Here is a 57,671-nt window from a genome sequence, read left to right as displayed (position 1 = left end):
CACCGCCGCGCACAGCCCCTCGATGGCGGCGCTGACGCGGGAGGGCGGCGACGGAACCGGCCCGGTGGACTTCTGCATCCCGTGCAACCCGTACTTCCCCACCCCGGCCATGTACGACGAACTGGCGGCCCGGCTGCGCGAGATCATCACGTACTACCCGAGCAGCGCCGACGCCATCACCGCCGAGCTGTGCGGTCTCCTCCAACTGCCGCCGCAGTGTGTGGCGATGGGCAACGGATCTACGGAACTCATCACCTGGATCGACCACTTGCTGGTCCGCGAGTCCCTGGCGATCCCCGTCCCGACCTTCGGCCGCTGGACCGACCAGCCGATGGAGACCGGCAAACGGGTCGACATGTTCCCACTCCAGGAGGCGAGCGGCTTCGCGCTGGACCTTGCCCAGTACGCCGAGTTCATCCGGCGGCGCGGCACCCGGGTGGCGGTGATCTGCAACCCCAACAACCCCGACGGCGGCTATCTGCGCAAGCAGCAGGTGGTGCAGTTCATGGACGCGATGGCGGACCTGGACCTGGTGATCGTCGACGAGTCCTTCCTGGAGTTCGCCGACGCGGAGGCCGAACCGAGCGTCGTCCAGGAGGCCATGCTGCGCCCCAACGTGATCGTGCTGCGCAGCCTCGGCAAGAACTTCGGCCTGCACGGAGTCCGCTTCGGCTACCTGGTGGCCAACCCGGCGCTCGCGGGGAAGGTGCGCGGGATGCTCCCGAAGTGGAACCTCAACTCCTTCGCCGAGCACGTGGTGTTCATGCTGAAGGAACACGGCCCCGAGTACGCCCAGAGCCTGCACCAGGTCCGCCGCGACCGCCTGGAGATGGCCAGCCACCTGTCGGCCCTGCCCGGCCTGACGGTCTACCCCTCCCAGGGCAACTTCCTCTTCGTACGACTGCCCGTCGGCGCCGAGGGCACGGTGGTCCGGGACCGGATGCTCACCGAGCACCGGATCCTGGTCCGCGAGTGCGGCAACAAGATCGGCTCGTCCAGCCGCTTCCTGAGACTCGTGGTGCGCCCCCAGGTCGACGTGCGTCGCCTGGTGACCGGCCTGGAGCAGGTGCTCTACGGGTCCAGGAGGGGAGCCGCCGTACCCGAGCTGGGCACCGGGACCAGCTACAGCTCGGGTACGGCGGCGGTGGACCGGCTGGTGAGCGAGACCAACGGGTCCGGTGTCCAGGGGCTGGCCGCACAGGCCCAGTCCCTGGCCCCCGCACCCGCCCCGGCCGCCGGCACCGGCATGCCGCTCCCCGCCGCCGTACAGCCCGGCGCCGGGATGCCGATGCCGGCGGCGCCTCAGCCGGCCCCTGCCGCCACGGCCGCACCGGCGCCCTTGCCCGCGGCGCCTTTGCCCGCGATGCCTTTGCCCGCAGTGCAGCAGCCGGTGCCGGCGCCCCAGCCGGTGCCGGCGCCTCAACCGGTGCCGGCGCCCCAGCCGGTGCCGGTGCCGGTGCCCCAGCCGGTGCCGGCGCCCCAGCCGGTGCCGGTGCCCCAGCCGGTGCCGGCGCCTCAACCGGTGCCGGTGCCGGTGCAGCAGCCGATGGCTCCGGTGCCTGCACCGAGTCCCGTGCCCGCTCCCACTGCGGTACCGGCGCCTGCGGCCGCGGTCGCGCCCACTCCGCCCGGTGTCCCGGCCCGCGGCGGGCTCACGGCGGCCCAGGTGCGCGGCATGACGGCCCCGGCGAGCGACTTGACCCCGGCCCCGGCCACGGGCTGGCCCAACGCGCAGAGCTGGCCGAATGCGGCGGGGATGGGGCAGCAGGCGGGGTAGCCGCCCGGCAACGGGCCCCGAGGCCGGCTGCCCAGTCCCGTCGGCGGGGGCGCGGACTCCGACGGTGGCACGCGGGGCGGACGCGGCAGCTCTCCCCGGTCGCTTCGGAGACCTCACGCGCCCCACCGAGGCGGTGATTGGAAGGTTTGGGCAAGGCGCTCGCGAAGCACTCGTGAAGAAAGTGCAGGTCAGGGGGGTTGGAGGGTGGCTGGGGGTGGAACAGATCTGCCCATCACGTCCAGTCGCCGCCGGTGACCAAGCTCCTCCGGTCTGCCGCCGGTAGGAGGAGCTCGCAGCTCCAGCACCGACGTGCACCGCCCACCGGCCGTCCGCCGCCAGGCCCGCCCGGCGTGCTGGTGAGGCGCGTCCGCGCCCTCCGTGGTGCAGGGTGCGGACGCAGCGTGCCCAGGGGCCCGGTGCCGCTGAGGCGCCCACTTTCCGGGCCGTCCGCGCCAGGAAGCGGGCGGCCTCCTTGGGATCAGATCCGGTCGGCCGCGATGAGGAGGTAGTGGAAGCTGCCCTCCTTGTAGGCCGTCAGGAACGGGGCCTCGATGCCCGTGGCGACCGACGACTTGGCGCGCAGTTCCCAGTAGGGGATCGTGTCGGGGGTCAGGTCCACCACCTGGATCGGCACCAGGTTGTTCGCCGCCAGCGCCCTGAAGTACTCGCTGCGCGGGTGGATGTTGCAGGTGTAGTGCTCGTCGATCCTGCTGACCGCCTTGGAACGCATGCCGGTGACGTCGTTGGAGCAGCCGGTGATGCAGACGTAGCGTCCGCCGTACTCCAGCAGGCGGGAGAACTCGGCGAAGAGCTCGAACAGGTCGACGTACATCGTCGTTTCGTTGGTCCAGATCGCGCGGCGTGAGCCGGTCTCCAGACGGGTGTCGAGCATGTTACGGAAGTGGAAGCGGACCTTGTCCATGACCCCGCGTTGCTTCGCCTGGTCGTTGGCGAAGGCGACCTGCTGCTCGGAGATGCTGACACCGTCGACGTGGCAGCCGAAGCGCGCGTTGGCCATGAAACTGCTGCCGCCCCGGCCGGAGCCGGCGTCCAGGAGGTGGGCGTCGGGGGTGATGTCGCCGAGGTGGTCGAGGAGGACGTCGGCCTGGGCGGTCTCCAGGCGGTGCAGCTCCTCGATGATGCGCTGGTCGCGGGTCTCGGGCGGACCGGCGAGGACCGAGGGGTCCCACTCGCCGAGGCCGTAGTGGTGGTGGAAGAGGCCGTCGACCTCGCCGAGCTTGATGTTGACGGGGTCCTTCTCCTTGTTCCAGTACTCCGCGACCGACTTCTGGTAGTCGGTGCGCAGGACATCGCCCATGGCGATGCTTTCCATCTGGGTGGCGATCTTGGACATGGGAATTCCTTGGCGGGGGCTGTGGGAGGGTGGGCTATGGGGGCGGGGCGGGAGTCAGGCGGCGTTCGCGGTCTCGGTTCCGGTTCCGGTTCCGGTCCCGGTCCCGGCCTCGTGGTAGCGGCCGCTGCTCGCGTGCCACTCACGGCTGCCGCCGACCCAGGCCCAGGTGCCGGCCAGGAAGCGGCGCAGTTCCGGGGAGCCGGTCTGGGTCAGCGCGGCCGCCTCGGCCTCGAAGGTGAGCATCAACTCGTTGTGGATGTCGACGGTGCGGTCGACCGCCTCCTCCAGCGAGCAGCCGTCCTCGGCGGCGATCAGCCGGGGGAGGCTGAAGTCCGTCGGGTCCTCCTTGGCCATGGAGTAGAGGTCGTTGACGATGACGCTGGCGGTGCCCGCCAGGGTGAACGCGCGCCGTACCCGGGGGTCGGAGAACTCGCCGTAGGGCACCTCGTATCCGGCGATCGCGTCGACGAGGACCATGCACGGCACGAAGCTGTTCTCGTGCCGGTGCATCAGGAACTCCCAGACGGGAGGGACGTGTCCGGAGGCCTGCCAATAGCCCTCCTGGTTGTAGGCGACGAACATGATGCCCAGCTCGTGGCGGAGCCGGCGCACCTGTGAGGTCGTGGCGTACGCGTGGAGGTTGCGCAGGCTGTCCCTGAGGGCCCGCATGACGGGGTCCGCCCGGACGACCTGCTCCAGCTGGGGGGCGTAGGCGAGCGGGAGGTGGGCCTGGTCGATCACCGAGTGGGCGATGGCGAGCCGTTGGCCGAGTTCTTGCGGCCGGGCCTCCTCGACCTCGCCGTCCACGTAGTGGTCGTCCACGGCCCACTCGGACAGCGCGCACTTGGCCGCCGCGAGCAGGCGATCGGGGTCGTCGGACTCGGGGTGAGCGAGCATGATCAGCCGCCCGAAGTCGGCCTTGCGGATCTTGTCCAACTGGCCCGGGTAGATCCCGATCTCCTCGGCCCACTCCACCAGACGCTCGGTGACGGTCTCGCCGAGGGCGGGATCGTCCCGTACGGCGGGTGGACAGTGCAGCCGGGGACCGGGGTCGGAGGCCGAGGCCGGCCGGCCGGGCTCGTGGGTCGTGGTGTGGCGGTCCGCAGGCGAGGCGCCGAGGCCGGTGGGGGCGAGGGCGGCCGCCGCCCAGGTGCCGGGGCCGGTACGGGCTGCTGCCGCCGGCGCGCCAGAAAGGGTGCGGCCGAGGGCTGCCGCCGACGTGCCCGGACCGGTGGGGCCGGTCGGAGGCGCGGCGAGGGCCGGACGAGGCGCGTCCCCGAGCGGGGGCACCGCTGCCGACGCGTCCTCGGGGGCCGACGGCGGCCTGCCGGCCGAGGCCGGCGTGTCATGGGAGGCCCGGGATGGATGCCCTGCGGTCGACGGCGCATGACCGGCCTCCGGCCGCCCGGCGGCCGCCCACTGATGCCCTGCTGCCGACGGCCGCAAAGCCGCGAGCGGATGCACGGCCGTCGGCTGGGGCCCGGCCCCGCCCGCAGGACCGGTCTCCGCCGCACGGCCAGCCTCCGCCACACCGGCCGGCGGGTGCGCACCCGCCGGATCCGCACCCCCCGAACGCGGCCCCGTCGGACGCGGCCCCGTCGGACGCAGCCCCGTCGGACCCAGCTCCGTCGGACGCGCCCCCGCAAGCCGATCCCCCATCGCCGGAGTCGGCAGCGGCAGCGGCAGCGGCAGCGGCAGGGCAAGCTTCGTGGCGTGGGCTGCGCCGCGACCGGTCCGCGAGCGGCGTGGGGTGGTCGCCGCGCCGAAGGGGGTGCGCGCTGCCGAGGTACCCGGCCCGGTCGGGCCCGGGGGCAGTGTCGGCTCGGGCGGGGCGGCGGACTGCGGGTGGGACAGGGGACCCGACAGCAGGGCCTGGACCAGGCCCGCCATGTCGTGGGTCGCGGGCGGTGCCGTGACCCGGGAGATCAACGACACGGTCGTCAGCTCCCGTTCGTGCGGGCGATCTCGACGTTCTCCAGGACGCCGAGGGCGTCGGGCACCAGGACGGCCGCCGAGTAGTAGGTGCTGACCAGGTAGGAGATGACCGCCTGCTCGTTGATGCCCATGAAGCGGACGTTCAGGCCGGGCTCGACCTCGTCCGGGATGCCGGTCTGGTGGAGGCCGATGACGCCCTGGTCGTCCTCGCCGGTGCGCATCGCGATGATCGACGTCGTGCCCTGCTCGCTGATCGGGATCTTGCCGCACGGCAGCAGGGGCACGCCGCGCCACGCGGGAATCTGGTTGCCGTGGAGGTCGATGCTGCCGAAGTAGAGGCCCCGCTTGTTGCACTGGCGGCCGAACGCGGCGATGGCCTTGGGGTGGGCGAGGAAGCAGCGGGTCTTGCGCCGCATGCTGAGCAGCTCGTCCATGTCGTCCGGGGTCGGCGGCCCCGAGTAGGTGGAGATCCGCTGGTCGAAGTCGGCGTTGTGGAGCAGACCGAAGTCCTCGTTGTTGATCAGCTCGTGCTCCTGCCGTTCGCGCAGCGCCTCGATGGTCAGCCGCAGCTGCTGCTGCGTCTGGTTCATCGGCTCGTTGTAGAGGTCGGCGACCCTGCTGTGCACCCGCAGCACCGTCTGCGCCACGCTCAACTCATAGTGGCGCGGCTCCAGTTCGTAGTCTGCGAAGGTCTGCGGCAGCGTCTCCTCGCCCGCGTGCCCCGCGCTGAGCTCGATCTCCGCCTCGCCCGACCGGTTCAGTTTCCGCTGCCCGTTGGAGCTGATGTGCTGCACGTGCCGGCGCAGCGCCTGGTGGCGGTCGGCGACCGCCCTGTACGCCGTCAGCGGCAGCGCGAGCACCGTCGTGGCGGTCGCGGAGCGGGCCGTGAACTCCCACTTCTTGGAGCCGCCGTCGAGCACCTGGCCGCCGAAGGTGTCCCCGTCGGCCATCAGTCCGATCATGGACTCGTCGCCGTACGGGCCTTCGCCGAGCTTCTCGACCTTGCCGTGCGCGATCAGGTACACGTGGTCGGCCTTGCGGCCCTGCTGCACGATGATCTGGCCGGGGGCGAACTCCTTCTGCACGAACTTGTCGGCCAGCGCGCCGAGCGCGTCCTTGTCGGCGAAGCCGCGCAGGAGCGGCAGTTCGCCCAGTTCGGCGGGGACCACCTGCACCTTGGAGCCGTTCTTCACGAAGCTCACCCGGCCGTCGCCGAGGGTGTAGGAGAGGCGGCGGTTGACCCGGTAGGTGGCGCCGGGCACGTTCACCCAGGGCAGGATGCGGGTCGCCCAGCGGGAGCTGATGCCCTGCATCTGGGGTTCGGACTTGGTGGTGGTGGCGAGATTGCGCGCCGCCGCGGTGCTGAGGCTCTGCTGCTCGCGCTGCTGCTGCTCCGACTCCGGGGTCGCGGCCGGTGCGGTGACCGTGTCGAGGGGCATGGCTCTACCTCGTCTTCCATGGCGCGGGGAACGCGACGACCTGCTGTCGTCACGCTGCGTACACAGAAGTAGCAGAGCCGTGCTTACGTTGAGTGAGCAAGCCGGGAGGCGCGCGAGGGCCAACGTCGTGTTCGAATTGCGCCCCTCGCGCGCCTCTTGCGGACATCACTCCTGCTCGAACGATTCCGCAGGTCAACCGGCGGATGACGGTGGACCTGCGAGAACGTCAACCATCGGCGAAGGACACCGCTCCACTCAGAGTGAGGTGTGGCGCGGCGCTCCCGCCTATGTGCTCGGGCAGTCCTTCCACGCCAGGTGGTACACCGTGCTGATGTCTCCGTCCGTGGAGTCCATGGTCATGAAGCTGACCTTGTCCGAGGCCTGCGTGCCCGCGTTCACCCGCAGCTCGGTGTTGATGTTGAAGTTGCGCAGCACCCCGCAGGGCGCCCAGACCAGCTGGGCCCAGTCCGTGCTGTCGGTGGCCTGCCAGTCGTCGTTGTAGGGGCCGTTGAAGGGGTGGGTCCTGGGTACGGTCTGCGAGGAGCCCTGGAAGTAGTACGAGGCCTTCTGGGTGCCGCTCGCGCCGGGCTGGAGTGAGAGGAAGCCGCGGTAGTCGGCCTCGGCTATCGCGTAGGTGAAGCCCTGGGGGACGTGCACCACCAGGTTGAGCTGGCAGTTCTTGCGGAAGGCCGTGGGGTCGGAGGCGCCGCCGGCCTGGGCCAGGTAGTTGCTGTAGGTCACCGTGAAGGCGGTGTTGTCCGGGGAGACGGCCACCGCGGCCGTGCCCGCGGGGCAGCCGGAGCCGTTCACCGTCGCCACGTCGATGACGATCTTGTCCGGGGGCGGGTTGTCGAAGACGGGGGACGAGGACTGAGCGGGTAGCGCGGTGGAGAGGAGAGCGGCTACGGCGCCGCTGAGGAGGAGTCCACCAGCCATGCGTTTCTCCCGGGGTCGGATGTGGGGGGTCTGTGTGGAACCTGTGAAGCGCTCCGCATCGTAGGAAGCCCCCGTCGCCCCCGGGAGGGTCAACTCCGGCCATTCACAAGCCGCCGTTCACACCTGGCTCCTACGGGTTCTCCCAGGACTCCGGTTCCGCCGCCAGGGCCCGTACCGGCTCCGGCAGCGCGTCCGCCGCAAGGTCGGCGATGGTGACGCCCTCCAGGATCCGGCGGACGTTGGCGCGCAGCGCGATCCACAGCGGAAGGAGGGGCTGTGCGGTGCCGGTGTAGGCGAGGCCCGTCGGGCGTTCGCCGCGGACCGAGACGATCGGGCCGTCCACCGCGCGGATCACATCGGCGACCGTGACGCCGGCCGCGTCCCGCACCAGGCGGTAACCCCCGCCCCCGCCCCGCCTGCTGTCGACGATCCCGCCCCGCCTCAGGTCGCCCAGGATCCCTTCGAGGAACTTGTGCGGGATGCCCTGGGCGGCGGCGATTTCCTCTGCCTTCACCGGGCCGTTACCCTGCCGTACGGCCAGCTCCAGTACCGCCCGTACCGCGTAATCCGCCCGCGCCGAGATCCTCATGGGTCCCATTGTGCGGCGTCGTCGCATGGAGAATGGCCTGCACCCGCGCCCCGTAAGATCGCCCGCGGAGGATCCACCTTGGCGCTCAGCAGACGTACTTTCAGTGCCCTGGCCGGTTCGACCGCGCTCGGGCTCGCCCTGGGCGGCAGCGGCGGCCCCGGGGCGCCCTCGGCGTACGCGGCGCGCAGTGTGCCGACCGGCCCGGCGCCCGCCCCGCCGAGCGCCGACGGCCGCCGGCACACCATCGGCTACGACCACTACTCGCTGCTCGTGGACGGCCGGCGGCTGGTGGTGTGGTCCGGCGAGATGCACCCCTTCCGGCTGCCGAGCCCGTCCCTGTGGCGGGACGTGCTGCAGAAGATGCGGGCCCACGGGTACAACGCCGTGAGCATCTACGTGGCCTGGAACTACCACTCCCCCGCGCCCGGCCACTACGACTTCACCGGCGTCCGGGACCTGGACCTGTTCCTGCGCATGGCCGCCGAGACCGGTCTGTACGTCATCCTGCGGCCCGGCCCGTACATCAACGCCGAGGTGGACGGCGGCGGCTTCCCCGGCTGGCTGACGGCGACGAAGGGCACGGCCCGGACCGACGACCCCACCTATCTGTCGTACGTCGACGAGTGGCTGACCCAGGTGAACCGGATCGCCCGCCGGCACCTGTTCACCCAGGGCACCGGCACGATCCTGCTGTACCAGATCGAGAACGAGTACGACGCCCACGTCGACGAGGCCGGCCGGGCCTACATGTCCCACCTGTACAAGAAGGTGCGGGCGGACGGCATCGACGTCCCGCTGTTCCACAACGACAAGGGCAGGAACGGGTACTGGGTGCCCGGATCGTTCGGCACCGGCGGTGAGAAGGGCGGCTGGCTGTACGGGTTCGACGGGTATCCGTCGCCGTCGCAGACCCCGCCCGACTGGGGGCACTACGGCCCCGGTGGGGCGAAGGGCGGGGCCAGTGCCTCGCCGGCCACGCCCGGGTTCGTGCCCGAGTTCGGCGGCGGCTGGTTCGACCCGTGGGGCGGGGCGTGGTTCGACGGCAAGGGGTACGCCGAGTCCCGGCGCACCCGGGACGCCGCGTACGAGCGCCGCTTCTATCTGACCAACCTCGCCAACGGCCTCACCCTGCACAACGTCTACATGACCTTCGGCGGGACCTCCTGGGGCTGGCTGCCCGCGCCGGTCGTCTACACGTCGTACGACTACGGCGCCGCCATCGACGAGGGACGGAACGTCACCGACAAGATCGCGCCGATGCACCAGCTCGGGCATCTGCTGCAGCGCGTGCCCGACTTCGCCAAGCTGGACCGGGCGGCGGACGTGAAGGCCGAGGGCCTGAAGGTCTACCACCTGACCAACCCGGACACCGGCGCCCATGTCTACGTCGCCCGCAACGACGGCACGGACGCGGTCACCACCGATCTGCCGACCGACGCGGGCCGGGTGCGCGTCACCGTGCCCGGCAAGGACGCCAGGCTGCTCACGACCGGACTGAAGCTGGGCGAGCGGACGCTGAAGTACTCCACCGCCGAGCCCGTGCTGTGCCTGAAGGCCGGCCGGCAGGACATCGCGCTGTTCTCGGGACGCCTCGGTGACATGGCCGAGCTGGTGCTGAAGTGCCCGGTGGAGCCGAACGTCATGCGGCTGGACCCGGAGGCCGCCTGGGTCTTCGACAACGACGACGATCTGCATGTGAACGTCCCGCTCGGCGAGGGCGGACTGACCCGGGTGCTGGTGGAGAAGGGCGAGACCGAGACCCCGCTGGTGCTGCTCTTCGCCGACGACGCCACCGCCGTCCGCATGTTCCCGTACGACACCCCGTCCGGGTCCCTGCTGGTGTACGGCCCGGCGCTGCTGCGCCACGCCGAACTGCGCGGATCCGAGGTCCACCTGACCGGCGACGTCACCGAGACGACCACCATCGAGGTGTGGGGGCCGCGCGGGATCGACACGCTGGTGTGGAACGGCCGTACCCTGCCCACCCGGGTCACCCTGTCCGGCAGCCTGATGACCACCGGCCTGCTGCCCGCCACCCCCGAGGTCAAGCTGCCCGCGCTGGGCGGCTGGCGCATGCGCACGGAGAACCCGGAGGCCGGACCCGGCTTCGACGACTCGGCCTGGGCGGTCGCGGACAAGAAGACCTCGTTCAGTACGACCCCTGTGCCCCCGGGGCAGCCGGTGTTGTTCGCCGACGACTACGGCTTCCACTACGGGGACGTCTGGTACCGCGGCTCCTTCACCGACGCCACCGGCCTGGAGGAGGTGTCGCTCGCCTACAGCACCGGCACCCAGGGCCTGTTGACGGCCTGGCTGGACGGGGAGCCGCTGGGCACCCACCGGATGCCGGTGCCGGACAAGAACACGACTGTGCGGAAGGGGAGTTGGGCGGACACGGCCGTCTTCCCCGTGCGCGAGCGGCTGCGCTCTTCCGGCCGGCATGTGCTGTCGGTCCTGGTCCGGCGCATGCAGCACGACCAGGACGGCAAAGGGCTCGACACCCACAAGGCGGCCCGCGGCCTGACGGCGGCCGCCTTCAAGGGGGCCTCGCCGCAGGTGAGCTGGCGGATCCAGGGCGCGGCCGCCCCCGACCCGGTGCGCGGCCCGATGAACAACGGCGGCCTGTACGGCGAGCGCGAGGGCTGGCATCTGCCCGGCTTCCGGGACCACGACTGGGAGCAGGTGAGCTTCCCGCGGGCCGCCCGGTACCAGGGCGTGACCTGGTACCGGACGACGTTCCGGCTGTCGGTGCCGGCCGACGTCGACGCGTCGGTCGGCCTGACCCTGGAGGACGACCCGTACCGGGCCTACCGCGCCCAGATCTTCCTCAACGGCTGGAACATGGGCCAGTACATCAACAACGTGGGCCCGCAGCACACCTTCGTCCTGCCGAACGGCGTCCTGCGCACCCGGGGCACCAACACCCTCGCGCTGGCGGTCCTCTCGGAGTTCACCACGCTGTCGGGGCCGGGCCGGGTCAGCCTGACGCTGCTCGGCAGGGCGACGGGTGGGCTGCCGGTCACGCCGGTCTGATCACGCGAGCCTGATCACGTTCCAGGACAGCGGTTCCAGTACGGCGGTGAGGGTGCCGTCCGCCAGGGCGGTGCCCTCGACCGGGTGCGGGACGACCCGCTCGGGGGCGTCCAGGGTGTTGCGGGCGTCGGGGTCGGCGTCCGCGAGCGCGCTGTGCTCGGTGACGGTAGTCAACTCCATCCCGTTGAGGGCGACTTCGAGCGGCAGGGTGGCCGTGCGGCTGCGGTTGACGGCGAACACGGTGACCGTGCCGTCGGCCGCGCGGACGGCCGTGGCGTGCAGCAGGTCCGTCTCGCCGTACTTCTTCGTCTCGTACGTCGGTGAGTCCACGCGCACGTCGAGGACCTCGCCCCGGCCGTACTGCGACGCCTGCGCGAACGGGAAGAACGTCGTCTGCCGCCAGGCCGGGCCGCCCGGTTCGGTCATGATCGGGGCGATCACGTTGACCAGCTGGGCGAGACAGGCGACGGTGACGCGGTCGGCGTGCCGGAGCAGGGCGATGAGGAGCGAGCCGAGGACGACGGCGTCCGTGACGCTGTAGTTGTCCTCCAGCAGCCGGGGTGCCTCGGGCCAGTCGGACGGGGCGAAGGTCTTGGAGTGCTCCTCCCAGCGGGAGAGGTACCAGACGTTCCACTCGTCGAAGGAGAGGTTGATCTTCTTCTTGGACTTGAGCCTCGCGCCGATGTGGTCGGCCGTCGCGACCACGTTCTCGATGAAGGACTCCATGTCGACGGCCGAGGCGAGGAAGGAGTCCACGTCGCCGTCGGTGGGCTCGTAGTAGGCGTGCAGGGAGATGTGGTCGACCAGGTCGTACGCCTCCTGCAGGACGGTCGCCTCCCACGCGGCGAAGGTGGGCATGGCCTGGCTGGAGGAACCGCAGGCGACGAGTTCGACGGAGGGGTCTGCCTGGCGCATGGCCCGTGCGGTCTCGGCGGCGAGCCGGCCGTATTCCTGTGCCGTCTTGTGCCCGGTCTGCCAGGGGCCGTCCATCTCGTTCCCGAGGCACCACAGCTTGATCCCGAAGGGTTCCTTGTCTCCGTGAGCCGCGCGGAGGTCGGAGAGGGCGGTACCGGAGGGGTGGTTGGCGTACTCCTGGAGTTCGAGGGCTTCGGCGACGCCTCTGGTGCCGAGGTTGACGGCCATCATGGGTTCGGCCTGGGGGCCGAGCTTCTTCAGGAACGCGATGTATTCGGACAGGCCGAAACGGTTGGTCTCGGTGGAGTGCCAGGCGAGGTCGAGGCGTCGGGGGCGCTCTTCGACGGGGCCGACGGAGTCCTCCCACTTGTAGCCGGAGACGAAGTTGCCGCCGGGGTAGCGGACGGCGGTGACGCCGAGTTCGCGGACGAGGTCGAGGACGTCGGTGCGCAGTCCGGCCTCGTCCGCCGAGGGGTGGTCGGGTTCGTAGATGCCGGTGTAGACGCAGCGGCCCAGGTGTTCCACGAAGGAGCCGAAGATGCGGGCGTTGACCTGGCCGACGGTGAAGGCGGGGTCGAGGGTGAAGCGGGCGGTGCGCATTTTCGCCTTTCGGGGTGGGTGGCTTGTGAATCGTTGGCGGGTGCGGGTGATTCGTGGCTGGTCGCGCGGTTCCGCGCGTCCCTAGCGGAGTTCCGGCCAGTCGTCCTTCCAGCCGAGCTCGTTCAGACCCAGCTTCGGAGTGCCGTCGTCCGTTGCGTCGTAGTAGTGGTACGCCAGCCAGGTCTCGCCGTGGGTGCGGAACGTCGACTCGCCGCCGGGGCCGATGCAGCGGCCGTGGGAGGCCAGGAAGAGGTCTCCGCCGCCGTCGAGCATCGGCTTGCCCGTGCTGTCGGTGTAGGGGCCGGTCACGGAGGTCGCGCCCTCCCAGGTGAAGGGCGCGCCGTTGATGAACTGTTCGGCGTCGGCGGCGCCCGCGCTGCTGTACCCGTCGGTGACGTGCTTGCGCAGGAACTCCAGGACCTGGGTGGCCTTGCCGGTGTCGAAGGTGACCTCGGCCCTCGCGTCGTCGAACCAGGTACCGCCGAGCTGGGTGTAGAACGCGACGAAGAACCACCACATGAAGTTCTGGTCGTTGGCGTGGATGCCGAGGGTCTGCAGGCCCTTCTTGGTGGCCTTCTGCGCCTCCTTCAGCACGCCGAACCAGTCGTCGGTGGAGGTGACCGGGACGATCCGGTCGTCGGCGCCGAGCAGGCCCGCCTTCTTCAGCACGTCCTTGCGGTAGAAGCAGAGCTGGACGTGGATGTCGAGCGGGAGGGCGTAGAGCTTGCCGTCGATGACGCCGCGCTTCCACAGCGTGGGGTTGTAGTCCTGCCGGCGCACGCCGTACTTGGCGAGCAGGCCGACGTCCCAGGCGTCCAGGAGCCGGCCCGGCGCGAAGCCGGTGACCCGGCCCATGTGCATGACGCCGAGGTCCGGTGCGCGGTTGCAGGCGGCCGCCATGGCGAGCTTGGTGTAGAAGGGGTTGCCCCACTGGAGGGTGGAGTCCTTCACGTCGATGTCCGGGTGCGCCTTACGGAAGGCGTCCAGCATCGCGATCATGTTGTAGCCGTCGCCGCCGCTGAAGAGGTTCCAGTAGCGCACCCGGGTGCGCGCGGTGGAGGCGAGCGCGTCGGCTCCGGTGCCGAGTGCGGCGAAACCGAAGCTGCCGGCCACGGCCAAGCCGCCCACCACTGTGAGGAGTTGCCTGCGATTCAGGCCAGGTTGTCCCATACCTTGCCCCCATCGTCCCGTGTTGTTCGGCATTTCGAATGCTGCTCGTAACTTCGAACGGGACCGTAGATTCGAAGCGCTTCCGCGTCAATGGGTGGGACACAAGCTCATAGTTGGTTCTCTCTTCGGCCGCGGTCGGCGACGGTCGCCGCATCCCATGACGGGGACACGCCCGGACGCGTAGGCTCTGCCCAGCGGAAGGGGGAGGCGAGCGGAAGGGGAGGCGATGGGCATCGCGGGCGCGCGCGAGCAGGCGGCACGCCTGGCCGCACGGCTGCGGCGCGCCCGACCGGGCTCGGCGATGCGCGCCCTGGCAGGCGACCTCGCCGCCGCCGTCCACGCGCGGCTGGAAACACCAAAGGATGTACGGGAGTTGTGCCGGGCGCTGGGCGAGGAGATGAGCGGGCTGCGCGGCGGACGGCCGGTCGAGGTGCGCTTCGAGCGCTTCCCGGACGAGATCGAGGTCACCGGGCTGTGGCTGGAGTTCGCCGACTTCGACCTGGTGATCGTGGAGGAGCGGGCCGAGGCCGTGCAGCAACTGGTGATCCTGGGCCATGAGTTGTGGCATCTGCACACCGGGCGCCGGCACCCCCGGCTGGCCGGCGACGCGGCGGCCCGGGCGTTCGCCGACGCTCCCGGCTGGCACGGCATGCCCCTCACGGTGGCCGCCCGGCACGGCTCCCGGGAGGCCGACGAGGCCGAGGCGGACGACTTCGGGCACCGCCTGGCCGCCCTGTTCCGGCCCCGTCTCACCGGCTCCGGCGCCCTTCCCGGTCCGGTGCAACGGTCTCTCGGCCCGGTACAGCGGACCCTCGGCTATCGCGGACGCGACCAGGCGAGCGAGCCGAAGGGGCGCGCCCCTGAGGCGGACCGGGCGTCACACAAGGGGGGAGCCACGCGGTGACCCTGGCGCTCGGTCTCTCCGGACTCCTCGGCGAGGTCTCCGTCTCCTTCTGGATCCCCACGGCCGTCCTGGCCGCCGCGCTGGCGATCAAGCTGCCCGGCATCATCAAGATGTGGCGGGACCCGATGCTGCGTGCCGTCGGCGGCCTGCTGCTGTTCGCCTGCGCGGTGTTCGTCTTCGCGGCCCCGAGGACCATCGCCTGGACCAACCGCGTCACCGGGGTGCCGAACATCGCGGCGCCCTGGGTGTACTCCCTGCTCACCGCGCTGTGCGCGTCCTGGCTGCTACTCATCACCGCCTGGCGCAACGGCCGTTCCGACTCGGCCCAGACCCGCCGGGTGACCCGCTGGGTGGTGGCCGCCTACGCGGGCGTGGTCGTCGCCCTGTGGGTGCTCTTCGCCCTCGCGGACGTGCCCGTGGAGCGGCTGCGGGACCTGGACACGTACTACGCCACCACCCCCTTCATGCGCGAGGAGATCCTGCTCTACCTCGTCGCGCACACCGTGGCCTGCTCGGTCACGGCCCGGCTGATCTGGAACTGGATCCGCACCGACGGCCTGGACGGCTGGCTGCGCTGGGGGCTCAGGCTGCTGGGCGTCGGCTACGCCACGAACCTGTGCTTCGACGCGGCCAAGCTCACCGCCGTCGTGGCCCGGTGGACCGGCCACGACCTGGACTGGCTGAGCACCGATGTGGCCCCGGCGGGCGCGTGCGTCTCCGCCACCCTGGTCGCGGTGGGCTTCATCGTCCCGCACGCCGGCCAGTATCTGCACGAGCGCTGGCACGTCCGGTTGCGCCGCCGCGCCCTCGGCCCCCTCTACCAGCTGACGCGGGCCGTCACGGGCGAGCGCGAGCCCTTCGCCCCGCACGCCCCCGCCGAACTGCGCCTGATCCGCCGCGAGACCTTCATCCGCGACGCACTGCTGCAACTCTCCCGGCACCTGGACGAGGACCTGCGCGAACGGTCGTACCGGGCGGCCCTCTCCCTCGGCTTCGAGCCCGACCGGGCCAAGGCCCTCGCCGCCGCCGTGACGCTGCTGCACGCGGCCGGCGGCGAACGTCCGCCACGGGCCGAGTACGCCGGCTCGCCGTCCGGCCCGGACACCACGTACCTCCTCAAGGAGATCCAGGCCGTGTCCCAGGCCCTCCGCCACCCCGACGAGATCACGGCGGTACGCGCCCGCGCGGCCGCCCCGGCAGAGAGCGTGCCCGCGCATGAGTGAACCCTCCTCCCCCGCCAGAACCGCCGTCGTGCTGGGGGGATCCCACACCGGCCTGCTCGCGGCGCGGGCGCTCGCCGAGTCCGCCGACCGGGTCGTCGTCGTGGAGCGCGACACCCTGCCCGAGGGCCCCGAGCCCCGCAAGGGGCTGCCGCAGGCCCGGCACGCCCACATGCTGTGGTCGGGCGGGGCGCGGGCGGTGGAGGAACTGCTGCCGGGGATCACCGACGCGCTGAAGGCCGCCGGGGGCCGCCGGCATCCGGTCACGACCGGCGTGGTGGCCCTCTCCGCACAGGGCTGGTTCCGGCGCTGGCCCGAGTCCCACCATGTGATCCTGGCCGGCCGGGACCTGCTGGACGCGACGATCCGCGCACAGGTCCTCGCCGACGAGCGGATCGAGCTCCTCGACGGCACCGAGGCGCTCGGCCTCACCGGCACCGGCGCCGCGGTCACCGGCGTACGGATCCGGACCCGGGACGGCGCCGAACGCACCCTCGCCGCCAAACTCGTGGTCGACGCCACCGGGCGCGGCTCGCGGGCCGCGCGCTGGCTCGCGGACCTGGGACTGCCCGCACCGCGGATCCGCGAGGTCGACCCGGGCCTGGTCTACGCGAGCCGGCTCTTCCTCGCCCCGGAGGCGGCCCGGGAGGGCTTCCCGGTGGTCAATCTGCAGCTCGATCCGCGCGGCGACGGGCCCGGCCGCTCCGGCTTCCTGCTCCCCATCGAGAACGGCCGCTGGATCGTCACCCTGCAGGGCACCCGGGGCGGCGAACCCACCGCCGCGAACGAGGACTTCATCCCCTTCGCCCGCGAGAAGCTGCGGCATCCGGTGCTGGGCGAACTGCTGGAGCGCGCCGAGCCGCTGTCCGACGTGTCGGTCACCCGCTCCACGCTCAACCGCCGTCACTTCTACGAGCGCATGCCGGCCTGGCCCGAGAACTTCACCGTCCTCGGCGACGCGCTCGCCGTGTTCAACCCGGTCTACGGCCATGGGCTGGCCGTCGCCGCACAGAGCGCGGTGCGGCTGCGCGAGGTGATACGGCGGCACGGCTGGGGCACACCGGGGCTGGCGCGGCGCGTGCAGCGGGCGGTGGCCGGCCCGGTCCGCGCGGCGTGGGACCTGGCGCTCGGTCAGGACGTGTTCCACCCGGGCGCGACGGAAGCCGGTCCCACACTGCGGGACCGGCTCCTTTCGGCCTACGTCGGGCGGCTGATGTACACCGCGACGGGCAACGGCCGCATCGCACGCCGGGTGACGGACGTGACGTCCCTGGAGCGCGGGGCGCACGTTCTGCTGACACCGGGCGTGCTGCTCGCGACGGCCGTGGGGCCGCTGCAACCCCCGTTGACGGAGCCGCCGTTGACCGCGGAGGAGAGGAAAGCGGCGGGGGTCTCGTAGGCCGTCGTCCGGCTGCGGGTCCGCGGTGGCTGGTCGCGCCCACGCGGCGGAGCCGCATGTCGAACACGGCCCCGCGCCCCCAGGGAGCTGCAGCCCCGCCCGCTGCAAGGCACCGCCGCCAGGCGCTGTCAGCCCTGGAACGCCGGTTGGGGCAAGCCCTGTCCCGCTCCCGGAATCACCAGCAAGGACCCCGACAGGGGATGCGGGGCCGACAGACCGGTGCGGGCTGTCGTGACGTACAGGTCGGTCAAGCCGGCGCCGCCGAACGCGCAGGCGGTCGTACGCGGGGCCGGCAACGGGATCACCCGGTCCAGGACACCGCCCGGTGTGTACCTCCGCACCGCTCCCCCGTCCCACAGCGCCACCCACACACAGCCGTCCGCGTCGACCGTCAGGCCGTCCGGGAAGCCCGCGCCCTCCTCGATCTCCACGAAGGGGCGGCGGCCCCGGACGCGCCCGGCGTCGTGGTCGAAGACGTCGATGCGGCGGGTGGGTGTGTCGATGTAGTACATGAGGCGCCCGTCGGGGCTCCAGCCGGTGCCGTTGCTGACCGTGACGTCGGACAGGACCGTCTCCGCCGTGCCCGCGCCGGTCAGCCGGGTCAGCGTGCCGCCGCCCCGCGCCTCGTCGTAGCGCATGGTGCCCGCCCACAGCGAGCCGTCCGGGGCGACCGCCGCGTCGTTCGCGCGCCGGCCCGCGACCGGCTCGTGGTGCAGCCAGCGGAACGTGCCGTCGGGGTCCAGCAGGCCCACGCCGTCCCGGAGGTTGAGGACCAGGCCGCCGCCCGCGCGGGGCTTGACCGCGCCCACGTGCTGCTCCGTCGTCCGCACCGTACGACGGCCCGTGGCCGGGTCGTACGTGTGGACGCGCATGCCCAGGATGTCGAGCCAGATCAGCCGGCCGGCCACCGGATCCCAGGTCGGGCCCTCGCCCAGCTCCGCCTCCGCCCGGACGGCGACCTCGTACCCGGCGCTCATGCCGCGCTCCGGTGGCCCAGCCGCTCCGACAGCTCCGCCGCGCCCTTCGCCGCCAGCTGCTCCAGCTCGGCCCGGCCCTCGTCGCTCCAGCGGATCATGGGGACCGAGATGGACAGGGCCGCGACCACCTGACCCGTGCGGTCGCGCACGGGAGCGGCCACACAGCTCACGTCCGGGTTGGACTCGCGGCTCTCCACCGCGATGCCCCGCTGCCGGATCTCCGCGAGGGCCTCGCGCAGCGCTGCGGGTTCGGTGATGCTGTTGGGGGTCATCGCGGTCAGCTCGGCGTCGTCCGGGATCCGCGCCGCGAGTTCCTGCTCCGGCAGCGAGGCCAGCAGCATCTTGCCGACCGAGGTGCAGTGGGCCGGGAGCCGGCGGCCGGCCGCGGAGACCATGCGGACGGCGTGCGTGGAGTCGACCTTGGCGATGTAGATGACGTCGGTGCCCTCCAGGATCGCCACGTGCACCGTCTCGTCGCAGGTCTCGGCGACCGAGCGGGCCACCTGCTGGCCCTCGGCGGCGAGGTCGAGCTGCTCGGCGTAGCGGCTGCCGAGCTGGTACGGGCGTACGCCGAGCCGGTAGCGTCCGGGCTGTCCCGGCACTTGCACGATGTACGACCGTGCGGCGAGCGTGGTGACCAGCTCGTGCACGGTGGTGCGCGGCAGCTGGAGCTTGCGCACGATGTCGGGGGCGGAGAGCGTCCCGTCCCCGTCGAGGAACAGCTCAAGAATGTCGAGAGCCCGGGTTACGGCAGGCACGAGGCGTCCCACGTCCGGCCCCCTCCCTTGGGTCTAGGCGCCCGTCCGACATTTCGACACCGAGATGTTCGAGATATCAACAGGCGATCGGCATGACGAACACAGGCTAGTCATGCGGCGTTGCGCGGGCAATGGGTCGAAGTGGACACCCGGGTGCGCCGGGCACCATGGGTGCCATGGATCTCGACTTCCAGCTGGTGCTGCTGCGCCGCATGGCCGACCACAACCCGGATCTGGTCGAGGACGCCCGGCACCGGCTCGGGGTGTCCATCGCGGAGATGCGGGAGACCAACAAGCGCTGGCAGGCGATGGCCCGCTCCCCGCGCGCCCGGTCCGCCGCGGCCCGGTACCGCTCGGTCCTCGGCGAGCCCGAGTCCGTCCTCCCGCGCCGGCTCGGCGACGCCGACTGCGAGGCCCGGCGCTGGGCCCTGCCGCTCTGGCCCGACCTGCGCTTCGAGGTGCTGGTCGGGCCGGACGGGGCGGTGTGGAACGAGTGGCTGGTACGCGCCCCCGGCGCCCCGGCACCCAGACTGGAGACCCTGGACGACCTTCTCCCCTGGTCCTGCACCGTCGACGAGGCCGCCCGCGCCTTCGCCCCGGCCCGCCCGCTGGAGGGCACCGCACCGACCCGGTGGGGGCTCGCCTTCACCGCGCCCGGCCCGGACGGCGTACGGCACGAGGCGGTCGCCGAGTTCACCTGGGGGCTGCTCCAGCGGACGGCCGTCATCGGCTGAGCCCGCGTCCCGAAGGGGGCGCCGCGCCCGATGGGGCGCGGGGCTGTGTTCGATACGCGGCTCCGCCGCGTGGGCGCGACCAGCCACGACGGCGCCGCGGCCGAAACACGGCCCGTCCCGGCCCGTCCAGCGAAGCGCTCACGCGTCGAAAGCGGTGGCCCGGGTGCGCTTCTCCCAGGCGGTGACCTCGTCGCGGACCTGGTCCAGGTGGCCCAGGACGGCGCTGACTCCGTCGTCACCGAGCGGCAGCCGCAGCGGGGTGTCCTCCGCGTCCAGCGCGGCCAGGATCAGGGCGGCCGCCTTGGCCGGGTCGCCGGGCTGCGTGCCGTCACCGCCGGCGACCATGCCGCGCGTCCCGGCGACCTTCGCGTACACCCCGCTGTCCGCACTGGCCCCGGCCCGGGCGGGGGCCATCAGCGAGGTCCGGAATCCGCCGGGCTCCACGATCAGGACCTTGATCCCGTACTCGGCGACCTCGTCCGCGAGCGCCTCGGACAGGCCCTCCAGGGCGAACTTCGTCGCGCTGTACGCTCCGAAGCCCGCGAAGGACATCTGACCGCCCATGCTGCTCATCTGCACGATCGCGCCCGAGCGCCGCTCCCGCAGATACGGCAGCACCGCCCGCACGAGCGCCGCCGGGCCGAAGAAGTGCAGGTCGAACAGGTCGCGCAGCTCCCCCTCGGTGGTCTCCTCCACGGCGCCGACGTGGGTGCGGCCCGCGTTGTTGACCAGCACGTCGATCCGCCCGTGCCGGGCCACGACATCGCGGACCGCCGCCTCGGCCGCGGCCACGTCGGTGACGTCCAGTCGCAGCGCCTCGACCTGGTCGGGATGGGCGGCCACCAGGTCGTCCAGGGCCTCGGGGCGCCGGGCCGCGCCGACCACCACGTCACCGGCGGCGACGGCCGCCTCGGTGATCGCCCGTCCGAAACCGCTGCTCGCCCCGGTCACCAGCCAGACCTTGTTCATCGGAACTCCCCATAGCTCTCGTCGGGTTCGACACGAACAACACTGCGGCCGCAGACCGTTGCCCGTCCAAGACTCTCGGTGATGACCAACGGCTATGACCATGGACGTCCACGCCCGCGATCTGCGCTACTTCGTCGCGGTCGCCGAGGAACTGCACTTCACGCGCGCCGCCGAGCGGCTGTACGTCTCCCAGCCCGCACTGAGCAAGCAGATCCGGGCGCTGGAGCGACAGCTGGGGGCGGAACTGTTACGGCGGGACCGGCACGGGGTGGCGCTGACGGCCGCGGGCGAGGCACTGCTGCCGCACGCGCGCACGGTGCTGGCCGCATGGGAGGCGGGGGCGGCGGCCGTGGAGGCGGCCAAGGCGGCCCAGCGCAGCTCGCTGGTCGTGGGCATGAGCACCAGTCCGGGCCGGGGCGGCCTGCTGCCGGCCATCCGCTCCCGCTTCACCGCCACGCACCCCGAGACGACGGTCCGGCTGCGCCAGATGAGCTGGGACGATCCGACGGCGGGCCTGGCCGACGGCACCGCGGACGTCGCCTTCGTCTGGCTGCCGCTGCCCGACGAGGAGCGCTACGCCTGGACGGTGGTCGCCGAGGAACCCCGACTGCTCGCCCTGCCCGAGTCGCACCCACTGGCCGCCCGCGCCGAACTCGACTTCGCCGACGTACTGGACGAGCCGTTCCTCGCCCTGCCCCGGAGCGCGGGCCGGCTCCGGGACCACTGGCTCGCCCTGGACGCCCGCGCCGGCCGGCCGCCCCGGATCGGCGCGGAGATCTCCGGCGCGGAGGAGACGTACGAGGCCCTGGTCGCGGGCCTGGGCCTCTGCCTGGTGGCGGAGGGCAACGCTCCCCTGATCACCCGCGGCGGCGTCACCACCCGCCCGGTCCGTGACATCGGCCCGAGCCGCTATGCACTGGCCTGGCGGAGGGAGGACGGACACCGGCCTCTGGTGCGGGCGTATGCGCAGGCATGCCGGGAGAGTGCCCGAAGGGGCGCGGGGAACGGCGCGACCAGCCACGACTCGGCCGCAGCCGAAGAACGACACCTCCCGGCACCCCAGTAGGCGCTATTCCGCGGCCGCCAGCACCGCCTCCACCACCCGCTCCAGCGACCCCGGATGCAGCCACAGAAACAGGTTCGGCTCCACCAACTCCAGCTCCATCAGCCGCGGCTCACCGTCCTCCCCGTCCACAAGATCCACCCGCGCGTACAGCACCTCAGAACCACCGGGCACCGCACCCAACGCCTTCTCGGCGACCGCCACTTCCGCATCCGTCGGCCGCCACCGTTCCAGATCCGGATGAGCCACCTTCTCCGCGTCGTACGCCGTCCCCGGCGTGAGCACCGCGCCCTTGCGGCTGGCGTGCAGCAGCCGCCCGCCGAAGAACTGCAGCGCCCGCTCCCCGCTGACGTCTATGCCGCGCACGTACGGCTGGACCATCGCGGTGAAGCCCTCGGCGTGCATCCGGGCGAGCTGCCGTACCGCCGTCTCGTGCCCGCCAGGCGTGTAGCGGGCGGCGAACCGGGCGCCGGCACCCGAGGTCGGCTTGATCACGTACTCGTGGTCGTCGGGCAGGTCGGCCGGCTCGCCCGGTGCGATGTAGCGCGTGGGGACGGTGGGCACCCCTGCCGCCGCCAGCTCGCCGAGGTAGCGCTTGTCGGCGTTCCAGCGCACCACGGGCGCCGGATTGGCGAGCCGGGTCAGCGCGCCGACCCGGTCCACCCAGGCCCCGAACTCCGCGGCCCGCCAGCTGTAGTCCCAGGTGGAGCGGATGACGACGAGGTCGTAGCCGCCCCAGTCGGCGTCCGGGTCGTCCCAGTACCGGGCCTCCGCCTCGGCCCCCGCGTCCGTGAGCGCCCGCACCAGCTCCGGGAGGTCGGTGTCCCTGCCGGGCTCGGCGCCGGGGTCGTAGGTGGCGAGGGCGATGCGGGGCACGGCGGACTCCCTGTCGTACGAGGGTGCGAACTCCAGCGAGGCTAACAACCTCGCCCGGAACCGGAACACGGCGGTTGACCTTCACCTTCGGTGAGGCCCCAGCATCGGTGGCGGACGACGAGGAGCGCGAGGTGCTCATGGAGTTGCTGACCATAGGCGCCTTCGCGAGAGCGAGCCGGCTCTCGCCGAAGGCGTTGCGGCTGTACGACGAGCTTGCGTTGCTGCGGCCCGTCCGGGTCGACCCGGACACCGGCTACCGGTACTACGCAGTCGAGCAGCTCGGGCAGGCCCGGCTCGTGGCCTGGCTACGGCGGCTGGGCATGCCGCTTGCCGAGATCCGCGCGGTGTGCGCCCTGGAACCGGCATGTGCGGCGCGGGAGATCCGGGCGTACTGGGCGCGGGTCGAGACGGAGACGGCCGTCCGGCGGGATCTCGCCGCGTTCCTCGTGGACCAGCTGACCGACGCGTCGAGAAGGGACCACACCATCATGCTGGAACTTCGCTATTCCGCCCGCTCCGACCGCGGGCTCGTCCGCCCGGCCAACCAGGACACCGTGTACGCGGGCCGCCGGCTGCTCGCCGTGGCCGACGGCTTCGGCCCGGCGGGGGCGCCCGCGAGCAGCGCGGCGGTGGAGGCGCTGCGCCACCTGGACGAGGCCGAGGAACTGCCCGCGGACGGTGTGCTGAGCGTGCTGGAGGACGCGGTGCGCTCCGCCGGTGAGGCGGTGTGCGACGTGGCCGAGGGCGCCCAGGAGGTCGGCACCACGCTGACGGCACTGCTGTGGACGGGGGCGCGGCTCGCGCTGGCCCACATCGGGGACTCGCGGGCGTATCTGCTGCGCGACGGGGAGTTGATCCGGATGACCCGGGATCACCGGGTGGAACCGGAGTCGCTGCTCCTGCTCAAGGCGCTGGCCGGCGGGATGGATCCGGTTCCGGATGTGCGGTTGCAGGAGGTACGGGAGGGGGACCGGTATCTGCTGTGCTCCGACGGGCTCACCGAAGCGGTGCCCGAGGAACGGATCAAGGAGCTGCTCGCGGCCGAGGACGCGGTGCGGTCGCTGATCGACGAGGCCAATGCGGCGGGCGGACCCGACAACGTCAGCTGCGTCGTGGCGGACTTCGTGGAGGTGGCCGGCGGCGCTGCAGCTCCCTGAGGGGCGCGGGGCTGTATCAATGTGCGGCTCCGCCGCGTGGCGTGGCCAGGCCACCGCTCACCCGCGGTCGCAAGCGTTCAGGACCGGCAGACGGGTGGGCGCCGCCTCGGTCGCACGGTCGTGGAGCGGGCTCCTGGTGTAGGAAGGGGGGCGACGGTCAACCGACAGTGAGGAGTGCGCCGCGTGTCCTCCCTCTTCCCCGCTCTGACGGACGGTCCGGGCGAGCGCAGCGAGACGGGGGTCCCCCCGGACGAAGTCTGGGGGAGGATCGCCCTGCGGTTCGGCGAACGGTCGGCGACGTACGGCGAGCTGGCCGGGGCCGCCGGTGCGCTCGCCGCCCGGCTGCGCGGTGCCGGCCGGGTGGCCGTGTGGGCCACGCCGGAGCTGGAGACCGCCGTCGCCGTGACGGGCGTGCTGCTCGCCGGGGCGGCCGCGGTGCCGCTGAACCCGAGGTCGGGCGAGAAGGAACTCGCGCACATCGTCTCCGACAGCGCGCCGAGGCTGGTGCTGGCCGCGCCGGGCGCCGAACTCCCCGATGCACTGGGCGCGTTGGAGCGGGTCGACGTGGACGCGTCCGCCGGGCCCGGCGCCGTACCGGACGAGACGGCCGGCGACGAGGACGCGGCGCTGATCGTCTACACCTCCGGCACCACGGGCCCGCCCAAGGGTGCCGTCCTGCCCCGCCGGGCCCTCGCCGGCACGCTGGACGCGCTCGCCGACGCCTGGCAGTGGACGGCGGACGACGTGCTGGTGCAGGGGCTGCCGCTGTTCCATGTGCACGGGCTCGTGCTGGGCATCCTCGGTCCGCTGCGGCGGGGCGGCAGCGTCCGGCACCTGGGGCGGTTCTCCACCGAGGGCGTGGCACGGGAGCTGAACGCAGGCGCGACCATGCTGTTCGGGGTGCCGACGATGTACCACCGCATCGCCGAGGCGCTGCCGGGCGACCCGGAGCTGGCCGAGGCCCTCGGGCGGGCGCGGCTGCTGGTCTCCGGCTCGGCCGCGCTGCCCGTGCACGACCACGAGCGGATCGCGGCGGCGACCGGGCGGCGGGTGATCGAGCGGTACGGCATGACGGAGACGCTGATGAACACCAGCGTGCGGGCCGACGGCGAGCCGCGCGCGGGCACCGTGGGCGTGCCGCTGCCCGGTGTCGAGCTGCGGCTGGTGGAGGAGGACGGGACGCCGATCACCGCGTACGACGGGGAGAGCGTCGGCGAGATCCAGGTGCGCGGACCGAACCTGTTCACCGAGTATCTGAACCGGCCCGACGCCACGGCCGCCGCGTTCACCGCCGACGGGTTCTTCCGCACCGGCGACATGGCCGTCCGCGAGCCCGACGGCTATGTGCGGATCGTCGGGCGCAAGGCCACGGATCTGATCAAGAGCGGCGGGTACAAGATCGGGGCCGGCGAGATCGAGAACGCGCTGCTGGAGCACCCGGGCGTGCGGGAGGCGGCCGTCACCGGGGAGCCGGACGCGGACCTGGGCGAGCGGATCGTCGCCTGGATCGTCCCGGCGGATCCTCAGGCACCGCCCGCCGCCGAGGAGTTGGCGGACCATGTCGCCCGGCGCCTCGCCCCGCACAAGCGCCCCCGTGTCGTCCGCTACCTGGACGCCCTGCCCCGCAACGACATGGGCAAGATCATGAAGCGGGCGCTGGCCGATGTCTGAACGCCACTCGGCCCGGGAGATCCTGGCCGTGGTCACGGACGCGGGAAGCTTCAGCGAGCTGCCCTCTCCAGCGGGCAGACCGAAGCCGGACGGCCCCCTCGGCTGGCAGGGTTACGACGCCTCGCGCGCCCGTGCCGCCGAACGCACCGGCGAGGAGGAGTCGGTGGTCTGCGGCACCGCGAGCGTCGAGGGCACCCCGGCCGTGCTGATCGCCTTCGAGTTCGGCTTCCTGGGCGGCTCCCTGGGCGAGCGCACCGGAGACCGGCTGGAGGCGGCGTACACCCACGCCCGCGCACACCGGCTGCCGGTCGTGCCGTTGATCGCGACCGGGGGCAGCCGGATGCAGGAGGGCATGCTCGCGCTGAGCCAACTCCAGCGCGTGGCCCGGCAGTCGGCGCTCACCCGGGAGGCCGGCCTGCCGCAGATCGCGGTGCTGCGGGACCCGACGACCGGCGGCGGCTGGGCCACGCTCGGCGCCGGAGCGGACGTCGTCCTGGCCCTGCCGGGCGCGCAGGTCGGCTTCGCCGGCTCCCGGGTCCGCCCGCCCGACGCCGACCCGGCGGCCTACACCGCCGAAGGCCAGGTGGCCGTGGGGTCGGCGGACGCGGTGGTACGGCCCGAGGAACTGCGGGAGACGCTGGGGCAGTGGCTCCGGCTGCTCACCACCCCCGCGCAGGAGGCTCCCGCACCGGCGGCCCTCGGCGCCCCCGACCTGCCCGCCACCGGCTGGGAGGCCGTCCGCCGGGCACGCTCCGCCGAACGCCCGCGCGCGCAGGCCTACCTGGACGCCTGCTTCACCCACCGCCGCGACATCAGCGGGGACCGGTGCGGGGGTACCGACACCGACGGCATGCTGTGCGGGTTCGGCGAGCGTGACGGCCGTACCGTCGCGTTCGCCGCGCAGACCGGAACCGCGACCCGGCCCGCCGGGTACCGCACCGCCGCCCGGCTGATCCGGCTCGCGGACCGGCTCGACATCCCGGTGCTGACGCTGGTGGACACTCCGGGCGCGGCCAATGACGCCGAGGCGGAGCGGCAGGGGGCCGGCGCGGCGATCGCGGAGCTGTTCGGGGCGGTGGCGTCCGCCCGGGTCCCGATCACCACGCTCGTCATCGGCGAGGGCGGCTCCGGTGGAGCCCTGGCGCTGTCCGCACCGGACAACACCTGGGCCACGCCGGACAGTTACTTCTCCGTGATCACCCCGGAGCAGGCGGCCGCCATACTCAAACGGCCGCCCGACCAGGTCGAGACCACCGCCGAGCAGCTACGGATCCGGCCGCAGGATCTGGTGGAGCTGGGGGTGATCCGGGGCATCGTCTGAGCGCCCCGAAGGGGCGCGGGGAACTGCGCGACCGGCCACGACGGACCCGCGGCCGAGCCACGACCGTCCCGCGCCCCCGGAGCGCTACTTCACCCCCACCGCCCGGATGATCTCCTGCGTCACCGACCCGCCCTTGTCGTCGTGGGCCGAGGCCCGCAGCGAGACGGAGGCCGCACCACGCGGCACGGTCAGCGTGCCGCGCCAGGAGGCACCCGCACCCTTGAGCGAAACGGTCCGCCACGTGCTGCCGTCGTCGTACGACACCTCCAGCCGCCCCCCGCTCAACGTGCCGGTCCCCGCGGCCTGCGCCACGTACGACGCCCCGAGCCCCACCGGAATCCGCTGGCCACCCCGCACGGTCCCCGCAAGGTCGGTGTCGACGTCGTACGCGAGGTTGATCAGCGGCAGATAGGTCCAGTGGTCCTCCGGAGTCGCAGCCGACCGGAACGTCCACGCGGAGTGCCCCCGCGAGCCCAGCGGCCAGCGCCCCGCGTCGAGCGCGGTGTCGGTGACGACCTTGTACGTGTGCTCGTCGGCGGGCGCTTCCCAGACGTACGCGGCGGAGTCATGGCCCTGGTCGACGAGCGTGCCGTCCAGGTAGACGGCGGTGGTCTGGCTCATGCCGCTGTCCGCGCTCCACACGTCGCCGAACCCGGTGTGGTCGGGCCCGGAGTCGCCCCAGCCGGGGGTGTTCAACTCGATCTGGTTCCCGATGCGTTGCTGTCCCCAGCCGAGCCCGGTGCCGAGCCACGGGTGCCACACGGGCCGGAACCAGTTCAGCACCGGATGCGATCCGCCCTCGTACCGCACCAGTCCGCTACGCTCCTCCAGGGTGCCGTCGCCGATCGCCACGGACTCGTGCCACAGCTGGCCGGGTCCGGTGGAGACGTAGTCGGTGCGCTCGCCCGGCAGGTGGAGGCGCTCCTGGAAACCGAGGCCGATCGGGAAGGTGTCGGTCAGGGAGTAGCGGTACTCGCCCCCGCTCACCGGCTGCGGTGAGTGGAACCTGACGTGAACCGCGGCCAGTTGATGCGTGGTCGGCCGGTAGGTGAGGTCGCGGTCGGGGACCGTGCCCCGGTGGCCCTCGGACAGGTCGTACACGTACGGCGAGTCGGCCGTGCCGGTCATGTCGACCGAGCGCATCGCGCGCAACCGGGCCGCGTCCGCCGTGTTCACCGTGGCGATCTGCAGCGGCCGGTCGGCGTTGTCCTCGGTGCCCCACCAGGCCATCAGCCGGCCGGGTGCGTCGTCCGTCACGAACAGCGCCCTGGCGCCGGCGTCCTGGGCGGCCTGGGCGAGCGCGGCCGGGTCGGCGCCGTCGGCGAGATGCACGAGCACCGCCTTGCCGGAGACCCCGGTGAAGGGGCCGTCGCCGACGTCGACGAGCGGCAGCCTGGTCCGGCCCTCGGCCAGCGTGCCACCGGACTGGACGGTCGCCTCGCCGACCCCCTTGACCTGCAACTGTGGCTCGGCCAGCCGCCACACGGTCCGGCACTCGAAGCCGCCATGGGTGACCTTGCCCGTGGGCGCGGCGAAGACACTGTCATAGGTGAGGGGCACCTGGACCGCGCCGAAGAGGTCGGCGCCGTTCGCCTGCCGGTCGTACTCCATGAGGAGTTGGTGGGTCTCGGTGCGCCGGTCCACCTGGGCCTTGATCTCCCGCAGCCGCCGTCCGTCCAGGGTGACGTCCTGGTCGTGGTCGAGGGTGATCTCGGGTGCCGCGAGGAAACCGAGGCCGAGGGAGTCGGCGCCGTGGCTGCCGTGCACGTCGAGGAAGGTGGCGAGGGAGTACGTGCCGGGCTTCAGGCGCAGCCGGAGCGTGCCGGAGTCGCCGACGTGGGCGGGCTCGGCGTCCTCGCCCGCCGTGAGCCGCTGCACGGTGAGGTCGGCGGCGGTGGGCGCGCCGGAGCGGTCCTTGACGTGGACCGTGAGGGTGTACCGCTCCTCCTCCTTGACCAGTCCGAACGCGGTGTGCGCGACGGTGTTCCCGGCCTGGTCCCGGGCCACGATCTGCCCGCTGGTCTCACCGACCGGCGCCTTGGATCCGTCGCCGGTGACCGTGGTGGACGCGGTGCCGTGGGCCGGGACGGTGAGGGAGGTGTCGGCGAGGGTGGCGACTCCGTCCGGGGCGCCGGTCACGGACAGCTTCAACTGCACGGGCTCGTCGGACGAGTTGGTGTAGGCGACCGTCCGGGTGACCGGCCTGTCCTGGTCGTACGGCCAGCTGTAGAAGCCGAGGTCCGCGCTGCCGGTGGCCGTGACCTTCGCCCTGACGGCGTCCGGCACACTGACCCGTCCGGCACCCAGCAGGTAGCCGGACGCGTCCAGTTGCTTCGAGCTGGACATCAGCGCGTCCTTCAACTGGGCGCCGGTCCAGTCGGGGTGCTCCTGGGCGAGCAGGGCGGCGACCCCGGCGACGTGCGGGGTCGCCATGGACGTACCGCTCAGGGAGGTGTAGTAGCCGCTGCCGTCGATGAGCTGGGAGCGGGCGGCGAGGATGTCGACGCCGGGGGCTGATATGTCCGGCTTGAGAGCGTTGTCACCATAGCGGGGTCCGGCGCTGGTGAAGTAGGCCGCCTGGTCGGCGGAGTCGACCGCGCCGACGGTGAGGGCGGCGTCGGCGGCGCCGGGCGAGCCGATGGAGGACGGGGCGCCGGTGTTGCCCGCGGCGATGACGAAGAGCGCGCCGGTCTCCTGGGAGAGGGTGTCCACGGCCTGGGCCATGGGGTCCGTGCCGTCGCTGGCCTCCGTCGAGCCCAGGCTCATGGAGACGATCCGGGCGTGCACGTCCCGTGCCGCCCACTCCATCCCGGCGATGATCTGCGACTCGCTGCCCGAGCCCTGGTCGCTGAGCACCTTGCCCACGGCGAGGGTGGCCTCGGGTGCGACTCCCTTCTCCTTGCCGTCGGAGGCGGCGCCGCTGCCGCCGACGGTGGAGGTCACATGCGTCCCGTGCCCGTTGCGGTCGGCGACCTCCTCGCCGTCGATGAAGCTCTTGGTGGTGCTGACCCGGTCCTTGAGATCCGGGTGGCCGAGGTCGACCCCGGTGTCGAGGACGGCGACCGTGACGCCCTTGCCGGTGAGCCCCGCGTCCCAGGCCGTCTGCGTGCCGATCTGGGCGTTGCTCTCGGCCATGTCGGCCTTCACCCTGCCGTCCAGCCAGACCTTGGCGACGCCGTCGCGGTGCGTGAACGACCGCCAGAAGGTGCGCCCCTTGCCGGCCTCGACCGCGGCGCCACGCAGACTGGGCAGGTTCCGCTTCCGCTCGGTCCCCGCCGGGGTCGCGGCCCGCGCACCCTTGCCATAGGCCACGATGAGCGGCGTCGCGTCCGCCTTGGCGTCGCTCAGCCCCTGCCGGATCAGCCCGCTCACGTCGAACAGCCGCCGGTCCAGCGTCCCGGCCCGCAGATACGGCAGCGCCTCGTCCGGTACGACGCTGATCTCGCCGTCGCTCGCTTGCGTCCGCACGGCTCCGGTGGCCCCCTTGGGCCGCTGCACCGTGACCGTCTTCTTCCCGTGCCCGAGGTCGGTGACGGTCACCTTGTCGCCGGTGACGAGGGTGACGGTGGTGGGGGCGGCGGAGCGGGGGGCGGTGGCGCCGGGAGCGATGGCGCCGGGAGCGGTGGCGCTGGGAGCTGCGGAGTCTGGAACGGGGGTTCTCGGGGCGGCGGCGGCCGGGCCGTTCGGCAGCAGGGCACCCAACAGCCCCACCGCCACCAGGGCCGCCGAGCGTCTGACTGGTCCTGTGGTCATCCACGCCTCTTCTCGTGTGGGTTCGAGCGTGTCGCGTGCTGGGACGAGTGTCATGTGCCGTGTGTTGCAGGGGCGTTGACCGTCGGCGGCGGGAATGCGTCGTGGCGGCTTCCCGCCAGGGTGAAGGAGCTGCGTGTCAGTTGCGGTACGCCGCAGGGGATTTGGCTGTGCGGCGAGCACGCGGGCGTGACGAAGCCTGAATTCAGGGCGAGGTTGTGGCCGGGGTTCGGGGTGAGGGCGTGACCGGAGTTCGGGGTGAGGGCGTGACCGGCGTTCGGGGTGACGGTGACTGCGGCGGCCGGTGCGGTGATCGCCGAGGGGCGCGGCGGAGGGGCGGAGGGGCGGCTGATGATCGCCCAGGGGCGCGACAGAGGGCGGTTGGTGGTCAGACCGGGCTGGGCGTCAGGGGCGGCCGGGCCGGAGCCCACGCCTGGGTGTTGATCGGTGCCACCTGGCACGCCCTGCTCGAGTGCGGGGGCACGATGGCCGGGGCGGGCTTCCTGGTCACCCCCACCGAACGGCGGGTGCCTTTTCCACGAGGGCAGGTTGCCCCGCGCCCTCCGGCTCGGGAGGGGAGGTGCCCGGCTGCACGGTCGGCCACGAACCGACGCTGACGCGAGGCCGTGGGTGGGCGAATTCCAGGCGCCCCTGCCTGCCCCGCGGCCCCGGCATGACCGACGGACCCCCGCCACCCCGCAGACCCCCGCCAGCCCCACGGCCCCAGCGCGACCGACGGGCCCTGCCTGACCCGCGGACCCCTGCCAACCCCACCGACCCCAACGCGACCGGCCGACCCCTCCCAGCCCCGCGGAACCCTGCCTGAACTGCCGGCCCCGCCGGCCCCGCACCCCCCAACCGCGCGAACCCGCGCCTGACCCGCCAGCCAGCCCCTGCCAGACCCGTAAACCCCCTCCTGACCACGCGACACACCGACTGCCGCAGGAAACCCCCCGTTCGGCCGCACCCCGCCCGGCCCCCTCCAGAAGGCGCCCGCCACCGGGTCCCGCGCACGATGCAGTGAGAGGAAGACACCCGCCGACCGGGCGGGCGCCCAAGGCCCGTGCACTCGGAGGATCCGCCGTGACCGTCAGTCTGGAGCAGTTGCGCCGCTGCCACTTCGCCGTCGACCTGGGGGCGGCCCGCACCCGGGTGTATGTGAAGGGCGCCGGACTCATCGTCGACCAGCCCTCGGTCGCCGCCGTGAACACCCGTAGCGGCGCGCTCATAGCAGTGGGCGACTTCGCGGAGCAGATGACGGGACGGACGCCGGGGTACATCCGGGTCGTCCGGCCCATCTCCGGCGGCACGGTGGTCGACATCGAGATGGCCCAGCGCATGCTGCGGCAACTGCTCGGCGACAAGACACGCCGTCAACTGCGCCGTAACCTCCGGCTGCGCGCGGCGGCCTGCACCCCGCACGACGCCGATCCGCTGGCCCAGCGCGCGACCATCGAGACGCTGGTCGGGCTGGGGGCCAGGAGGGTCGAGCTGGTGGACACGCTGATCGCCGCCGCGGTGGGTTGCGGGCTGCCGGTGGAGCGCCCCGAGGCCTCGATGATCATGGTGTGCGGGGCCGCCGCCACCCAGGTGGCCGTCCTCTCCCTCGGGTCCATCGTCACCGCCGAGCGGATCCCGGTGGGCGGCGAGGCCGTGGACCACGCGATCGTGCAGCTCCTGCGGCACGATCACGAGCTGATGCTGCCCAGCCAGTCGGTACGGCCGCTGCAACTGGCCCTGTCCGGCAACGGGCTGACCCCCCAGGGCCCGGAGACCACGGAGATCCACGGCCGGGACGTGGCCACCGGGCTGGCCCGCAGCGTGCGCGTCGACACCGCGACCGTGCGGGAGGCGATCCAGACCCCGCTGACCGCCGTCCTCGACGGCATCGGCAAGGTGCTCCGCGACTGCCCGCCCGACCTGGTCGCCGACCTCGCCGACCGCGGGATCACGATGGTCGGCGGCTCGGCACTGCTGCCCGGCTTCGACCAGATGCTGCGGGAGGCCACCGGTATGCCGGTGCACATCGCCGACCGGCCCGACATCTGCGCGGCCGAGGGCCTCGGCGCCATGCTGGAGGGCCGGGTCGAGCCCCTGGTCCTGAACCCGCTGGCCGCCTGAGCCGGGCCGGCAGCACGTGCCGGACGACCCCGTCCCCCCTCTGCGGGCGCCGCGGTGAAGTGGGTCAGGCCGCGTTCGTTGCGGACGGGGCGGCGTACTCGGCGATCAGGTGGGCGCGGGCCAGGGTGTGGAAGCGCAGATGGAAACCGACCACCGCGGGTGAGGCGTCGGGACCGGGGCCGAGCCGCTCCTGGTCCACCGCGTGGACCGTGAACACGTAGCGGTGACGCTCCCCCTCGGGCGGGGCGGCGCCGCCGAAGTCCCGTGTCCCGTAGTCGTTCCGGGCGTGCACGGCTCCCTCGGGGAATGCCGCGGAGCCGCTGGTGCCCGCGCCCCGGGCAAGCTCCATGACGCCCCGGGACGGGGGACTACCCGGGGCGTCGGTCTGTGAGCGTCGGTGACCGCGCGTCAGGCGCTGGGCCTGGCCGTCGCCCTGGCCACCAGCAGCACGGCCAGCAGGCCGATGCCGATGAGGACGTAGCCGGAGGTGGTGAGCGCGCCGAGGGTGCCGAGCACCGCGATGCCCAGCGCCGAGCCCGCCTGCCGGATGCCGTTGAGCGCGCCCTGGCTGGTGGCGGCGTACTCGGGCGGTGCCGAGACGGCCATCGCGGCAGCGGCGCCCGGGATGGACAGGGTTCCGGTGGCGGCGAGCGCCAGCTCGGCGGCGATGATCAGCGGCAGCGGCGGGTGGTGGCCGATGCAGAAGGCCAGCAGCACACCGGCGACGACGGAGGCGGACATGCCGGTCAGCAGGATCGGACGGGGGCCGTAGCGGGCCACGAGCCGACCGGTGACAGTACGACTTCCTGGTGGCCGAGCCCGGGTGCACCTCGGAGATGCTGGTGGACCGCTTCGGCCGTGATCTGCTGGCCGGGGCCCAACTGGCGATGATCCAGGGGTCGTTGTCGGCGCTGCTGCGGCTCACCGGGCACGGGCACGGGGTCTCGCTGCTGCCGGAGCTGGCGGTCACCCGGGAGCTGCAGGAGGGCGAGCTGGTCGAGCTGCGGCTGGCCGAGCGGATCCGCCCGGTCAGCATCGTGGCCCAGTGGCGTCCGCGGCTGGGGCCGGGCGAGCGCACGCTGCACGCCCTGCTCGACGTAGCCCGCCGCGCCGACCCGCTGCCCGAGGTGACCCGCGCGGCACACACGGCGCGGGCTTCCTGATCCTGCGGCGGAAGAACGGTCACACGAGCACAACGACGCCCAGCGGCACCGGAGTTCCCGGGCCGCTGGGCGTTTCGGTCGTTCAGGGCGCGCTCGGCGTCAAAAAACGCACCGGGCGTGGTGACGCCCGGCGGCTGGGTGTGAGCGGTGGTCAGTACGGCAGGATGCGCCCCGAAGGCGTCCTGCGGTCGATCTCCTGGCCGCGCGGGGCGGCGGGCCGACGACTGACACGCACTCTGATCCGACGGTCCATGACGCCCTCCTCCTGCCGGCGCCGCCCCCCGGCGGCTCCCGGTAGGAGGTCCGTGCCCAGCACTGGGCATGCCCAAGCCAAGTACGGGCCAGGTCTTCGCTCCTGAACGGCTGCCGGCCGGCCAGGTGCTGGCCGAGGACGTGGTCGAGGTGGGCGATCCACTCGGCGAGCCGGGCCGGCCGACGGGCGTTCAGCTCGCAGGAGTACACGCCGCCGTCCCACAACTGCACCGTCACCGTGAGCCGGTTGCCGCGTGCCGAGGGCGTACGGCTGACACGGGCGATCTCCGCCCATTCGAAGTCGGCGGCCGCACCGGCGATTTCGAAGAGCACCCCCGGTCGCGTCGACGACGATGCCGGACTCCCGGTCGGCGAGCACGGCCTCCGGTGCGCCGTACGGCATCGGCGGCCCGAACCCGTACGGGACCTGCGGCGGAGCCGCGGACGGCGCGGGCAGCATGTGTGGGGGCGTCGAGGAGGCCGCGGGGAAGTACGAGGGGGTCGAGGGGGTCGAGGGCATGTGCGGGGACGCTGTAGGGGTCGCGGGGAAGTGCGGGGGCGTCCAGGGCGTTGCCGGGATCTGTGGGGGCGTCAAGGGCTGCGCGGGTGCGGCGAGCGTCGGGGTGTGCGACGGGACGGCCGGCTGGGCCGGGTACTGCGGCAGCGCCGTCAGCCGGTCCAGCACCTCGGTGGGCGTCGGCCGGGCCGCGGGATCCGTCGCCAGGCACGCCGACACCAGGTCCACCAGCGCGGCGGGTACGGCGGACACGTTCGGCGGCTCGTGGACGGAGCGGTACATCAGCCCCATCGGCGTGCCCTCGCCCCAGGCGCTGCCGCCTGTCGCGGCGGCCAGGACGGCACCGAGGGCGAACACGTCGGCGGCGCCGGTCACATCGTGGCCGAGGGCCTGCTCGGGAGCGAGGAAGCCGGGCGTGCCGAAGGCGGTGCCGGTGGCGGTGAGGCGGGTGGACTCGACGGCCCGGGCGATTCCGAAGTCGAGGACGCGCGGCCCGTCCTCGGCCATGATGATGTTGCCGGGCTTGATGTCGCGGTGCACCAGACCGCAGGAGTGGATGGACTCCAGCGCCTCGGCGAGCGCGGCGGCCAGCGCCCGCAGCTGCGGCTCGTCCATCGCGCCCTGGGCAGCGAGCCGGGCCGCGAGGCTCGGTCCGGGGATGTAGGTGGTCCAGGCGGTCGCGAGCCACGGCGGCTCACCGTCGACGTCCGCGTCCACCACGGGAGCCGGGTGGAAACCGCCGACCGCACGGGCCGCCTCGACCTCGCTGCGGAGCCGCTCACGGAAGGAGGGGTCCGCCGCCAGCTCCGCCTCGGCGACCTTCGGCGCGACCGCACGACCGCCACGCGTGCGCGCGATAAAGACGGCCCCCATCCCTCCCTCACCGAGCTTCCGCTCAACGAGGTATCCCCCTATGCGTTCCATGCGCGCAGTATGGCGGCCCACAGCGGCCCGTCCGTCCCCTGCGCGGACCGGGGGACTCTGGGTCCGGTGCCAGTCACATGCCGCCCGTCGACGGCATCGAGCCGCTGAGCCCCGGCAGCAGCCGGGGATTGCGGCAGTGCCGAAGGCACACGTTGAGCATGCGCTGCAACTGCGGCTGGACCTTGGGGCGCGGTCTGCGGCGCGGTCGGACGGTATCGCTCTTGGCCGCGAGCTCGTACAGGTGGACCCACTGATCGTCGTCGAGACGCAGTTCCCGGGCTACTGGTCTCGGAGAATCGACGACACGCACCGGCTCGTGTACAAGCCGGCCGACGATGAGTTGATCATCGTCCGGGCTCGGTACCACTACTGACACGGTCCGAAGAACCATCACCCGTCCCGAAGAGCGGGTGACGCTGGGGCGAGGCCGTTCAGTGCCGGCTCGCGCGGCGGGGCCGGCATCCCTCGAATGGGAAGGGCGACGCCTCCGCCGACGCACAGCACCCAACTGTTCGGCCTGTTCGTAGCGGTGGCCGAGCCGGCAGCGGACTACGGGTACTCCGGGGCACGGCGCCATCAGACGATACGACCTGTTTCGGCTGTGCCTCGGATGTCGCCCAACCGAGTCCCCTGGGCGTCCCCTGGATCTTGATCCGAGTAAGTGAACGGACGCCGCCACGCTGGTGCGGCAGCGCCCGTTCTCACGATTCCGCAGATAGAAACGGTTCTGCATCTGCGGTGCCTGGTGGGGCGGGTGGGACTCGAACCCACGGCCGACGGATTATGAGTCCGCTGCTCTAACCGGCTGAGCTACCGCCCCATAGCGGCGTGTCGCGTACAAGTGTGCGCGCCTGTTGCCGCAGCATAGCCGCTCATACGATCTCCTGCTTCGGATGGTCGGCTTCCGTGCTGCTCATGACCTTGAGGACTTCGGCGCAGGCACGGCGGTTCCCCCGGGCATGAAAAAGGACCCCCAAGGGGCCCTCGTTCAGTGCGCTCCCCCGACTGGACTCGAACCAGTAACCTGCCGGTTAACAGCCGGCTGCTCTGCCAATTGAGCTACGGAGGACCGAAGCTCCCCCGACTGGACTCGAACCAGTAACCTGCCGGTTAACAGCCGGCTGCTCTGCCAATTGAGCTACGGAGGATCGCCTCGATTGCATCGAACGTACCTCCCTGGGTATTCGCCAGGGGGCGCTCGCTCGCTGCGACACATACATTAGCGCAAGCAGGGGGGTGGTCCGCCAATCGGTTCCCCCCGGCGCCCACGTCGCACCGCAGACCAAGGCAAGGGAAGGGTGGCAGCCATGCGCTACCGGCTCACGTTCGTCGCCGGACTGGCCCTCGGTTACGTACTCGGCACGAGGGCCGGACGCGAGCGCTACGAGCAGCTGAAGAAGTCCGCTCAGCGGATCGCGCAGAACCCGGCCGTCCGCAACACGGCCGAGACCGCCGCCCAGCAGGGCCGCCAGTACGCCGGCAGGGCCTTCCACACGGTCAGCGACCGGGTCGGCGACCGGGTTCCGGAGACGGTGGCCCAGCGCGTGAGGTCCCTGCGGGAGCGGAACCTCAACGGCACCCCCGAGGACGACTGGGGCACCAGCAACACGTAACGGGACTTTTCGGCGCACGGGAGCGCGGACCCACCCAGCGGAACCACCCAGGGGCACGGGGACTGCGCGACGAGCCACGCACGACCCGCACCCGCCGACCCACGCACCCGCCCACACGCAGTGTCCCCACCCCCCTTCGGCGCCCTCGGCTCCCGTAACCGCAGGGATGCTGCAAAATTCAGGGCATGGGGATAGTCGCCGGCTTGGACAGCTCACCGGAATTCACACGCATCGTCGTCTGCGACATGGACACCGGTGCCGTACTGCGGCAGGGATACGCCCCGCATCCGGTGGAGGGCCGGCCCAGCGACGTGGACCCGCAGGCCTGGCTGCTCTCCCTCGGCGAGGCGGCCGGCGGCGGCCTGCTGGAGGGCGTGCAGGCCATCGGCGTGTCGGCCCAGCAGAACGCCCTGGTCCCGCTGGACGCCCAGGGCAACACCGTGCGCCCGGCGCTGGCCGGCGGCGACAAGCGGGCGCAGGTCGCGGCGGCGGATCTCGTCGACGCGCTCGGCGGCCGGGAGGCCTGGGCGCAGGCCGTCGGGTGCGTGCCGTCCGCCGCACAGCCGGTCACCAAGCTGCGCTGGCTCGCGAAGACCGAGCCGGAGAACGCCCGCAGGACGGCCGTACTGCTCCAGGCGCACGACTGGCTGGTCTGGCAGTTGCTCGGGCGGCCGGTACGCAGGACCACCGATCGCGGTGGCGCCTCCGGCACCGGGTACTGGTCGGCCGGGACCGGCGCCTACCGGCCCGACCTGGTCGAGCTGGCGCTCGGCCACCAGGCGATGCTGCCCGAGGTGATCGGCCCGTCGGACGCGGCCGGTACGACGCCGGAGGGGCTGCTGATCTCCGCCGGCACCGGGGAGACCATGGCCGCCGCGTTCGGGCTCGGGATCGGGCTGGGGGACGCGGTCGTGTCCCTCGGGGCGTCCGGGTCCGTGATGGCCGTGCACCCCGAGGCGCTCGCCGACCAGTCCGGGATGATCACCTCGCTCGCCGACGCCACCGGCATGCACCTGCCGGTCGTGACCACGCTCAACGCCGTGCGGACCCTGCGCGGGACCGCCGAACTCCTCGGACTGGCGGACCTGGAGAGCCTGTCCGAGCTGGCGATGAAGTCCACGCCTGGCGCCCACGGACTCGTCCTGCTCCCCTATCTGGAGGGTGAGCGGACGCCGAACCTGCCGCACACCGCCGGGACGCTCGCGGGCCTGCGGCGCGAGTCGATGAAGCCCGAGCACCTGGCGCGGGCCGCGTTCGAGGGCATGCTGTGCGGGCTCGGCGACGCGCTGGACGTGCTGCGCGGGCGGGGCGTGGACGTGCGGCGGATCTTCCTGCTCGGCCCGGCCGCAGAGTTGCCCGCCGTACAGGCCTCGGCGCCCTCGCTGTTCGGCGCGCAGGTCGTCGTACCGCAGCCCGCGGACTACGCGGCGATCGGCGCGGCCCGGCAGGCGGCCTGGGCGCTCGGTGTGTCGCAGGGCACACTCGATCCGCGCACACCGCCGGCCTGGCAGGGCGCGGCGGCGCAGGTGCTGGAGCCGGGAGACGAGCTGGCCGTGGGGCAGGCGGTGCGGCAGCAGTTCACGGCGGTGCGCGAACAGACCCACCCGGGAGCGTTCCGCTCCTAGCTCGGCCGGAAGCGTCCCACTCTCGGCTCCCCCCGGAAGGGCCCCCGCTCTCGGCTCGGCCCGGGAGCATTCCGCTCTCGGCTCACCCCGGAAGCGTCCCGCTCCTGGCTCACCCCGGGAGCGCTCCGCTCCTAACACGGCCCGAGAGCGCCTCCGCTCCTAGCTCGCCCCGGGAGCGTCCCACTCTCGGCTCCGCCCGGAAGCGTCCCGCTCCTAGCTCGACCCGGAAGCGTCCCGCTCCTAGCTCACCCCGGAAGCATCCCGCTCCTAGCTCGGCCCGGAAGCTTCCCGCTCTCGGCTCACCCCGGAAGCGTCCCCGCTCTCGGCTCGGCGCGGGAGCATTCCGCTCTCAGCTCAAGGGGCCTGTTCGCGGGTTAATCGGTTGAGGTAACGCGGGTGGAGTGTCCGACGATAGGGGCCAAGGGCAACCGATCAGCCCCCACCCGCCGACTCCGAGAGACCAAGCGTGCTCATACGACTCCTGCGGACCTATCTCAGGCCCTACAAGAAACCCATAGCCCTCCTGGTGCTGCTGCAGTTCCTGCAGACTTGCGCCACCCTCTACCTGCCCACGTTGAACGCGCACATCATCGACAACGGTGTCGTGAAGGGTGACACGGATTACATCCTGTCCTTCGGCGCCCTGATGATCGGCATCTCGCTGGCCCAGGTCGTCTGCAACATGGGCGCCGTGTACTTCGGTGCGCGGACCGCCTCCGCGCTCGGCCGGGACGTGCGCGGTGCCGTCTTCGACCGGGTGCAGTCCTTCTCCGCGCGCGAGGTGGGTCACTTCGGGGCGCCCTCGCTCATCACGCGTACGACGAATGACGTACAGCAGGTCCAGATGCTGGCCCTGATGACGTTCACCCTGATGGTGTCGGCGCCCATCATGTGCGTGGGCGGCATCGTCCTGGCACTCGGCCTGGACGTGCCGCTGTCCGGCGTGCTGGTCGCCGTCGTGCCGGTGCTGGCCATCTGCGTCACCCTGATCGTGCGCCGGCTGCGGCCGCTGTTCCGGTCGATGCAGGTCCGCCTGGACACGGTGAACCGGGTGCTGCGCGAGCAGATCACCGGCAACCGGGTGATCCGCGCCTTCGTGCGCGACGAGTACGAGCAGGGCCGGTTCGGGAAGGCCAACGGCGATCTCACCGAGATGCAGCTGGCCACCGGCCGGATGCTCGCGCTGATGTTCCCGATCGTCATGACGGTGGTGAACCTGTCGTCGATCGCGGTCGTGTGGTTCGGCGCCCACCGCATCGACAGCGGCGGGATGCAGATCGGTGACCTGACCGCGTTCCTCGCCTATCTGATGCAGATCGTCATGTCCGTGATGATGGCCACCTTCATGTTCATGATGGTGCCGCGCGCGGAGGTGTGCGCGGAGCGCATCGAGGAGGTCCTCGGGACCGACTCCAGCGTGGTGCCGCCGGCCGCACCGGTCACCGAGCTGCGCCGGCACGGGCATCTGGAGATCCGTGGGGCGGGCTTCCGCTATCCGGGTGCCGAGGAGCCGGTGCTGAAGTCCATCGACCTGGTGGCCCGGCCCGGTGAGACGACCGCCGTGATCGGCTCCACCGGCAGCGGCAAGTCGACGCTGCTCGGGCTGGTCCCGCGGCTGTTCGACGCCACCGAGGGCGAGGTGCTGGTCGACGGCGTCGACGTCCAGCGGGTCGAGCCGAGGCTGCTCGCGAAGACGGTCGGGCTGGTGCCGCAGAAGCCGTACCTGTTCGCGGGGACGGTCGCGACCAACCTGCGCTACGGCAATCCGGACGCCACCGACGAGGAGCTGTGGCACGCGCTGGAGGTGGCGCAGGCCAAGGACTTCGTGAGCAAGCTGGAGGGCGGCCTGGACGCGCCGATCGCCCAGGGCGGTACGAACGTCTCCGGCGGCCAGCGCCAGCGGCTCGCCATCGCCCGCACCCTGGTCCAGCGTCCCGAGATCTACCTCTTCGACGACTCCTTCTCCGCGCTCGACTACGCCACCGACGCGGCCCTGCGCACCGCGCTCGCCCGCGAGACCGCCGAGGCGACCGTCGTCATCGTCGCCCAGCGGGTGGCGACCATCCGGGAAGCCGACCGGATCATCGTGCTGGACGAGGGCCGCGTGGTCGGCTCCGGCCGGCACCGGGAGCTGATGGCGGCCAATGAGACCTACCGGGAGATCGTGCTCTCCCAGCTGACGGAAGCGGAGGCTGCCTGATGGCCGGGCCCATGGGACGCATGATGGCCGGGGGCGGCCCCGACCAGCGCTCGATGGACTTCAAGGGATCGGGCAAACGGCTCGTCTCCCAGTTCAGACCGGAACGGCTCACCATCTACGGCCTGCTGCTGTGCGTGGTCGTCAGCGTGACCCTGAGCGTGATCGGCCCGAAGATCCTCGGCAGGGCCACCGACCTGGTCTTCTCCGGCATCATCGGCCGGCAGATGCCGGCCGGCACCACCAAGCAGCAGGTCCTCGACCAGATGCGGGCCCACGGCCAGGGCACCATCGCGGACATGCTCAAGAGCACCGACTTCACGCCCGGCAAGGGCATCGACTTCGGTGCCGTCGGGAACGTCCTGCTGCTCGCGCTCTGTACGTTCATGGTCGCCGGCCTGCTGATGGCGGTGGCCACCCGGCTGGTCAACCGGGCCGTGAACCGCACGATGTACCGGATGCGCGAGTCCGTGCAGGCGAAGCTGTCGCGGCTGCCGCTGTCGTACTTCGACAAGCGCCAGCGCGGCGAGGTGCTGTCCCGCGCGACCAACGACATCGACAACATCGGGCAGACGCTCCAGCAGTCGATGGGCCAGCTCATCAACTCGCTGCTGACCATCATCGGCGTGCTCGTGATGATGTTCTACGTCTCCTGGATCCTCGCGCTGGTCGCGCTGGTCACCGTGCCGCTGTCGTTCGTGGTGGCCACTCGGGTCGGCAAGCGGTCGCAGCCGCACTTCGTGCAGCAGTGGCGCTCCACCGGCAAGCTGAACGCCCACGTCGAGGAGATGTACACCGGGCACACCCTGGTGAAGGTGTTCGGCCGGCAGGCGGAGTCGGCGAAGCAGTTCGCCGAGCAGAACGAGGCGCTGTACGAGGCCGGGTTCAAGGCGCAGTTCAACAGCGGGATCATGCAGCCGCTGATGATGTTCGTGTCGAACCTGAACTATGTGCTGGTGGCGGTCGTGGGCGGCCTGCGCGTGGCCTCCGGGTCGCTGTCCATCGGTGACGTCCAGGCCTTCATCCAGTACTCGCGGCAGTTCTCCATGCCGCTGACGCAGGTCGCGTCGATGGCGAACCTGGTGCAGTCCGGTGTCGCCTCGGCCGAGCGGATCTTCGAACTCCTCGACGCGGAGGAGCAGGAGGCGGATCCGGTGCCGGGCGAGCGGCCGGCGGAGCTGCGCGGCCGGGTCCGGCTGGAGCACGTGTCCTTCCGGTACGACCCGGAGAAGCCGCTGATCGAGGACCTCTCCCTCACGGTGGAGCCCGGTCACACGGTGGCGATCGTCGGTCCGACGGGTGCGGGCAAGACCACGCTGGTCAACCTGCTGATGCGGTTCTACGACGTGTCGGGCGGCCGGATCACCCTCGACGACGTCGACATCCGGAAGATGTCCCGCGACGAACTCCGGTCCGGGATCGGCATGGTGCTGCAGGACACCTGGCTGTTCGGCGGCACGATCGCGGAGAACATCGCGTACGGGGCGTCCCGGGAGGTCACCCGCGGGGAGATCGAGGAGGCGGCACGGGCGGCCCATGCCGACCGGTTCGTCCGCACCCTCCCCGACGGGTACGACACCGTGATCGACGACGAGGGCACGGGCGTCAGCGCGGGTGAGAAGCAGCTCATCACCATCGCGCGGGCGTTCCTGTCCGACCCGACGATCCTGGTGCTGGACGAGGCGACGAGTTCGGTCGACACCCGGACCGAGGTGCTGATCCAGAAGGCGATGGCCAAGCTGGCGGCGGGGCGGACGTCGTTCGTGATCGCGCACCGGCTGTCGACGATCCGGGACGCCGACACGATTCTCGTCATGGAGAACGGGTCGATCGTCGAACAGGGCGCGCACGCGGAGCTGCTGGCGGCCGACGGTGCGTATGCGCGGCTGTACAAGGCCCAGTTCGCGCAGGCTGTTGCGGAGGTGGACTAGCCGCGCGGGGGGCCGCCGGCAGGCGGCCCCCCTCGGTCCAGCTCTTCCAGTGCAGCCCCTTCAGTCCAGCCCTTCAGTCCAGATAACCCCTCAACTGGTCCGCGAAGGCGTGGTCCCGGAGCTTGTTGAGGGTCTTGGACTCGATCTGCCGTATCCGCTCCCGGGTCACCCCGAACAGCCGGCCTATCTCCTCCAGCGTGCGGGGCCGGCCGTCGATGAGGCCGTAGCGGAGCTGTACGACCTTCCGCTCCCGCTCGCCCAGCGTGGACAGCACGGCCTCCAGATGCTCCCTGAGCAGCAGGAACGCCGCCGACTCGACCGGCGATGCGGCATCCCCGTCCTCGATCAGGTCGCCGAGGGCCACGTCGTCCTCCTCGCCGACCGGGGCGTGCAGCGAGACCGGCTCCTGGGCCAGGCGCAGTACCTCGGAGACCCGCTCGGGCGGCAGCTCGAGGTGCGCGGCGACCTCTTCGGGCGTCGGCTCGTACCCCCGCTCCTGCAGCATCCGCCGCTGGACGCGCACGACCCGGTTGATCAGCTCGACCACGTGCACCGGCACGCGGATGGTGCGGGCCTGGTCGGCCAGGGCCCGGGACATGGCCTGGCGGATCCACCAGGTGGCGTACGTCGAGAACTTGTAGCCGCGGGCGTAGTCGAACTTCTCCACCGCCCGGATCAGCCCGAGATTGCCCTCCTGCACGAGGTCGAGCATGGTCAGGCCGCGCCCGACGTACCGCTTGGCGACGGAGACCACGAGCCGTAGGTTGGCCTCGATGAGCCGCCGCTTGGCCATGCGCCCCATGACCACGAGCCGGTCCAGGTCGAGCCCCAACTCGGTGTCCAGATCAGGGGTGTTGCTCAGCTTCTCCTCGGCGAACAGGCCGGCCTCGACCCGGCGGGCGAGTTCGACCTCCTCGGCGGCGGTGAGCAGCGGGATACGGCCGATCTCGCGCAGGTACTGGCGGAACAGGTCGGCCGAGGGGCCGCCGGTCTCGGCCCGGGCTGAGACCCGTGTCTCGACGGGCTCGACGGGCTCGGCGGCCTCCAGCGGTTCGCCGTCCTCCTCGGGCTCGTCCACGAGCGCGTCCGCCGGTGGTTCCGCCGGCTCGGCGGGCACCGCCTCCGGGTGGCGGACGGCTCGGCTCTGCGGGGGCACGGCCACGAGGACATCCAGCTCTGCGTCCGGCTCGTCCGAGGTCGTGCCGGTGGTACTGGTGGCACGGGCGGCGCTGTCGGTCTGGGTGAGGGTCTGGGTCTGCACGGGGGCGACCTCCAGGATGATCGCTGCTGAAGCTGTGCGGCAGCGGCACTTCGGGAGCGGAGAGTCGACGGCCTGCGCTCCGAGGACTCGGGCACCGGACCCAGTGTGGAGTACGACACATCCCCGCCACGAGGGGCTTGCGGTGACTTTTTGCGTCCGGTCCGTGACCGGACGGTGATCGGAGGAGGAAAACCGGGCGCCGCCTTCCGCCCTGATCTGGGAGGATCCCCGGGTGCCCGGACTTCTGTACGAAACCCATGTCACCGTCCGCTGCACCGGCCCCGCGGAGACGGAGCGGCTGCGCCGCTGGGCGGAGGCGGCCGGGCTGAAGCTGACGCACATCGTGCTGGCCCGCGGCCGGATGCGGGACCAGCCGATGCTGACCCTGGCCGGTTCGACCTCGTACGCCGAGCAGTCGGCGCGGGCGGACGGGACGGTGGCGGCGCTGCGGTCGGCCGGTTTCACTCCGGTCCGGGTGAAGACGGAGTCGGTGCCGTGGGCGCCGGAGGTGCCGGACGGGCCGTGCGGGGGCGGGCGGTCCGGCGGACAGTATTTCGAGCACCACGTGAAGCTGCTCCTGGACGCGGACGCCGATCTGGCCTCGCTGACCGCGCGGGTCGTCCCGCACGGCGCCCACCTGTCGTGGAACGCGCGCCGGGTCCGCGACGGCGGACGGCACGAGCGGTTCGTGACGCAGCGCTGCCGGGGCGTCCGTGGCGCGGAGGCCGAAGAGGCGCTGCGGCTGCTGCTCGCGGAGCTGGACGGGTTCGAAGTGCTCGGCGTGGAGCGGGAGTTCGTGCTCCACGACAGCGACGAGTCGGTGGACGACGGGTGGATCGAGGAACGGGAGGTGTCCGCGTGAGCGGGACGGAGCGGGAGCGGCCGACCAGGGATGTACCTCGGACGCTGACCTGGGTACCCGGCGGCGACGTCACCCAGCGCCCCGTCTTCGAGCCGGCCCTCAAGCAGTACCAGAACGCCTACCGGGCCGCCGACCCCGTCTTCGCCGACCCGGCGCGCGGCGAGGCCTGGCGCAGCGCCCGCCGACGGGCGCTGCATCTGGTCCTGGCCGCGATCGCCGGTTCGGAGTGGGCCGGATCCCTGGTGCTGCGCGGCAGCCTGCTGATGTCGGTGTGGTTCGGGGAGGCCGCCCGCGAACCCGGTGACCTGGACTTCGTCGTCGTACCGGCCGACTGGCGGATCGACGAGAAGCGCACGGACCGGATGATCCGGGGTATCGCCGAGGCCGCGCAGGACCATTACGGCGAGGTCGCCTTCTGTGCGCGGGACGCGGTCGTGGAGGACATCTGGACGTACGAGCGGGTGCCCGGCCGCCGCATGGTCCTGCCCTGGTCGGCGCCCGGCCTGCCCGGCGGGCACGTGCAGCTGGACTTCGTCTTCAACGAGCAGCTCCCGCAGGCGCCGCAGCCCGTGGAGCTGCCGGGCGGCGCGGTGCTGCTCGGAGCTACGCCGGGACTGTCGCTCGCGTGGAAGCTGATGTGGCTGATCACCGACCTCTACCCGCAGGGCAAGGACCTGTACGACGCCGTCCTCCTCGCCGAGGCCCATCCGCTCTCCCATGAACTGCTGCAGCGGGTGGTCAGGCTGTCCGGCGAGTGGCCCAACCCCTCCCTGGAGAAGCCGATCCCCCTGACGGAGGTCGTGGAGGCGGCCCGGCACGTCGAGTGGCACCACTTCGTCACCGAGTACCCCCAGTTCGCCGACCGCGAGCGGGAGTTCGCGGACCGGCTGCTGCGCGCGGTGACCCCGGCCTTCCCGCCCGACGCCGGCCAGGCCCTGTCGTTCGACGACAGGACCTAGAGCGCCTCCGCCCCCCGCTCCCGCAGTGTCTGGTCGTACTGCTGGAGGACCCACATCTCGTTCTGCACGGCGGCCAGCTGGGCGGGGTCGCCCCCGGTGGCCAGGCGGGTCAGCTGGGACTGGATGTCGTGGATGCGGCGCTCGACGGCGCGGCGGCGGATCTGGACCAGGACCGTGCCCGCGTAGGTCTCGTCGACCGTACGGCGCAGGATCGGCTCGACGGCCAGTTCGGTGACCATCGCGCGGACGGTGTCGTCGGGCGCGGCCTCCCGGACCCGGACCAGGTACTCCTGCGGGTCGGATACGCCGTACTCGGCGCCGCCCGCCTCCGCGACGGCCTGGCACACGGCCGCGTACGGCGGCGCGGTGAACTCGTCCAGGCCGTAGGCGTCAAAGGCCGGGGAGACCAGCTCGGGGCGCTGGAGGGCGAGCTTGAGCAGTTCGCGTTCGGCGGCGTAGACGGGGTTGCGCAGGGTGAGGGCCGGGCCGGAGTTCGTCGTGCGCGGGGCGGCCTGCCACTGCTGGTCGGCCGGGCGGGAGCGGCCCTGCTGCTGCGGGCCCTTGCCCTCCCGGGCCCAGCGGGCCAGCTGGGCCACCCGCCGGACCACGAACTGGGTGTCGAGGATGCCGAGCAGGCCGGCCAGTTCGACGGCGACCTCGTGCTGGGCGCCGCTGTTCTTGATGCGGGCGACGATCGGCGCGGCCTCGTCCAGCGCGGCGGCGCGGCCGGCCGGGGTGTCCAGGTCGTAGCGGCTCACGATCTGGCGCAGTGCGAACTCGAAGAGCGGGGTGCGCGGTTCGGCCAGGTCCGCGACCGCCTCGTCGCCCTTGGCCAGGCGCAGCTCGCAGGGGTCCATGCCGTCGGGGGCGATCGCGATGTAGGTCTCGGCGGCGAATTTCTGGTCGTCCTCGAAGGCGCGCAGGGCGGCCTTCTGGCCGGCGGCGTCACCGTCGAAGGTGAAGATGACGCGGGCGCTGCCGTTGTCCATCAGCAGGCGGCGGAGGATCTTGATGTGCTCGCCGCCGAAGGCCGTGCCGCAGGTCGCGATCGCGGTCGTCACCCCGGCGAGGTGGCAGGCCATGACGTCGGTGTAGCCCTCGACCACGACAGCGCGGCTGGCCTTGGCGATCTCCTTCTTCGCCAGGTCGATGCCGTACAGCACTTGGCTCTTGCGGTAGATCGCCGTGTCGGGCGTGTTCAGGTACTTCGGGCCGTTGTCCGCCTCGTACAGCTTGCGGGCGCCGAAGCCGACGACCTCGCCGCCGATGTCCCGGATCGGCCACATCAGGCGGCCCCGGAAGCGGTCGATGGGCCCCCGGCGTCCCTCCTGCGCGAGCCCGGACAGCAGCAGCTCCTTGTCGCTGAAGCCCTTGCCGCGCAGGTAGCGGGTGAGGTGGTCCCAGCCCTGGGGGCTGTAGCCGACGCCGAAGTGGACGGCGGCGGCCTGGTCGAAGCCGCGCTCGGCGAGGAAGATCCGGCCGGTCTCGGCCTCGGGGCTGGTGGCGAGCTGCTCGGCATACCACTGCGCGGCGATCTTGTGCGCCTCGACCAGGCGGATGCGCTCGCCGCGCTGGTGGGCCGGGTTGTACCCGCCCTCCTCGTAGCGCAGCGTGATGCCGGCCTGGGCCGCGAGCCGCTCCACCGCCTCCGAGAAGGAGAGGTGGTCCACCTTCATCACGAAGGTGATGGTGTCGCCGCCCTCCTGGCAGCCGAAGCAGTGGAAGAGTCCCTTGCTGGGGCTGACCTGGAAGGACGGCGACTTCTCGTCGTGGAACGGACACAGGCCCTTGAGGTTGCCACCGCCCGCGTTGCGCAGCTGGAGGTACTCGGAGACCACGGCGTCGATCGGGACCGCGTCCCGTACCGCCTTCACGTCCTCGTCGTTGATCCGTCCAGCCACGCGTGAATTCTACGGGGGTGGTGTGACAGCCCCGGCCTCAGGAAGTGAGGCTGTCCAGCGGTACGTGCGGGTCGGCCAGGGCCTCGGTGTCCATCTGGGCCTTGGAACGGATCAGCTTCTGGATCTGCTCTGTGACATCCCACACGTTCACGTTCATCCCGGCGAGCACGCGTCCCTCCTTCACCCAGAACGCGATGAACTCCCGCTTCCCGGCGTCGCCCCGGATCACCACCTGGTCGTACGACCCAGCCGGCGCCCACCCGCTGTACTCCATGCCCAGGTCGTACTGGTCGGTGAAGAAGTACGGCACACGGTCGTACGTCGCCTCCTGGCCGAGCATCGAGCGTGCCGCCGCAGGTCCGCCGTTCAGGGCGTTGGCCCAGTGCTCGACCCGTACCCGGGTGTCGAACAGGCCGAGCGGGAAGTTCGCCACGTCGCCGGCCGCGTAGATGTCCGGGTCGGACGTGCGCAGCCGCTCGTCGACGACGATGCCGCCGCCGTACGCCCGGTCGGCGATCTCCAGGCCCGCCGCTTCCGCGAGGCCGACGCGGGGCGCCGCCCCGATCGCGGCGAGGACGTCGTGCGCCGGGTGCTCCTCGCCGTCGTCGGTGCGGGCCGCGAGGACCATGCCGTCCTGGCCGACGATCTCGGTGAGCTGCCGCCCGAAGTGGAAGCGGACGCCGTGCTCGCGGTGCAGCTCCGCGAAGACGCCGCCCAGCTCGGGGCCGAGGACGCCGTGCAGCGGGGTCGGCGCCGGTTCGATCACGGTGACCTCCGCGCCGTACTCGCGGGCCGCCGCCGCGACCTCCAGGCCGATCCAGCCGGCGCCCGCGATCACGATGTGCCCGTTGTCCCGGCCGAGCGAGCTCAGCACGCCCTTGAGCCGCTCGGCGTGCGCGAGCCGGCGCAGATGGTGCACGCCCGCCAGGTCGGTGCCCGGGATGTCCAGGCGGCGGGGCTCGGCGCCGGTGACGAGCAGCAGCTTGTCGTAGCGGACGAGGGTGCCGTCGTCACCGAAGCGGACCGTCTTCGCGCTGCGGTCGATGCGGTCGACGAACTGGCCGAGGTGCAGCTCGATGTCGTTCTGCGCGTACCAGGCCGGCTCGTGCACGAAGACGCTGTCGCGCTCCTCCTTGCCGAGCAGATACCCCTTGGACAGCGGCGGTCGCTCGTAGGGGTGGTCGCGCTCGTCACTGATCAGTATCACCCGGCCGGTGAAGCCCTCCGCCCGGAGCGTCTCGGCCGCCTTCGCGCCGGCGAGTCCGCCCCCGACGATGACGAATGTCTGATCCGCGTCGACCACTTGATGCCTCCTCGTAAGGGTGCCGCCACATGCGAGCGTCCCGCACGCAACGTGATGCGGGAAGAGGGAGTGACCCGATCAGGCCACGGACGGTCATGTTCCTCTCACATATGCCCCGTAAGTCTCGCGTGCAGCGAGCGTGCGGAGGCGTCGGTGAGGGAGGCGATCTGGTCGACGATCACCCGCTTGCGTGCGTGGTCGTCGCCTGCCCCGTCGAACAGTGCCCGAAACTGTGGATCCAGCCCGTCCGGCGCGCGGGCGGTGAGCGCCTCCGCCAGTTCCGCCACGACGACCCGCTGGTCCGCGCGCAGCCGCTCCTGCTCGGCGCGCTGCATCACATACCGGTCCGCGACCGCCTTGAGCACCGCGCACTCCATGCGGGCCTCGCGGGGTACGACGAGTTCGGCGTCGTACCGGGTGAGCCGGCCGGTGCCGTACGCGGTGCGGGTGGCGCCCTCGGCGGCCAGGCAGAACCGGCCGATGAGCTGGCTGGTGGCGTCCTTCAGGCGGGCCTGGGCGACCGCCGTGCCGTCGTAGCCGTGCGGCCACCATTCCTCGTCCTGGAGGCGGTCCAGGGCGGCGGAGAGTTCGGCCGGATCGGTGCCGGCGGGGACGTACCGGCCGATGGCGACCTCGAAGACCGCCTGCCGTTCGGGCTCGGCGTGCAGGCAGTTGGGGTCGATGTGACCGGCGTGCAGGCCGTCCTCGACGTCGTGCACCGAGTACGCCACGTCGTCCGACCAGTCCATGACCTGGGCCTCGAAGCAGGTGCGGGTGCGGGGAGCGGTCCTGCGGACCCAGTCGAACACCGGGCGGTCGTCCTCGTACACGCCGAATTTCGGGGACGCCGGGTCGGTGGGGTGCGCGCCGCGCGGCCAGGGGTATTTGGTGGCGGCGTCGAGTGTGGCGCGGGTGAGGTTGAGGCCGACGGAGTGTTCGTCGGTGAACCGTTTGGGCTCGATGCGGGTCAGGATTCTGAGCGACTGGGCGTTGCCCTCGAAGCCGCCGCAGTCGTCCGCGAAGGCGTTCAGCGCCTGTTCGCCGTTGTGACCGAAGGGTGGGTGACCGAGGTCGTGGGCCAGACAGGCGGCCTCCACCAGGTCGGGGTCACAGCCGAGGGCGGCGCCGAGCTCCCGGCCGACCTGGGCGCATTCGAGTGAGTGGGTGAGCCGTGTTCTGGGGCTGGCGTCCCAGGCGCTGGCGCTGCGCTCGCCCGGCGTGACGACCTGTGTCTTGCCGGCGAGCCTTCGGAGGGCGGCGGAGTGGAGGATGCGGGCGCGATCGCGTTGGAAGGCGGTGCGGCCGGGGCGTTTGTCTGGTTCCGGGGCCCAACGCTCCGCTGAGGTGGGGTCGTAGGTGCCGTTGGGTGTGCCTTCCATTCCTCGACAGTATGCCTACTCATCTGCCGAGTTCTGTCTTTGGGCGGCTGCGGGGTTGTGTGGCTGATCGCGCCCACGCGGCGGAGCCGCATATCGATACAGCCCCGCGCCCCTTATCGGTACTTCCCCGCTGCTTCTTTCAGGCTGAAGCCAGTTCCACCTGCCTGATCACCCGTGCTTCGTCGTAGCGGTGCAGGATGAGTCGGGCCATCGCCGGATGCGCCCCCAGCGGGTCCGCCGCTATCCACGGAGCTCGCTCACCGCACTGCGTCGCGAAACGTCCCGGCGCCGTGAAGCACGAGGCGAGCGCCACCCGGTGTCGGCCCCTCGCCGCCAGTGCGCGTACCGCCGTCGGGACGGTCGGGGTCGCCGCCGAGGCGTAGGCCGGGACGACCGGGACTCCCAACCGGTCCGCGAGGAGGCGGGCCGTGCGGCGGGTGTCGGTGGCCGAGTCGGGGTCGCGGGAGCCGGCGGCTGCCAGGACGACCGCGCTCGACCGGCGGGTGGCCGCGTCCATGGCCGTCGGCCAGCCTGCCTCCAGCAACCGGTCGTACAGGGTCTCCACGAGGAGCGGGTGCGGGCCCAGTGGGGCGGCCACCCGGGTGCTCGCCCTGGCCGTGGCCGCCATCTCGGGGATGTCCTGCTTGACGTGGTAGCCGTGGGAGAGGAGCAGCGGGACCAGGACGGCGGGGGTGTCCCCGAGCGCGGCGAGGGTGTCCGGGAGCAGCGGTTCGTTCAGCTCGATGTGGCCCAGGTGGACGGCGAGGCCGGGGCGCAGTTCGCGTACCCGGTCCGCCAGGGTCCGTACGGTGTCCAGCGCGCGGGGGTCGCGGCTGCCGTGGGCGACCAGGACGAGGGCGGGCGGGGGCGTGCGGCGGTGGCCGAGCGGGGAGACCAGCCGGAGCCGGCCGGCGAGCTGGCTGCCGATGCTGTTCATGAGGTGCGCCGTGCTGTCGAGGTGGACGCGGGACTCGGACCGGGGAGGATGCGACGCCGTCATGCAAGGATCCTGACGGCGCCAGGTTGCGTGGCCGTTGCCGGGCCGTCACGAGCGTTTTCCGCGGCTTCACGTCGTACGGATGCTCGATGTGAGGCGAACCGGACGGCCGCCGGTGACGTCCTCCATGGTCGGAACCGGTCGGAGGAACCGGTCGGAACCGATCCCTGGGGGGCCGTATGAAGATCCGTCGACCGCGGCTGCCGCGCACCCGCACGGGGCAGCGCCGGCTGGTGCAGGCCGTGATGGCCGGGTGTGTGCTGGCGCTGCTGCCGGCGACCTGGCTGTTCGTGTCCACGGCGGACCGGCTGCGCACGACGGCGGACGCCCCGCGGACACAGGTCGCCATGGTGTTCGGGGCCGGTCTGTGGAACGGGGAGCCGTCGCCGTATCTCGCGCACCGGCTGGACGCGGCGGCGAAGCTGTACCGGGCGGGCCGGGTCGAGGTCGTCCTGGTCACCGGGGACAACAGCCGCAAGGACTACGACGAGCCCGACGCCATGCGCGCCTATCTCGAAAAACACGGGGTGCCGGGCCGGCGGATCGTCCGTGACTACGCCGGGTTCGACACCTGGGACTCCTGCGTGCGGGCCAGGAAGATCTTCGGCGTGGACCGGGCCGTGCTGATCAGCCAGGGTTTCCACATCCGGCGGGCGGTGGCGCTGTGCGAGGCGGCGGGGGTGGACTCGTACGGGGTCGGGGTCGCCGACAAGCACGATGTGACCTGGTACTACGGCGGGACGCGCGAGGTGTTCGCGGCCGGCAAGGCGGTGCTGGACGCGGTGTTCCGCCCGGACCCGACGTTCCTCGGGCCACGGGAGAACGGGGTCAGCCAGGCGCTGGCAGGGGCGCGGGACTGACATGGAGATCACGGAGCTGACGCCCGCCGAGCGCCGCGTCCGGGACGCCTTCCCGCTCGGTGAGGGGGTCGACTTCCGGGAGAGCGAGGACGAGGACCCCGCACAGGGCGCCTCATGGGGCCCGGAGCGCACGCTGCGGGCGGAGGTGCTGCGGGAGCTGCTGCTGGACGGGCCGGTGCGGGAGGGACGCATCGCCGGACTGAAGGTGTGGGGCGCGCGCATCACCGGCGTACTGCATCTGATGTACGGGACGGTCGACCACCCGGTCCGGCTGCGGGCCTGCTTCTTCGACGAGACCCCGAACCTGTACGGGGCGAGGGTCCCCGCCCTGGTACTGACCGATTCGGTCCTTCCGGGGCTCACCGCGGGCGCCCTCCGCGTCGACGGGGCGCTGCGGATCACCTGCTGCCGCATCGCGGGTCGCGTACGGCTGGCGGGCGCGAAGATCTCCGGGGCGTTCTTCGCCAACCAGGCACGGCTCGGCCGCCTCGACGAGGTCTCAGAGGAACCCGTCCTCCAGCTCGGCCACGCGGAGGTGGGTGCGGATGTGTGGGCCGTCGGGCTCGTCGCCCACGGCGAGGTCCGGCTCAAGGGGACCACCGTGGGCGGGCAGGTGAACCTCGACGACGCCGTGCTGCAGAACCCCGGCGGCACGGCGCTGGACGCCGAGACCCTTTCGGTCGGCACCGATCTGCGGGGGATGCGGCTGCGCACCCACGGGCGGTTCAATCTGCGCGGCGCCCGCATTCCCCACCAGCTCAACCTCGCGTACGCCCGTCTGTCCCATCCGGAGGGAGTGGCCCTGCGCGCCAGCAGCAGCGCCATCGGCGAGCTGTGGCTGCGGGAGGCCGCGCCGGTCGAGGGAGCCGTCAATCTGCGCCGCGCCCAGCTCGACCTGCTGCACGTGCCCCCCGAGGTGTGGCCCGGGCGGGTGCGGATCGACGGGCTCACCTACCGCGTCCTGACCCCGCACCTCCCGGCCGAGCAGCGTCTGCCGCTGCTGGAACGCGAGCCGGACGGTTTCCTTCCCCACCCCTACGAGCAGCTGACCACGGCCTACCGCACGGTCGGCGACGACGCCGCCGCACGCACCGTCCAGCTGGCCAAGCTCCGCCGCCACCGGCGCACCCTGCCGCCGTACGCCCGCCTGTGGGGCCGGCTCCAGGACGCGGCCGTCGGCTACGGCTTCCGCCCGATGCGGGCCGCGGGCTGGCTGCTGCTCCTGCTGTGCACCGGCACGCTCGCCTTCGCCCTGCACCATCCGCCCGCGCTCAAGCCCTCCGAGGCGCCCGCGTTCAACCCGCTCTTCTACACCCTCGACCTGCTGCTGCCGATCATCGACTTCGGCCAGGAGGGGGCGTTCGCGCCGGACGGCTGGTACCAGTGGCTGTCGTATCTGCTGATCGTCACCGGCTGGGTGCTGGCGACGACGATCGCGGCGGGCGTCAGCCGCTCGCTGAGCAGGCAGTAGGGCACGAGGAGGGGGACGCGGACCTCACGGCGCGCCCGGCCCGGCGGGGAGGTCGCCGTGCCGGGCGCGTAACGGGAGGCGGTCGGGGCCGTAACACGCCCGACGCACCCTGGCGGCATGGAAACGATCGCCTCGACGCCCACCCACTGCCCGTACTGCGCCCTGCAGTGCGGGATGAACATCACGCCCCTGCCGCAGGGGGGCGTCGAGGTGACCGAACGGACGGACTTCCCGGTGAACCGGGGCGCACTGTGCGGCAAGGGCCGTACGGCGGCCGAGGTGCTGTCGCCCGCGGTACGGCTGACCTCGCCGCTGGTGCGGTCCGGTGGCCGGCTGGTCGAGGCGAGCTGGACCGAGGCCCTGGACCGGATCGCGGAGCGGCTCGGGGGGATACGGGCGGAGTACGGCGCCGACGCGCTGGGCGTGTTCGGCGGGGGTGGGCTGACGAACGAGAAGGCGTACACGCTCGGCAAGTTCGCCCGGGTGGTGCTCGGCACCTCGCAGATCGACTACAACGGCCGGTTCTGCATGTCGTCCGCCGCGGCGGCGGGCACGAAGGCGTTCGGCCTCGACCGGGGCCTCCCCTTCCCCCTGGAGGACATCCCGAGGACCGGGTGCGTGATCCTCGTCGGGTCGAACCTCGCGGAGACCATGCCCCCGTCCCTGCGCTTCTTCACCGAACTCCGGGAGAACGGCGGCACGCTGATCGTCGTCGACCCCCGCCGGACGAGGACGGCCGAGCAGGCTGACCTGCACCTGGCCCCCCGCCCCGGCACCGATCTCGCCCTGGCCCTCGGCCTGTTGCACCTGGTGGTGGCCGAGGGGCGGACGGACGAGGCGTACATCCAGGAACGGACCACCGGCTGGGAGCAGGCCCGGGCGGCGGCGATGGCGCACTGGCCGGAGCAGGTGGAGCGGATCACGGGGGTGTCCGTTCCGCAGCTCCGGGAGGCGGTACGGCTGTTCTGCGAGCCGGAGTCGGCGATGGTGCTCACCGCCCGCGGGCCGGAGCAGCAGTCCAAGGGCACGGACACGGTGGGCGCGTGGATCAATCTGTGCCTGGCGACGGGGCGCGCGGGGCGGCCGCTGAGTGGTTACGGCTGCCTGACCGGGCAGGGCAACGGGCAGGGCGGCCGCGAGCACGGCCAGAAGGCCGACCAGTTGCCCGGCTACCGCAAGCTGGACGACCCCGCGGCGCGGGCACACGTGGCCGGCGTGTGGGGCGTCGCCCCGGACACCCTGCCCGCCCCCGGACGCAGCGCGTACGAACTCCTCGACGCCCTGGGCACGGACATCCGGGCGCTGCTGCTCATGGGCTCCAACCCGGTGGTGTCGGCACCGCGCGCGGCGCATGTCGAGGAGCGGATCAGGTCCCTTGGTTTTCTCGCCGTCTGCGATGTGGTGATGTCCGAGACGGCTCAGCTGGCGGACGTCGTCCTGCCGGTCACCCAGTGGGCGGAGGAGACGGGCACGACGACCAGCCTCGAGGGCAGGGTCCTGCTGCGCCGCCAGGCCATCACGCCGCCGCCCGGGGTCCACAGCGACCTGTACGTCCTGCATGAGCTGGCGGCCCGGCTGGGGGTGGAGAAGGGCTTCCCGACAGACGCGGAGGAGGCCTTCGAGGAACTCCGCCGGGCGAGCGCGGGCGGTCCGGCGGACTATTCCGGGATCACCTACGGGCGGCTGGCGGGGGAGAACGGGGTGTACTGGCCGTGCCCGCAGAACGCGGACGCGGATCCGGAAGACGCGGTGGCTCACCCGGGCACCCCGCGCCTGTTCCTGGACCGGTTCGCCACTCCCGACGGCCGGGCCCGGTTCGCCCCCGTGACCCACCGCCCGACGGCGGAGGAGCCGGACGCCGAGTACCCGCTCCTGCTGACCACCGGCCGGGTGGTGTCCCAGTACCAGTCGGGCGCACAGACCCGGCGGGTCGCCGAGCTGAACGCCGCCGCGCCGGGCCCCTTCGTGGAGCTGCATCCGCGCCTGGCGGCCCGGATCGGCGCGGCCGAGGGCGACCCGGTGACCGTGACCTCCCGCCGTGGCCGGGCGACCGCCCCCGCCCGGATCACCACGTCCATCCGCCCGGACACGGTCTTCATGCCGTTCCACTGGCCGGGCGAGGGCCGCGCCAACACACTCACCAACCCCGCTCTCGACCCCACTTCCCGGATGCCGGAGTTCAAGTCGTGTGCGGTGCGGGTGGAGGTCGTAGGACCACGGAAGTAGCCCGGATCGGTCCGCCGGTCACGGCTGGCAGCGGCCGGAGCGCGTTAGGTTCGGTGTATGTCCGACTTCGAGCAGTCCGACCTGGACGCCTACCTGGACCGCATCGGCTGGAAGGGCGCCCGCCGGCCCGCCCTGGAGACCCTGCGCGGCGTGCATCTCGCACACGCGCTGTCTCTCCCCTTCGAGAACCTGGACGCCGTGTCGGGCCGGGCCCCCTCACTGGCACCTGCCGACCTGCTGGCCAAGATGATCCACGGCCGGCGCGGCGGCTACTGCTACGAGCACAACACCCTGCTCCGGCTGGCACTCCTGGCGCTGGGGTTCGGCGTGACACCGCTGGCCGGGCGCGTGGTGGTGGGCGCGGACACACCCGAGAGCCGCCCGCGCACCCACGCGATGCTGCAGGTGGCGGTGCCGGGTGACCCGCAGCCGTACCTCGCGGACGTCGGTTTCGGCGCGGCCGGCGCACTGCTGCTGCCGGTGCCGCTGATCACCGGCGAGGAGTTCGAGGGCGCCGGACGCCGGCACCGACTGATGCCGCTGCCGAACCATCAGGGCCCGCTGGAGCAGTTGGAGTTGCAGGCGTACGACCGCCGGGCGCGGGAATGGACCGGCCAGTACGCCTTCACCCTGGAGCCGTTCGCCGCCTCGGACCTGGAGGTGTTCAACTGGTACGTCAGCACCAGCCCCCGCTCCCCCTTCACTCGCCGTCCCTACCTCCAGCGCACCACCCCCGACCGCCATCTCTCCCTGGATGGCACCCAATTGACGGAAACCGACGCCGACGGCACGGTGACCGACCGCAAGCTGACGGACGAGGCCGAGGCGCGGCGCGTGGTGGAGGAGGAGTTCGGGATCGCGGTGCCGGAGGGGGTGCGGTTGCTGGGGTGACTCAGCGCCGGGAGCAGCTCAAAGGGAAGGAATGAGCCTGACCACCGTCACAGTCAGCACGGATCCCGAGACGTAATACAGCACGATGGCCCCGAGGACAGTGGCCTCACGTCGATCGCGCTCGCCCCTGACGGCCGTCGAGCCGTGGCCGTACGGATCCAGGCCGATGGACCGCGCCATGGCCTCCCTGAACGCCTCGGCATCCGGCATCTTGGCCAGGACATCGTCGGCGGGCGGGGCGTAGGTGATGCGGTAGCTCAAGCCGCGCCCCGCCTCTCGGCCTCGTCGGCGGCAAGACGCTCCAGCAGTGCTTCAGCCTCGGGGTCCGGCACGGCTTCCAGCATCCAGTGGCGCATCACGGCATGGATCTCGTGCACCCCGGCGTCATTGACGGCACGGTCGAACTCCTCGCGCCGTTCCTCCGGCAGGGCCGCGCGGATGTCGGGGATGCTGTTGGGGACCTCGACCTCGATGCCGTTGACGAAGGTCTTCAACGGTTCGGCCATGGTCGTCCTCCTTGATGGCGGGGGTACCCTGCCGCCACCGTAACCGGCCGGAGCCACCCGGGATACGACATCGAGCTCGCACCATACGGACTTGCCAACGGTCAGCTCATCCACACCCCACCGGTCGGCGACCTCGCGCACGATCAGCAGCCCGCGCCCGAACAT

Annotated in this window: 41 protein-coding genes, 3 tRNA genes and 5 pseudogenes (2 of these 49 cut by a window edge); 23 read left to right on the top strand and 26 right to left on the bottom strand. The window is 72.2% G+C overall.

What is annotated here, in order from left to right; genetic code table 11:
- Positions 1 to 1,777, top strand: the 3' portion of a protein-coding gene (locus tag SRB17_RS03620) for a pyridoxal phosphate-dependent aminotransferase (RefSeq protein ID WP_153535692.1). The gene continues 32 nt to the left of window position 1, outside the view; only the last 1,777 of its 1,809 coding nucleotides appear in the window; its start codon lies off the left edge, out of view; it ends in the stop codon at positions 1,775 to 1,777.
- Between the two features lie 478 nt (positions 1,778 to 2,255).
- Here SRB17_RS03620 and SRB17_RS03615 read toward each other — a convergent pair whose 3' ends face one another.
- The 5 genes from SRB17_RS03615 to SRB17_RS03595 form a co-directional block, all read right to left on the bottom strand.
- A complete protein-coding gene (locus tag SRB17_RS03615; RefSeq protein WP_228395827.1) occupies positions 2,256 to 3,131 on the bottom strand; it encodes a geranyl diphosphate 2-C-methyltransferase in 876 nt (291 codons plus the stop codon).
- Between the two features lie 54 nt (positions 3,132 to 3,185).
- The gene (locus SRB17_RS47485) at positions 3,186 to 4,421 is read right to left on the bottom strand and encodes a family 2 encapsulin nanocompartment cargo protein terpene cyclase (protein WP_323374919.1); all 1,236 of its coding nucleotides are present in this window, start codon (positions 4,419 to 4,421) and stop codon (positions 3,186 to 3,188) included.
- 650 nt (positions 4,422 to 5,071) lie between these two features.
- Positions 5,072 to 6,505 (bottom strand): family 2B encapsulin nanocompartment shell protein, encoded by a 1,434-nt coding sequence (locus tag SRB17_RS03605; protein ID WP_153534486.1) that lies wholly within the window; start codon positions 6,503 to 6,505, stop codon positions 5,072 to 5,074.
- Positions 6,506 to 6,790: 285 nt separating this feature from the next.
- On the bottom strand, positions 6,791 to 7,441 hold the full coding sequence (locus SRB17_RS03600) for a DUF4360 domain-containing protein (protein ID WP_153534484.1): 651 nt from the start codon (positions 7,439 to 7,441) through the stop codon (positions 6,791 to 6,793).
- Between the two features lie 130 nt (positions 7,442 to 7,571).
- Positions 7,572 to 8,030, bottom strand: a complete 459-nt coding sequence (locus SRB17_RS03595) for an RrF2 family transcriptional regulator (protein WP_153534482.1) — start codon at positions 8,028 to 8,030, stop codon at positions 7,572 to 7,574.
- Positions 8,031 to 8,108: 78 nt separating this feature from the next.
- Between SRB17_RS03595 and SRB17_RS03590 the strand changes: the two genes are divergently transcribed.
- Positions 8,109 to 11,063 (top strand): glycoside hydrolase family 35 protein, encoded by a 2,955-nt coding sequence (locus SRB17_RS03590; protein WP_153534480.1) that lies wholly within the window; start codon positions 8,109 to 8,111, stop codon positions 11,061 to 11,063.
- On the opposite strand, the gene SRB17_RS03585 is transcribed toward SRB17_RS03590, so the two are convergent.
- Together SRB17_RS03585 and SRB17_RS03580 are read right to left on the bottom strand one after the other, a co-directional pair.
- Positions 11,064 to 12,578, bottom strand: coding sequence for an alpha-N-arabinofuranosidase (locus SRB17_RS03585; RefSeq protein ID WP_153534478.1), 1,515 nt, complete (start codon positions 12,576 to 12,578; stop codon positions 11,064 to 11,066). It abuts the gene before it with no gap.
- 81 nt (positions 12,579 to 12,659) lie between these two features.
- Positions 12,660 to 13,748, bottom strand: coding sequence for an extracellular solute-binding protein (locus SRB17_RS03580; protein WP_153534476.1), 1,089 nt, complete (start codon positions 13,746 to 13,748; stop codon positions 12,660 to 12,662).
- Between the two features lie 226 nt (positions 13,749 to 13,974).
- Here SRB17_RS03580 and SRB17_RS03575 point away from each other — a divergent pair, with 226 nt between their 5' ends.
- From SRB17_RS03575 to SRB17_RS03565, 3 genes are read left to right on the top strand one after another with little or no spacing between them, the layout of a single operon-like run.
- Entirely contained in the window at positions 13,975 to 14,652 is a 678-nt protein-coding gene (locus tag SRB17_RS03575) for a toxin-antitoxin system, toxin component family protein (RefSeq protein WP_153534474.1), read from the top strand.
- Positions 14,649 to 15,875, top strand: coding sequence for an MAB_1171c family putative transporter (locus SRB17_RS03570; RefSeq protein WP_323374918.1), 1,227 nt, complete (start codon positions 14,649 to 14,651; stop codon positions 15,873 to 15,875). The genes SRB17_RS03575 and SRB17_RS03570 overlap by 4 nt, the downstream gene beginning before the upstream one ends.
- Entirely contained in the window at positions 15,868 to 17,271 is a 1,404-nt protein-coding gene (locus SRB17_RS03565) for an FAD-dependent oxidoreductase (protein WP_153534472.1), read from the top strand. Before SRB17_RS03570 ends, SRB17_RS03565 begins: the two co-directional genes overlap by 8 nt.
- Positions 17,272 to 17,399: 128 nt before the next feature.
- On the opposite strand, the gene SRB17_RS03560 is transcribed toward SRB17_RS03565, so the two are convergent.
- Both SRB17_RS03560 and SRB17_RS03555 read right to left on the bottom strand, forming a co-directional pair.
- Positions 17,400 to 18,248: an SMP-30/gluconolactonase/LRE family protein gene (locus SRB17_RS03560; RefSeq protein ID WP_153534470.1), complete on the bottom strand. Its 849-nt coding sequence runs from the start codon at positions 18,246 to 18,248 to the stop codon at positions 17,400 to 17,402.
- Positions 18,245 to 19,018 (bottom strand): IclR family transcriptional regulator, encoded by a 774-nt coding sequence (locus tag SRB17_RS03555; RefSeq protein ID WP_323374917.1) that lies wholly within the window; start codon positions 19,016 to 19,018, stop codon positions 18,245 to 18,247. Before SRB17_RS03555 ends, SRB17_RS03560 begins: the two co-directional genes overlap by 4 nt.
- Positions 19,019 to 19,182: 164 nt before the next feature.
- Here SRB17_RS03555 and SRB17_RS03550 point away from each other — a divergent pair, with 164 nt between their 5' ends.
- Positions 19,183 to 19,740, top strand: coding sequence for a hypothetical protein (locus SRB17_RS03550; RefSeq protein ID WP_228395826.1), 558 nt, complete (start codon positions 19,183 to 19,185; stop codon positions 19,738 to 19,740).
- 138 nt (positions 19,741 to 19,878) lie between these two features.
- Here SRB17_RS03550 and SRB17_RS03545 read toward each other — a convergent pair whose 3' ends face one another.
- A complete protein-coding gene (locus tag SRB17_RS03545) occupies positions 19,879 to 20,709 on the bottom strand; it encodes an oxidoreductase (protein ID WP_153534466.1) in 831 nt (276 codons plus the stop codon).
- Between the two features lie 94 nt (positions 20,710 to 20,803).
- Here SRB17_RS03545 and SRB17_RS03540 point away from each other — a divergent pair, with 94 nt between their 5' ends.
- On the top strand, positions 20,804 to 21,775 hold the full coding sequence (locus tag SRB17_RS03540; protein ID WP_153534464.1) for a LysR family transcriptional regulator: 972 nt from the start codon (positions 20,804 to 20,806) through the stop codon (positions 21,773 to 21,775).
- A gap of 3 nt (positions 21,776 to 21,778) precedes the next feature.
- On the opposite strand, the gene SRB17_RS03535 is transcribed toward SRB17_RS03540, so the two are convergent.
- Entirely contained in the window at positions 21,779 to 22,648 is an 870-nt protein-coding gene (locus SRB17_RS03535; RefSeq protein WP_323374916.1) for a hypothetical protein, read from the bottom strand.
- Between the two features lie 137 nt (positions 22,649 to 22,785).
- On the opposite strand from SRB17_RS03535, the gene SRB17_RS03530 reads away from it, so the two are divergent.
- The 3 genes from SRB17_RS03530 to SRB17_RS03520 all read left to right on the top strand — a co-directional run bounded on the left by SRB17_RS03530 (position 22,786) and on the right by SRB17_RS03520 (position 26,797).
- Complete coding sequence (locus SRB17_RS03530) at positions 22,786 to 23,805, top strand: MerR family transcriptional regulator (protein WP_153535681.1); 1,020 nt, start codon at positions 22,786 to 22,788, stop codon at positions 23,803 to 23,805.
- Between the two features lie 183 nt (positions 23,806 to 23,988).
- A complete protein-coding gene (locus SRB17_RS03525) occupies positions 23,989 to 25,476 on the top strand; it encodes an acyl-CoA synthetase (RefSeq protein WP_323374915.1) in 1,488 nt (495 codons plus the stop codon).
- The gene (locus SRB17_RS03520; protein ID WP_194293888.1) at positions 25,469 to 26,797 is read left to right on the top strand and encodes a carboxyl transferase domain-containing protein; all 1,329 of its coding nucleotides are present in this window, start codon (positions 25,469 to 25,471) and stop codon (positions 26,795 to 26,797) included. The genes SRB17_RS03525 and SRB17_RS03520 overlap by 8 nt, the downstream gene beginning before the upstream one ends.
- Before the next feature lie 84 nt (positions 26,798 to 26,881).
- Here SRB17_RS03520 and SRB17_RS03515 read toward each other — a convergent pair whose 3' ends face one another.
- On the bottom strand, positions 26,882 to 30,550 hold the full coding sequence (locus tag SRB17_RS03515; protein ID WP_153534462.1) for a S8 family serine peptidase: 3,669 nt from the start codon (positions 30,548 to 30,550) through the stop codon (positions 26,882 to 26,884).
- 1,080 nt (positions 30,551 to 31,630) lie between these two features.
- On the opposite strand from SRB17_RS03515, the gene SRB17_RS03510 reads away from it, so the two are divergent.
- Entirely contained in the window at positions 31,631 to 32,668 is a 1,038-nt protein-coding gene (locus SRB17_RS03510; RefSeq protein WP_323374914.1) for a rod shape-determining protein, read from the top strand.
- 64 nt (positions 32,669 to 32,732) lie between these two features.
- Here SRB17_RS03510 and SRB17_RS03505 read toward each other — a convergent pair.
- Positions 32,733 to 33,020, bottom strand: a pseudogene (locus tag SRB17_RS03505) (YbhB/YbcL family Raf kinase inhibitor-like protein); the annotation flags it as partial.
- A gap of 56 nt (positions 33,021 to 33,076) precedes the next feature.
- A pseudogene (locus tag SRB17_RS03500) lies at positions 33,077 to 33,451 on the bottom strand (MFS transporter); the annotation flags it as partial.
- A gap of 26 nt (positions 33,452 to 33,477) precedes the next feature.
- On the opposite strand from SRB17_RS03500, the gene SRB17_RS03495 reads away from it, so the two are divergent.
- A complete protein-coding gene (locus SRB17_RS03495; RefSeq protein WP_323374913.1) occupies positions 33,478 to 33,831 on the top strand; it encodes a LysR substrate-binding domain-containing protein in 354 nt (117 codons plus the stop codon).
- Between the two features lie 151 nt (positions 33,832 to 33,982).
- On the opposite strand, the gene SRB17_RS03490 is transcribed toward SRB17_RS03495, so the two are convergent.
- The gene (locus SRB17_RS03490; RefSeq protein ID WP_323374912.1) at positions 33,983 to 35,524 is read right to left on the bottom strand and encodes a serine/threonine-protein kinase; all 1,542 of its coding nucleotides are present in this window, start codon (positions 35,522 to 35,524) and stop codon (positions 33,983 to 33,985) included.
- 277 nt (positions 35,525 to 35,801) lie between these two features.
- Between SRB17_RS03490 and SRB17_RS45960 the strand changes: the two are divergent.
- Positions 35,802 to 35,897: pseudogene (locus SRB17_RS45960) on the top strand (type II toxin-antitoxin system YoeB family toxin); the annotation flags it as partial.
- Positions 35,898 to 36,267: 370 nt separating this feature from the next.
- On the opposite strand, the gene SRB17_RS03480 reads toward SRB17_RS45960, so the two are convergent.
- From SRB17_RS03480 to SRB17_RS03470, 3 genes are all read right to left on the bottom strand, one after another.
- Positions 36,268 to 36,344: transfer RNA gene (locus tag SRB17_RS03480), tRNA-Ile, on the bottom strand.
- A 176-nt stretch (positions 36,345 to 36,520) separates the two neighbouring features.
- Positions 36,521 to 36,593, bottom strand: a tRNA-Asn gene (locus tag SRB17_RS03475).
- Positions 36,594 to 36,599: 6 nt separating this feature from the next.
- Positions 36,600 to 36,672, bottom strand: a tRNA-Asn gene (locus SRB17_RS03470).
- A gap of 159 nt (positions 36,673 to 36,831) precedes the next feature.
- Between SRB17_RS03470 and SRB17_RS03465 the strand changes: the two genes are divergently transcribed.
- The 4 genes from SRB17_RS03465 (at position 36,832) to SRB17_RS03450 (ending at position 42,890) form a co-directional block, all read left to right on the top strand.
- Entirely contained in the window at positions 36,832 to 37,137 is a 306-nt protein-coding gene (locus SRB17_RS03465) for a YtxH domain-containing protein (RefSeq protein WP_153534460.1), read from the top strand.
- 185 nt (positions 37,138 to 37,322) lie between these two features.
- A complete protein-coding gene (locus tag SRB17_RS03460) occupies positions 37,323 to 38,762 on the top strand; it encodes an FGGY family carbohydrate kinase (RefSeq protein ID WP_153534458.1) in 1,440 nt (479 codons plus the stop codon).
- A 466-nt stretch (positions 38,763 to 39,228) separates the two neighbouring features.
- On the top strand, positions 39,229 to 40,962 hold the full coding sequence (locus tag SRB17_RS03455; protein ID WP_323374911.1) for an ABC transporter ATP-binding protein: 1,734 nt from the start codon (positions 39,229 to 39,231) through the stop codon (positions 40,960 to 40,962).
- Complete coding sequence (locus SRB17_RS03450; RefSeq protein WP_153534456.1) at positions 40,962 to 42,890, top strand: ABC transporter ATP-binding protein; 1,929 nt, start codon at positions 40,962 to 40,964, stop codon at positions 42,888 to 42,890. Before SRB17_RS03455 ends, SRB17_RS03450 begins: the two co-directional genes overlap by 1 nt.
- A gap of 73 nt (positions 42,891 to 42,963) precedes the next feature.
- On the opposite strand, the pseudogene SRB17_RS03445 reads toward SRB17_RS03450, so the two are convergent.
- Positions 42,964 to 44,272 (bottom strand): annotated as a pseudogene (locus tag SRB17_RS03445) (RNA polymerase sigma factor).
- Positions 44,273 to 44,383: 111 nt separating this feature from the next.
- On the opposite strand from SRB17_RS03445, the gene SRB17_RS03440 reads away from it, so the two are divergent.
- A complete protein-coding gene (locus tag SRB17_RS03440) occupies positions 44,384 to 45,013 on the top strand; it encodes a hypothetical protein (protein WP_323374910.1) in 630 nt (209 codons plus the stop codon).
- Positions 45,010 to 45,972 (top strand): nucleotidyl transferase AbiEii/AbiGii toxin family protein, encoded by a 963-nt coding sequence (locus SRB17_RS03435; protein WP_323374909.1) that lies wholly within the window; start codon positions 45,010 to 45,012, stop codon positions 45,970 to 45,972. The genes SRB17_RS03440 and SRB17_RS03435 overlap by 4 nt, the downstream gene beginning before the upstream one ends.
- On the opposite strand, the gene dnaG is transcribed toward SRB17_RS03435, so the two are convergent.
- The 4 genes from dnaG to SRB17_RS03415 all read right to left on the bottom strand — a co-directional run bounded on the left by dnaG (position 45,969) and on the right by SRB17_RS03415 (position 51,555).
- Positions 45,969 to 47,873 carry a DNA primase gene (dnaG, locus tag SRB17_RS03430; RefSeq protein ID WP_323374908.1) on the bottom strand — a complete coding sequence of 635 codons (1,905 nt, stop codon included), beginning with the start codon at positions 47,871 to 47,873 and terminating at the stop codon, positions 45,969 to 45,971. The two genes, SRB17_RS03435 and dnaG, sit on opposite strands and share 4 nt — an antisense overlap.
- Before the next feature lie 37 nt (positions 47,874 to 47,910).
- Positions 47,911 to 49,176, bottom strand: a complete 1,266-nt coding sequence (locus SRB17_RS03425; protein ID WP_323374907.1) for an NAD(P)/FAD-dependent oxidoreductase — start codon at positions 49,174 to 49,176, stop codon at positions 47,911 to 47,913.
- Positions 49,177 to 49,280: 104 nt separating this feature from the next.
- Complete coding sequence (locus tag SRB17_RS03420) at positions 49,281 to 50,555, bottom strand: deoxyguanosinetriphosphate triphosphohydrolase (RefSeq protein ID WP_153534453.1); 1,275 nt, start codon at positions 50,553 to 50,555, stop codon at positions 49,281 to 49,283.
- 139 nt (positions 50,556 to 50,694) lie between these two features.
- On the bottom strand, positions 50,695 to 51,555 hold the full coding sequence (locus tag SRB17_RS03415) for a sirohydrochlorin chelatase (protein ID WP_153534451.1): 861 nt from the start codon (positions 51,553 to 51,555) through the stop codon (positions 50,695 to 50,697).
- Between the two features lie 176 nt (positions 51,556 to 51,731).
- Here SRB17_RS03415 and SRB17_RS03410 point away from each other — a divergent pair, with 176 nt between their 5' ends.
- The 4 genes from SRB17_RS03410 to SRB17_RS03395 all read left to right on the top strand — a co-directional run bounded on the left by SRB17_RS03410 (position 51,732) and on the right by SRB17_RS03395 (position 57,000).
- Positions 51,732 to 52,412, top strand: coding sequence for a SanA/YdcF family protein (locus SRB17_RS03410; RefSeq protein ID WP_153534449.1), 681 nt, complete (start codon positions 51,732 to 51,734; stop codon positions 52,410 to 52,412).
- Position 52,413: 1 nt separating this feature from the next.
- The gene (locus SRB17_RS03405; RefSeq protein WP_153534447.1) at positions 52,414 to 53,883 is read left to right on the top strand and encodes a membrane-associated oxidoreductase; all 1,470 of its coding nucleotides are present in this window, start codon (positions 52,414 to 52,416) and stop codon (positions 53,881 to 53,883) included.
- Positions 53,884 to 54,000: 117 nt separating this feature from the next.
- A complete protein-coding gene (locus tag SRB17_RS03400) occupies positions 54,001 to 56,109 on the top strand; it encodes a molybdopterin oxidoreductase family protein (protein WP_153534445.1) in 2,109 nt (702 codons plus the stop codon).
- Between the two features lie 57 nt (positions 56,110 to 56,166).
- Positions 56,167 to 57,000 (top strand): arylamine N-acetyltransferase family protein, encoded by an 834-nt coding sequence (locus SRB17_RS03395; RefSeq protein WP_153534443.1) that lies wholly within the window; start codon positions 56,167 to 56,169, stop codon positions 56,998 to 57,000.
- Between the two features lie 18 nt (positions 57,001 to 57,018).
- Here SRB17_RS03395 and SRB17_RS03390 read toward each other — a convergent pair whose 3' ends face one another.
- From SRB17_RS03390 to SRB17_RS03380, 3 genes and pseudogenes are all read right to left on the bottom strand, one after another.
- Complete coding sequence (locus tag SRB17_RS03390) at positions 57,019 to 57,261, bottom strand: hypothetical protein (protein ID WP_153534441.1); 243 nt, start codon at positions 57,259 to 57,261, stop codon at positions 57,019 to 57,021.
- Entirely contained in the window at positions 57,258 to 57,506 is a 249-nt protein-coding gene (locus SRB17_RS03385) for a hypothetical protein (protein WP_153535663.1), read from the bottom strand. The genes SRB17_RS03390 and SRB17_RS03385 overlap by 4 nt, the downstream gene beginning before the upstream one ends.
- A 102-nt stretch (positions 57,507 to 57,608) precedes the next feature.
- A pseudogene (locus tag SRB17_RS03380) lies at positions 57,609 to 57,671 on the bottom strand (ATP-binding protein); its annotated part runs 300 nt beyond the window's last position; the annotation flags it as partial.

Origin of the sequence: Streptomyces sp. RB17, assembly GCF_009604455.1 — a bacterium.
GTDB lineage: Bacteria > Actinomycetota > Actinomycetes > Streptomycetales > Streptomycetaceae > Streptomyces.
This window is presented reverse-complemented; position numbering and strand designations above follow the sequence as displayed.

What these genes read in the sequence shown, in the direction of transcription:
- SRB17_RS03615 (WP_228395827.1), bottom strand. Translation starts at nt 3,131, where the DNA reads ATGTCCAAGATCGCCACCCAGATGGAAAGCATCGCCATGGGCGATGTC.
- SRB17_RS03605 (WP_153534486.1), bottom strand. Translation starts at nt 6,505, where the DNA reads ATGCCCCTCGACACGGTCACCGCACCGGCCGCGACCCCGGAGTCGGAG.
- SRB17_RS03600 (WP_153534484.1), bottom strand. Translation starts at nt 7,441, where the DNA reads ATGGCTGGTGGACTCCTCCTCAGCGGCGCCGTAGCCGCTCTCCTCTCC.
- SRB17_RS03595 (WP_153534482.1), bottom strand. Translation starts at nt 8,030, where the DNA reads ATGAGGATCTCGGCGCGGGCGGATTACGCGGTACGGGCGGTACTGGAG.
- SRB17_RS03585 (WP_153534478.1), bottom strand. Translation starts at nt 12,578, where the DNA reads ATGCGCACCGCCCGCTTCACCCTCGACCCCGCCTTCACCGTCGGCCAG.
- SRB17_RS03580 (WP_153534476.1), bottom strand. Translation starts at nt 13,748, where the DNA reads ATGGGACAACCTGGCCTGAATCGCAGGCAACTCCTCACAGTGGTGGGC.
- SRB17_RS03575 (WP_153534474.1), top strand. Translation starts at nt 13,975, where the DNA reads ATGGGCATCGCGGGCGCGCGCGAGCAGGCGGCACGCCTGGCCGCACGG.
- SRB17_RS03565 (WP_153534472.1), top strand. Translation starts at nt 15,868, where the DNA reads ATGAGTGAACCCTCCTCCCCCGCCAGAACCGCCGTCGTGCTGGGGGGA.
- SRB17_RS03560 (WP_153534470.1), bottom strand. Translation starts at nt 18,248, where the DNA reads ATGAGCGCCGGGTACGAGGTCGCCGTCCGGGCGGAGGCGGAGCTGGGC.
- SRB17_RS03550 (WP_228395826.1), top strand. Translation starts at nt 19,183, where the DNA reads ATGGATCTCGACTTCCAGCTGGTGCTGCTGCGCCGCATGGCCGACCAC.
- SRB17_RS03545 (WP_153534466.1), bottom strand. Translation starts at nt 20,709, where the DNA reads ATGAACAAGGTCTGGCTGGTGACCGGGGCGAGCAGCGGTTTCGGACGG.
- SRB17_RS03540 (WP_153534464.1), top strand. Translation starts at nt 20,804, where the DNA reads ATGACCATGGACGTCCACGCCCGCGATCTGCGCTACTTCGTCGCGGTC.
- SRB17_RS03530 (WP_153535681.1), top strand. Translation starts at nt 22,786, where the DNA reads ATGGAGTTGCTGACCATAGGCGCCTTCGCGAGAGCGAGCCGGCTCTCG.
- SRB17_RS03520 (WP_194293888.1), top strand. Translation starts at nt 25,469, where the DNA reads ATGTCTGAACGCCACTCGGCCCGGGAGATCCTGGCCGTGGTCACGGAC.
- SRB17_RS03515 (WP_153534462.1), bottom strand. Translation starts at nt 30,550, where the DNA reads ATGACCACAGGACCAGTCAGACGCTCGGCGGCCCTGGTGGCGGTGGGG.
- SRB17_RS03490 (WP_323374912.1), bottom strand. Translation starts at nt 35,524, where the DNA reads ATGGAACGCATAGGGGGATACCTCGTTGAGCGGAAGCTCGGTGAGGGA.
- SRB17_RS03465 (WP_153534460.1), top strand. Translation starts at nt 36,832, where the DNA reads ATGCGCTACCGGCTCACGTTCGTCGCCGGACTGGCCCTCGGTTACGTA.
- SRB17_RS03460 (WP_153534458.1), top strand. Translation starts at nt 37,323, where the DNA reads ATGGGGATAGTCGCCGGCTTGGACAGCTCACCGGAATTCACACGCATC.
- SRB17_RS03450 (WP_153534456.1), top strand. Translation starts at nt 40,962, where the DNA reads ATGGCCGGGCCCATGGGACGCATGATGGCCGGGGGCGGCCCCGACCAG.
- SRB17_RS03420 (WP_153534453.1), bottom strand. Translation starts at nt 50,555, where the DNA reads ATGGAAGGCACACCCAACGGCACCTACGACCCCACCTCAGCGGAGCGT.
- SRB17_RS03415 (WP_153534451.1), bottom strand. Translation starts at nt 51,555, where the DNA reads ATGACGGCGTCGCATCCTCCCCGGTCCGAGTCCCGCGTCCACCTCGAC.
- SRB17_RS03410 (WP_153534449.1), top strand. Translation starts at nt 51,732, where the DNA reads ATGAAGATCCGTCGACCGCGGCTGCCGCGCACCCGCACGGGGCAGCGC.
- SRB17_RS03405 (WP_153534447.1), top strand. Translation starts at nt 52,414, where the DNA reads ATGGAGATCACGGAGCTGACGCCCGCCGAGCGCCGCGTCCGGGACGCC.
- SRB17_RS03400 (WP_153534445.1), top strand. Translation starts at nt 54,001, where the DNA reads ATGGAAACGATCGCCTCGACGCCCACCCACTGCCCGTACTGCGCCCTG.
- SRB17_RS03395 (WP_153534443.1), top strand. Translation starts at nt 56,167, where the DNA reads ATGTCCGACTTCGAGCAGTCCGACCTGGACGCCTACCTGGACCGCATC.
- SRB17_RS03385 (WP_153535663.1), bottom strand. Translation starts at nt 57,506, where the DNA reads ATGGCCGAACCGTTGAAGACCTTCGTCAACGGCATCGAGGTCGAGGTC.